This is a genomic window from Isoptericola sp. MSGPD8_1_ISO-PGPR-S23-394, assembly GCF_058072785.1.
This window is the reverse complement of record NZ_CM176517.1, coordinates 1313145-1369333: the sequence shown is the minus strand read 5'-3', so window position 1 is coordinate 1369333 and position 56189 is coordinate 1313145. Positions and strand designations below refer to the sequence as shown.

The following is a 56189-nucleotide window of genomic DNA, read 5'->3' as shown; positions in this document are numbered from 1 at the left end:
TGGACGCGCCGCGATCCACGACCGGGAGAACACGTTCTTCACCGACGACCTCGCCGACCTGCGCGCCGCCGGGTACCTCGCCGCCCTGGTCCCGACGTCGCTGGGCGGGGCAGGACTGACGCTGCGCGAGCTGTGCCACGAGCAGGCCCGCCTGGCGGGCGCCGCTCCCGCCACCGCGCTGGCCGTCAACATGCATCACGTCTGGACCGGCGTCGGCCGCTACCTGCACGAGCGCGGCGACGACACCCTCGACTGGCTGCTCGCCGAGGCGGCCGCCGGCGAGGTCTTCGGCTTCGGCTACTCCGAGGCGGGCAACGACCTGGTGCTGCTGGGCTCGCGCACCGAGGCCCGGCCCGACGGCGAGGGCGGCTACACGTTCCACGGCCGCAAGATCTTCACCTCCAACTCCCCCGGCTGGACCCGGCTGGGCGTCATGGGCCTGGACAGCACCACCGACCCCGACGACCCGCGGATCGTGCACGCGTTCATCACCCGCGACGGTGGCGGGTTCCAGATCCTCGACGACTGGGACACGCTCGGCATGCGGGCGTCGCAGTCGTGCACCACCGTGCTCGACGGCGCCCACGCCCCGGCCGACCGCGTCATGCGCCGGATCGCGCCGGGGCCGAGCGTCGACCCCTACGTCCTCGGCATCTTCACCAGTTTCGAGATCCTGCTCGCCTCGGTCTACGCCGGGATCGCGGACCGGGCCCTCGATCTCGCCGTCGAGACGGTGGGCCGACGCACGTCGATGAAGACCGGCAAGACGTACTCCCAGGACCCGGACATCCGACGGCGGATCGCCGCCGCGGCCCTCGCCCAGGACGGCATCTGGCCACAGATCGACCAGATCGCCGGGACGCTCGACGCGGAGGTCGGCGAGCGGGAGGACCACGGCGCCGGGTGGTTCCGCGCGACGTCCGGGCTCAAGGTCCGCGCCACGGAGACGGCCCGCTCCGTGGTGGACGAGGCGATCCGTTGCTCCGGCGGGTCGACCTACTTCAACCGCTCCGAGCTCGGCCGGCTGTACCGCGACGTCCTGGCGGGGATCTTCCATCCGAGCGACGACGAGTCGGCCCACGCACAGGTGGCCCAGTCCCTCCTCGGGCCCGTCCAGGACTGACGATCGCGCAACGCCCGCAGCTGTCAGAACCTGGTGGGGACAGACCGCCACCACGCTCTGACAACTCTGGGAGCCCGGGAGCTGTCAGGACCAGGACGGCCTCGACGCGGACCAGGTTCTGACAACTCTCAGAGGGTGGCGCTGGCCGGTACGAGCAGTCGCCGCAGACCGTCGCGGCGAGGACGTCCGGGTTCCGTCGTCTCCGTGCCGGACCTCACGACCGCGGCCGCAGAGGAAACGACCTCCGGGCCCTGACCGGCACCGACAGGCGGTGACGGAGATCACGCGCGGGTCTCGTAGGATCCCCGCATGACTCTCAGCCGGGGCACCGTCGCCCGCTACGCCGTCGGGTCGGTCGGGACCGGCGGGTTCGCGACCCTGCCGGGGCTGGTGCTCGTCTACTACCTGACCGACACCCTCGGGGTGGCGGCCCTCGTGGCGGGGCTCATCGTGACGCTCGCCAAGGTGTGGGACGTGTTGATCGACCCGGTGATCGGCGCGGTCAGCGATCGTGACCGGGCGCGCCACGGCTCGCGGCGCCGGCTCATGGCGGCGGGCGGGCTGCTCCTGCCCGTCTTCTTCGTGCTGACCTTCGCCGTGCCGGCCTCGTGGGGACCGGGGGCGGGCGCCGCGTGGGTGCTGCTGGCGTTCCTGTGCGCCGCGACCGCGTTCTCGCTGTTCCAGGTCCCCTACATCGCCCTGCCGGCCGAGCTCACCGACGACTACGACGAACGCACCCGGCTGCTCACCGCGCGGGTGGTGGTCCTGACCGTCGCGATTCTGGCGTTCGGCGGCGGCGCCCCCGCGCTGCGCTCTCTGGTCCCCGACGAGCACGCGGGCTACCTGCTCATGGCGGCCGTGGCGGGTCTCGTGCTCGGCGTCTCGCTGCTGGTCGCCGCCGGCGTGCAGCACGGTGCCCGACGGCGACGCGCCCCGGCGCGTCCTTCGCGCGACGCGTCCGCGAGCGCCGCACCCCCGCCCGCCCCGCCGGGCACGTGGCAGCGTGTGGGCGCCGCCTACCGCGACGGCGCGACCCTGCTGCGGACCAGCGCGCCGTTCAGGATGCTGCTGACCACCTTCGTCCTGCAGGCGCTCGCGACGGGCACGATGCTCGCCGGCGCGCAGTACGTCGCGCGCTGGGTGCTCGGCGACGAGGCCGCCGTGACGTACCTGTTCGCTGCTCTCGTGGGCCCGGCGGTGGTGTTCGCCCCGGTCTGGGGAGCGGTCGCCCACCGGGTCGGCAAGGAGCGTGCGTTCCGGCTGGCGTCGGCCGTCTTCACGGTCGCCGCGCTCGGGCTGCTGGGCCTGGCCTGGTCCCCCGGGGCGTGGGTGTATGCCGTGGTCGGTCTGGCAGGAGCGGCGTACGCGGGGCTGCAGTCCCTGCCGCTGGCCATGCTTCCCGACGTCGTCTCGCACGACGCCCGCACCCGCGGGCCGGGTCGTGCCGGCACCTTCTCGGGCGTGTGGACCGCCGGCGAGACGACGGGCTTCGCGCTCGGCGCGACCGTGCTCTCGGTGACCCTCGCGGCGACCGGCTACGTGGAGTCGCGGGCGGGTGCCGCCGTGGTGCAGCCGGACGGGGCGGTGCTCGGGATCGTGCTGGCGTTCTCGGTCCTTCCGGCCGCGCTGGTCGCGCTGAGCCTGGTCACCCTGCGCCGCTACCCCCTGCGCAAGAACGATGTCGACGCCGCGCGACCCGCGGCCACCCACGAGGAGCTCGCATGAAGTTCGCCGTATCCCCCGACGACGTCCTGGACCGCCTCGCGGCTCTGCGCGAGCGGGACGCCCCGACGCACGGTGGGCACGTGCTCAGCTACGTCTACGACTCCGGCGAGCCGGAGCTGGACGAGGTGGCGGCCGCAGCGATCCGTGCCATGCAACCGGTCAACGGCCTCGACCCGACGACGTTCGGCTCGGTCGCCGCACTGGAGCGCGACCTCGTGGCGTTCACCCGTGACCTGCTCGGCGGGACCGAGGAGGTCGACGGCGAGCCGGTCGTGGGCAGTGTCACCTCCGGCGGCACCGAGAGCTGCCTGCTCGCGGTCAAGACGGCGCGGGACGTCTGGCTGGCGGCGCACGGGGCGCGGCCGGGCGCGGCCCGGCCCCGCCTGGTGGCGCCGGTGACCGTGCACGCCGCGTTCCACAAGGCCGCGCACTACTTCGGCCTGGAGCTGGACCTCGTGCCCGTGCTCCCGGGCGGAGCGGTCGCCGCGGCCGACGTCGCGGCCCGCCTGGAGGAGCCCGGGGACGTCGCGCTGGTGGTCGTCTCGGCCCCCTCCTACCCGCACGCCGCGCTCGACCCCGTCGCCGACGTCGCGCAGATCACCGCGGCCCACGGCGTGCCGTTGCACGTGGACGCCTGCATCGGCGGCATGGCGCTGCCGTTCTGGCCCGGGCTGCCCGCCTGGGACCTGCGCGTGCCGGGCGTGACGAGCCTGAGCGTGGACCTGCACAAGTACGGCTACGCCCCCAAGGGGGTCTCGGTGCTGCTGCACCGTGGCCGTGACCGGCAGCGCCACCAGTACTTCGCCACCACCCGCTGGCCCGGCTACCCGGTGGTCAACCCGAGCCTGCTCGGCTCACGGTCGGGCGGTCCGCTCGCCGCCGCGTGGGCGATCACCCAGGTGCTGGGGCGTGAAGGCTTCGCGACGCTCGCCGAGCGCGCCCACCGGGCGACCGTGGCCCTGCGCGACGCCGTCGCCACGATCGAGGGTCTGCGGGTCGTCGGCGACCCCGTCGGCCCGCTGCTGGCGGTCGCGGGTGACGACGCGGTGGACGCCGACCGGCACGTGGACCCGCACCGGTGGGCCGACGCGGCCACGGCCCGCGGATGGGTGCTGCAGGCGCAGCCCGCGCACGTCCAGCCGGACGGCACCCGGCTGCCGCACACGACGCACCTGACCGTCACGCCCGTGACGGAGTCGGTGCTGGGCGAGCTGGTTCCCGCCCTCGTCGCCGCGGCCGACGAGGTGCGCGGGGCGTCTCGCCCGGACGCCGCTGACCTCCTGACGGGGATGCCGGACGCGGACCTGGACTCCGGCGCCGCGGCCGCCCTGCTGGGCACGCTCGGGCTCGACGGCTCACGCATCGGTGACGACGGACCGGGCGTCGGCGCCATGGCCCCGTTGCTCGCCGCCCTCGAGGTGCTGCCCGCACCCGTCGCCGAACGCCTGCTCACCGAGCTGCTCGCGCGGCTCGTGGAGCCTCGCTGACAGAGGGGTCCGGCGGGCTGCCGGGTCAGTCCCGCCGCACCAGCGCGCGCAGGCTGAGCAGGACACCCAGCACGCACCACGCGGCGAGCACGACGACGTCGCGGACCTCGGCGCCGTACACCTCGGAGGCGAGCCCGGCGCGCAGCAGGTCGCCCGCGGGCTGGACGGGCAGCCACTCGTGCACCGCCTGGAACCAGCCCGGCAGCTGCGTGGCCGGGAACGTCAGCGGCGAGAACAGCATGACGAAGAACACCAGCACCTGGCTGACCAGCTGGGCGAGCATCGGCGCCATCGTCACGGCGACGGCGTAGCCGACCGACGTCGCCGTGACGGTGACGAGGACGGCCCCCACCAGCAGCACGGGCCAGTCCAGGGACAGTGCGAGGTCGAACCGCAGCTCGCCGACGAGCACGGCGACCACGACGCTGGGCAGCGCGACGACGAGCCACACCGTCAGGTCGGCGAGCAGGAGCACCAGGCGGGGAACGGGCAGGGTGCGCAGGAACACGAACGTCCCGTCCGTGCGGGCTCGTGCGACGCCCTGGGGGACGATCACGAGCCCCACGACCATCAGCAGCACGGTCGGCGCACCGGTGGACAGGTAGAGCGCGGTCGCCGGGTCGATGTCCGGGATGACGAGCCCGAACCCGATGATGATCCCGGCGGCGAGCACGGCCTGCACGACGACCACCAGTGGCAGGACGCTGCCGACCTGGGCGACGTCCCACCGCACCATCGAGCGGTAGGCGGACCACGGGCCGACCGCCACCCGGGCGGGTTCCCGCTCAGGCACGGAGTCGGTCACGGCCTCGGGCCGGTGGGCGGAGATCCGGTCAGCCACGGCTCATCACCTCGGTCTGCGGGGTGGCGGCGGACGTCGTCAGGGCGAGGTAGGCGTCCTCGAGCGTCGCGGGGCCGAGCGTGTAGCCGTCCACGCGCCCGGTGGCACGCAGGGAGCCGGCCCACCCGACCGCCGTCGACGCCTCCTCCGCGGGGACGACCAGCAGCACCCGACGGCCCGCGCGGACCCGCTGGCGCACCGGAACCGGGACGTCGCCCGCCGTGGGGTCCGCGCCGTCCGCCGGCAGGGACAGCTCGAGCCGCAGCCCGTCGTCGACGACGGTGGTGAGGTGCGCCGTCGAACCGGCCGCCAGGACGCTGCCGCGGTCCAGGACGACCAGCTCGTCGACCACCTTCTCCGCCTCCAGGACGTTGTGCGTCACGAGCAGGACGCCGACACCCCGCTCGGCGAGCCGGCGCACCGCGTCCCACAGCAGGCGACGCCGCGCGGCGTCCACGTCGTTGGTGGGCTCGTCGAGCACGACCAGCGGTGCGGGGGACGCCACGGTCATGGCGAACCCCGTGAGACGACGGACGCCGCCGGACAGGCCGCGCCCCTCCGGCAGTGCGCGCTGATCGATCCACTCGGTGATATCGAGCTCGGCGGCCAGCCGCTCGGCGGCCCGCCGGGCCTGGCGACGGGGCAGGCCGCGCAGGCGTCCGGCGAGCTCGATCGCCACCCGTGGCGTCAGTCCGTCGAGCGGCACCTGTCCCTGGGCCTGCAGCGCCACGAGCCGGCGGGCCGCTGCGGGGTGGGCGACGGCGTCGACCCCGGCGACGTGGATCTGCCCGGCGTCGGGCCGGAGCAGGCCGACGATCTGCGAGACGAGCGTCGTCTTGCCCGCGCCGTTGTGCCCCAGGAGGCCGACCACCTCCCCCGCCCGGACCCGGACACTGATCGCCGCGTTCGCCGTGACCGCGCCGAAACGCTTGGTCACGCCGTCGACGACGAGGACGTCGTCGGCCATGGGAGCCTCCTCAGATACTTTTGGTATGCAGATACTCAGAGTATCCACATACCGCCGGTCTTGGCGAGAGCTAGGCTGAGATCCATGGCCGACCAGCTGATGAGGAGGGCGGAGCGTCAGCGACAGACGCGGGACGCCCTCGTGCAGACCGCGCGCGCCGTCTTCGCCCGCGACGGCTACCACGCCGCCCGGCTCGACGTCATCGCCCGCGAGGCCGGCTACTCCAAGGGCGCGGTCTACTCGAACTTCGACAGCAAGGCCGACCTCTTCCTCGCCGTCATCGACGTCAACCTCGAGATCGCCACCCCCGGCGGGTGGGACCCCTTCGAGCCGGCCGGCGGGGCCTCGCACGCCGACGACGACGCCTGCGAGGAACGGCCCACCGGCCGGTCCGGCGACCCCGACCTCGACGAGCTCGTCCGCGGGTTCGCTCTCGCCACGCTCGAGTTCATCGCGAGCGCCGCCCGCGACGACGAGCTCAGAGCCCGGATGGCGACGCAGATGGAGGCGATGATCCGTCTCAACGACCCCGTCGCGGAACACGCCGACCCCGACGACGAGCTCACCACCGCCGACCGCGCCGCCCTGCTCACCGCGTTCGAGCAGGGTGCTGCGCTGCTCAGCCTCGGCGGGGTCGGGCGGATCGACCAACGGCTCCTGAGGATCGGGTTCCGCCGACTGGTCGACCCGCGCCGCGCCGTGCGCGAGCGCGTCGACGACGCCCCCGGCGCGTCCGGCCTGCACCGCCAGGAGTACCGTGCCGACGTGCTCCGCAGCATCCAGGACGACGACCCCTCCCCCGGGTGACCGCACGTAGTCTGCTGCCATGACGCACGACCCCTCCCCCCTGGCCCCGGCCACCGTCGCCGTGACCGCCGGCCGCCCCCCGCGCGTGCAGGGCGGCCCCGTCAACCCGCCGGTCGTCCTCAGCTCGACCTACGTCTCCCAGGGCGTCCCCGGCGACGAGCTGCTCTACACCCGCGGCGGCACCGAGACGTGGGAACCGTTCGAGACGGCGCTCGCGGCGCTCGAAGGCGGTGCACACGGTGTCGTTCTCGGTTCCGGGATGGCCGCGATCGCCGCGGCGCTCGGTGACGTGCCGCCGTCGGGCGTCGTCGTCGTGCCCCGCCACGCCTACCAGGTCACGCTCGGGTACCTCGACGACCTGTCCCGGCGGCACGGCGTCGAGGTGCGCCGCGTCGACATCGCCGACACCGACCAGGTGCTCGCCGCCCTCGACGGCGCCGACGTGCTCATGGCGGAGTCGCCCACCAACCCGATGCTCGAGGTCGCCGACCTGCCCGCGCTCCTCGCCGGCGCCCGGCAGCGCGGAGTGTTCTCCGTGGTCGACAACACCTTCGCCACGCCACTCGGGCAGCGGCCCCTGGACCTCGGCGCCGACGTCGTCGTCCACTCGGTGACGAAGTACCTGGCGGGACACTCCGACGTCGTGCTCGGCGCCGTCGTCACGAACGACGACGCCGTGGCCGCGCGCCTGCGCGCCTACCGCACGCTGCACGGGGCCATCGCCGGACCGATGGAGGTGTTCCTCGCGCTGCGCGGCCTGCGCACCCTGCCGCTGCGCGTCGAGCGCGCCAACTTCAACGCCGCCGAGCTCGCCCGCCGCCTGGCGGAGCACCCCGGCGTGGCCGAGGTGCGGCACCCCTCCCTGCCCACGGACCCGGGCCACGCACGCGCAGCGCGGCAGATGAGCTCCTTCGGGGCGATCATCGGGCTGCGGCCCGCCGGCGGGCTCGCGGCGGCCGACGCCGTCGTGGACGCGGTCCGGCTGTGGGTTCCGGCGACGTCGCTGGGCGGTGTCGAGTCGACGCTGGAGCGGCGCCGTCGTTTCACCACCGAGTCCCCGACGGTCCCCGAGGACCTCGTCCGACTCTCCGCCGGTGTCGAGGACGTCGAGGACCTGTGGGCCGACCTGTCCCGGGCGCTCGACCACGGGACGCGCTGAGAGAGCGGGACCAGGGGCAGCGCACGGCCGGTGCGCCGACGCCCGCCGCGCCCTCGACCCGCTCCGGGCCTAGGCTCGGTGGCAGGACGCCACGTCGAGCAGGGAGGCACCGTGCGCACGTCACCGCACCGTCGTCGGAGGTCGGGCGGCCTGTCCGCCGCCGCGCTCGTCGTGCTGCTCGCCGCCTGCGGGGGCGGCGCCGACCTGCCGGGCTACGGCAGCGGCGCGCCCGCGGCGACAGCGACGACGGACGACGACACGGCGGCCAGCCCGACGCCGGACGCCACCGCGACGGAGGACACGGCACCGGAGGACACCCCGGCCGCGGAGAGCCCCACCGAGACCGAACCTCCCTTCGAGGGCGGGACGGCCGTGGACACCGGGGACCCGAGCGGCGACGCGATGCTGACCGTCACCGACGTCCGCGTCGGTGTGCACGACGAGTACGACCGGGTCGTGTTCGACCTCGACGGGACCGGTACGCCCGGATGGCGCGTCGAGTACGTCGAGGAGGCGCTCGAACCGGGCCGCGGCGACGAGGTGGACGTCGACGGCGACGCCGTGCTGGAGGTCGGCATCACCGGGACCGCCATGCCGATGGACTCCGGTGTCGAGGAGTACGGCGGCGACCCCGTGGGCGGGCCTGGTGAGTCCGTCGAGGAGGTCGTCTACCGCTTCGTGTTCGAGGGCACCACGACGGCGTTCGTCGGCGTCGACGGCGAACCACGTCCCTTCCGGGTGCTCACGCTGAGCGACCCGACGCGGCTGGTCGTGGACGTCGGGCACTGACCTGCCGGGGCGCCGGGGGCTAGTCGGCGACGCTCTCGGCCTTCTGCGGGCGCGAGAGCAGGGCGCGGGCCATCTCGTCCACGGACAGCCCTTCGTGGAGCACCGCGACGACCCCGGCCGTGATCGGCATGTCCACCCCGTGCTTCTGCGCCAGCTCCAGCACGGAGCGCGACGACTTCACGCCCTCGGCGGTGGTGCCGGTGGCGACCAGGGCGTCCTCGAGGGACATCCCCTGCCCCACGTGCTTGCCCAGGGTGTGGTTGCGCGACAGCGGCGAGGCGCAGGTGGCCACGAGGTCACCCATGCCGGCGAGGCCCGCGAAGGTCTCCGGCTGAGCGCCCAGGGCACGGCCCAGCCGGGTGATCTCGACCAGCCCGCGCGTGATGACGGTCGCGGTGGTGTTCCAGCCGAAACCGCGGCCCTGCGCCATGCCGATCGCGAGCGCGATGACGTTCTTCACCGCACCGCACAGCTCGACCCCGACGACGTCTGAGTTGGTGTAGGGCCGGAAGTACGCGTTGGAGCACGCCTCGGCGACCCGGCGGGCGTTGCCCTCGTCCGGGCAGGCGACGACCGTCGCCGTGGGCTGGCGCGTCGCGATCTCCTTGGCGAGGTTGGGCCCCGAGACGACGACCACACGGTCGAGCGAGATGTCCAGCGCCTCGGCGATCACCTGGCTCATGCGCTTGTCCGTGCTGAGCTCGATGCCCTTCATGAGCGAGACGACGACGGCGTCCGGCTCCAGGTGCTCACGCAGCCCCTCGAGGGTCGTGCGCGCGACCTGCGAGGGGATGGCGACGACGACGACGTCCGCGCCAGCGAGCGCGGCCGCGGCGTCCGTCGTCGCACGCATGGCGGGCAGCTCGACGTCCGGGAGGTACTTGGCGTTGCGGTGCTCGTGCTCGACCTCGCGGGCGACGGCCTCGTCGCGACCCCAGAGCGTGACATCGCACCCGGCGTCGGCCATCACCATCGCGAAGGTCGTGCCCCAGGACCCGGAGCCGAGGACGGCAGCCTGCACGCCGCTCACGGGCGCTCCACCGGCGGGTAGCTCATCTTCTTCACCTCGTAGTCAGGATGCTTGCGCAGGTCGAACCGGTGCTCCGGCGCCTGCTCGTCACGCAGCTCGGCGAGCAGCGCCGTGATGGCGTCCATCACGCGGTTCATCGCCTCGCGCAGGGTGGCGGCGTCCTGCGGCCGGTCGTACAGGTCGGACAGGTCGACGGCCGGGCCGGCGGTGACCTGCACGCGCTTGCGCGGGAACGGTCGGGGCAGCTTGCCGTAGCGCGGCAGGATGTCGGCCGCGCCCCACTGGGCGATCGGCACCACGGGCAGGCGGGTCGTCAGCGCGATCCGTGCCAGGCCGGTCTTGGGTTCCATCGGCCAGCAGTCCGGGTCACGGGTGAGCGTGCCCTCGGGGAAGATCGCCACACAGGCGCCGCCGCCGAGCTCTTCGCCCGCCCGCTGGAGCGACCGCGCCGCGGCCGCGCTGCCCCGGTCCACCGGGATCATGTTGGTGCCGCGCAGCACGGTGCCCACGACCGGTGCGGTGAACAGGCTGCTCTTGGCCAGGACGCGGGGCTCGACCCCCTGGTCGAACAGGTAGTGCACGAACGTCAGGGCGTCGAGCTCGGTGACGTGGTTCGCCGCGGCGATGAAGCCGCCGTCGGTGGGCAGGTTCTCGCTGCCGCTCCACTCGTAGCGGCACATCGAGAACATGGTCGGTCGGACGATCTTCGCGATGAGGCGATAGAGGCGCGACTCAGGTCTGGCGATGGGCACGGCCACAGAGCCTACCTGCCCGACGGCCGCGCGGGTCGACGCCGAACAGGAGCCTGAGCCCGCTATGCCCCGTCGATGCGGGCACAGGCTCCTGCTCGGCGAGGCTGCTCAGTCGCGGGCGACGTCGGCGCCCAGCGCGACGAGCTTGTCCTGGAAGGACTCATACCCCCGGTCGATCAACGAGATCCCCCGCACCGTGGACGTCCCCTTGGCCGCCAACGCCGCGATCAGGTGCGAGAACCCACCCCGCAGATCCGGCACCTCGATATCCGCCGCCGCCAACGGCGTCGGACCCGAGACCACCGCCGAGTGATGGAAGTTGCGCTGCCCGAACCGGCAGTCACCCCCACCCAAGCACTCCTTGTACACCTGGATCGTCGCACCCATCTGCCGCAACGCCTCGGTGAACCCGAAACGGTTCTCATACACCGTCTCGTGCACGATCGACAACCCCGTGGCCTGCGTCAACGCGACCACCAACGGCTGCTGCCAGTCCGTCATGAACCCCGGATGCACATCCGTCTCCAGCACGATCGGACGCAGATCCCCACCCGGATGCCAGAACCGGATCCCGTCGTCCTGCACATCGAACTGCCCACCGACCTTGCGGAACGTGTTCAAGAACGTCATCATCTCCGGCTGCGAGGCACCCTTGATCGTCACGTCCCCACCCGTGGCCAACGCCGCCGACGCCCACGACGCCGCCTCGATCCGATCACCCAACGCCGTGTGGTTGTACCCCTCGAGACGATCCACACCCTCGATCCGGATCACCCGATCGGTATCCACCGAGATGATCGCACCCATCTTCTGCAGCACCGCGATCAGATCCATGATCTCCGGCTCCGTCGCCGCCCCCGACAGCTCCGTGATCCCCTCCGCACGCACCGCCGTCAACAACAGCTGCTCCGTCGCACCCACCGACGGATACGGCAACGCGATCTTCGTACCCTGCAACCGCCGCGGAGCCCGCAGATGAATCCCGTTCGGCCGCTTGTCCACCACCGCACCGAACTGCCGCAAGATATCCAAGTGATAGTCGATCGGACGATCCCCGATCCGACACCCACCCAGATCCGGGATGAACGCCTCACCCAACCGGTGCAACAACGGACCACAGAACAAGATCGGGATCCGCGACGACCCCGCATGCGCATCGATGTCCGCCACGTGCGCCGACTCCACATTCGACGGATCCAGATCCAGGATCCCCGCCTCCGGGTCGTACTTCACGTTCACCCCGTGCAGATCCAACAACCCCGAGACCACACCCACATCCCGGATCTGCGGCACGTTACGCAACACGCTCGCCGACTCACCCAACAACGACGCCACCATCGCCTTGGACACAAAATTCTTCGCACCCCGCACCGAGATGGTGCCCTGCAACGGCGTCCCACCGTTCACGTACAGCAGATCAGTCATAGCTCGTCGTCGTCCTGTCCTCGGGGAATCCGCAGCACGGTGGTGCTGCTCGTCGGTGCGGGCCCGCCCCGGCTCGCGTGGCGCGTGGTGCGCAGCTCGACCGATCCTGCCCTCGCAGGCCCGGTGGTGCCAACATCCGGCGCACCCGGCGTATTCACGTTCACCACACCTTCACGCGGTACGCGCGGACTCGCGCGAGGGCGCGCTGGTCTTCACGGGATCGTGACGTGTCGCCAGGGGCGAACCATCGCCCGACGTCGCTTCCGCCCCGTCCACGGGACCGTCGCCGTCACCCGTCACGGTATCGGGCGACCAGCTCGGCACCGAGACGCGCCAGCTCCGCACGGACCTCCGGTGGACCCTCGACCTGCACCCCGTCGCCCCAACCGGCGAGGTGGCGGGCGACGTCGAGCGGCGTCGGCGCGCCGACGCGGACCCGGGCCACGCCGTCCACCGGGACCGCCTCGGCGCCGGTCCCGTCCTCCACCCGCACGTGCCGCCCGAACTGGGCTCGCAGGACCCCGACGTGCCGATCCCGGACCCGGACGGTGGCCCACGTCGTCGAACGCAGCGCCTCGACCTCCTCGACGACCTGGGCCCACACCGCACCGAGGTCCAGGTCCGCGGGCACCTCGGCGGGTTCGTCGGTGACTTCGGCGTCGGCGATGCGGTCGACCCGGTAGGTGCGCGGCCCGTGGTCCGTCCCGGCGAGGAGGTACCAGGTGCCGTCCTTGTCCACGACGCCCCAGGGGTGGACGACGCGGTCCGACGTCCGCCCGGCGGCGCCGGTGTAGCGCAGCCGGACGCGCCGCTGCCGGACGACGGCCCCCTGCAGGGCCTCGAGATGCGGCGCCCGCTCGCGGGTGGCGGCGCCCCACCGTTCGTGGTCGACGACGGTGGCGACGGCAGCGGCCTCCGCCTCGGCCCGGAACGGGGTGGGCAGCGCGCGGACGAGCTTACGCAGCGCGGCGCTCGCGTCGCCGTCCGCGGCCGCCACCGGGCCCGCCAGGAGGAAGAGGGCGCGGACCTCCGGTGCGGTGAGGCCGCTGAGGTCGGTCCGGGCACCGCCGAGCAAGGACCACCCGCCGCCCCGGCCGCGCTGCGGGTACACGGGTACCCCGGCGGCGGACAGTGCCTCCAGGTCGCGGCGCGCCGTGGCCACGGACACCTCGAGGGCGCGGGCGAGCTCGCCGGCCGTCACCCGCGGCCGGGACTGCAGGTGCAGGAGCACCTGGATGAGGCGATCGGCTCGCACCCGTCGAGAGTCCCACAGAAAGTCGTCAGAAGGTGAGCACTTTGGCCACCAGCATGAGGATCGACGGCGTCACCGAGGCGCCGCACGACCCGGGAGGACTCCCATGCTGCGCGGACTCACCACCATCACGTACTTCGCCGACGACGTCGCCGCAGCCCGCGACTGGTACGCCGAGGTGCTCGGCGCCGAGGCGTACTTCGCCCGCGACGCCGAGGGCACCCTCGCCTACGCCGAGTTCCGGGTCGGCGACTACCAGCACGAGCTCGGGATCGTCGACCGCCGGTTCGCGCCCGTGCCCCGCACCGACGAGCCGGCCGGTGCGGTCGCGTACTGGGCGGTCGCCGACGTCGAGGCGGCGTACGAGCGGCTGCTCGCCCTGGGCGCCGTCGGGCACGAGGAGCCGTTCGAGCGCGGACCGGGGTTCGTCACCGCCGTCGTCGTCGACCCGTTCGGCAACCTGCTCGGCGTGATGGAGAACGCGCACTACCTGGAGGTCCTCGCCTCGCGGCGCGGCTGACGGACGAGCCTCAGTTGAGCATCAGCACGACGCCGTCGCCGGCCGCGGCCGCGGCGGTGCAGAAGCGCCGCAGCTCGTCGTACCGCACGCCGAGCACCTGGGGGCGCTCCTCGTCGAGGTGCTCGGCCGGGTCCGGACAGCTCTCCCCATCGCAGAGCTGCGTCATGTCGTACCCGTCGGCGAGCGTCCGGAAGGGCGTGGAGCTCAGGAACCGGGCGGCACGGCGCACCTCGTCGGGCGAGAGCGTGCGCACCGGGCCCAGCCCTCCGGCGATCCCCAGGGGTGTGCCGCCGTGGACGAGGTCGACCGTCGGCTGCCGCTCCTGGAGCAGGGCGTGCAGCGGTCCCCACGCCCGGCCGACGCTGAAGTAGCGGGCCTCCTCCGGTTCCAGGTCGAGCTCGACCCACTCGTCGGCGAGAGCATCGAGTCGTTCGGCCGCCCAGGCGGCGTCCGACCGGGCCCTGTCCAGGTCCGCGGCGGCGAGCCGCGCATACTCGCAGTGAATCCCCATGCGCGCGACCGTAGCGGTCCGGCCCGCGGCGCGGGAGGGGCAAAACGGCTGGACCGGGGCCGACCGCGCAAACCGGCCACCCATTCTGTGAGATGCGACAAGTTTGTCGCGACGACACGTGCCCCGGTCACGCCTGGCGGGGCGGGGCGTCCCTGCGCTATCGCACCTCAGGCGGCGCAGGCCCCGGGCGTGACCGCCCCGTCGAGGTCGGGCGCCTGCGCGACGACAGGCATCAGCTCGGTGGTCGTCACGCCGTATGCCAGGTCCTCGCCGCTCTCGGAGCGGGCGAAGATGACGCCGACGACGTCACCGTCTGTGGACAGCACCGGCCCACCGGAGCTGCCAGGATGCACCGACGCGGCCAGCGCGTAGATGTCGCGCTCCCCGCCACCCATGCCACCCGACAGAGGGATGCGAGCCGTGCCGGCGTCGAGCACCTCGGCGCCGACGGACGTGAAGGGACCTCCGTGCGGGTAGCCCTGGACGGCGGCCCGGTCGCCGACGGCGAGCGTCGGCGCAAGGGCCAGCGGCTCGGCGTCCAGCTCCTCGACGGCGACGACGGCGAGGTCGGCCTGCGGGTCGAAGTAGACGACGCGCCCCTCCTGCGCCGCCCGGCCGGGCAGCTCGACGAGCGGCCGCTCGACCCCCGCGACGACGTGCGCGTTCGTCACCACGCGGTCCACCGCGACGACGAAACCGGACCCGGTGACGCCCGTGCCGCAGGCGTAGGCCGTGCCCCACACCTTCGCGACCGACTGCGCCGACGCCTCGAGCGCCGGGTCGTCCAGGTCGACCGCGGGGGCCGCCGTCGTGCGGCGCGGGTCCAGCAGCCCGTCGAGCCGCGGCAGGCCGTCGTCGAGCACCGCGGCGCGGGCCGTGGCGAGCGACCGGCTCACGGGTGCCGGCGTGAGCTCCTCGATGGTGCGCAGCACGGTGGACGACGACACGGCGGACGCGATGCCCGGAGCGCCCGTCGCCTTGACCGCGGAGCCGACGAACGACAGCGCCAGGGCTGCCACCAGCAGGCTCGCGGCCCCGCCGAGAAGCCGGTCGAGGGGCCGCAGCGGCGTCCGGTCGACCTGCCGCCGGAGGCTGTGCCCGACCCCGGAACCGATCGAGGCTCCGAGCAGCGGGAGCACGACGGCGAGGATCACCGTCGCCGGGCCGCGCCACTGCGGCTCGGGCAGCACGTCGACGACCAGCGGGACGACGAGGAACGCCGCCACTCCCCCGACGACGAGCCCGACGAGGCCGCCGAGCGTCGCGAAGAAGCCGCGCCGGACCCCGGCCGCCACGGCGAGGAGGAGGACGACGACGAGCACGATGTCGAGCAGGGTCACGGGCGGCCTCCGCGGGCGGGCTGATGGACGAGGATCGCTGAGGATACGGGCTCTGCCTGGGGATCTGCTGGGTGCCGAGCGCCCGACCCACCGGCCGGACCGGGCCACGAGCGGCCCGGCGTACACTCCGGACAGGAGCTGACCTTGGTTCCCCGACCATGGGAGACCGGATGTCCGGCACCGCTCAATCATCCCCTGCTGTCCCCGACTCGCTGCTGACCCTGGGGCTGCTCGCCGGCTCGTCGATGGAGAACGAGCGACGGCTGCCGATCCATCCCCACCACCTGGACCGGATCGACCCGGACGTGCGGGCACGCATGGTCGTCGAGCGTGGCTACGCGGCCGACTTCCAGCTGTCGCCCCGGTACGTCGAGTCGCGGGTGGGTCGCGTCGCGGAACGCTCCGAGGTGATCGCGGCCGCCGACGTGCTGCTCCTGCCCAAGCCGCAGGCGGCGGACGTCGCCGCGATGCCCGCCGGCCGCGTGCTGTGGGGATGGCCGCACTCCGTCCAGGATGCCGGGATGACCCAGTCGGCGATCGACCGCCGGCTCACCCTGATCGCATTCGAGGCGATGAACCACTGGACCTCCCGGGGCGACTTCAGCCTGCACGTCTTCCACCAGAACAACGAGCTCGCCGGGTACTGCTCCGTCCTGCACGCCCTGAGCCTGACCGGCTCGACCGGCGACTACGGGCCGCGGCTGAGCGCCGTCGTGATCGGGTTCGGCGCCACGGCACGAGGTGCCGTCACCGCGCTCAAGGCGCACGGCATCCACGACATCCAGGTGCTCACGCAGCGTGGCGTCACGGCGGTCGGCTCACCGATCCACAGCGCACACATCACCCAGCTCCACACGGACGACGGCGCCGCCTACCTCTCCACGGTGCCGACCGCCGACGGCGACGTCACGCTGCCGGAGTTCCTCGCGTCGCACGACATCGTGGTCAACTGCACGCTCCAGGACGTCTCCGCACCGTTGACGTACCTGCGGACCACAGACCTGGCGGGCTTCGCCGCGGGGAGCCTGATCGTCGACGTCTCGTGCGACGCCGGGATGGGTTTCGAGTGGGCCGTGCCGACCACGTTCGACGAGCCGATGTTCACCATCGGCGACGGTGTGCGCTACTACGCCGTGGACCACACCCCGTCGTACCTGTGGAACTCCGCCACGTGGGAGATCAGCGAGGCGATCCTGCCGTTCCTGCGCACGGTGCTGGAGGGACCGGCGTCGTGGGCGACGAACCTCACCATCTCGCGCGCGATCGAGATCCACGACGGGACGATCGAGAACCCGAGCATCCTCAGCTTCCAGGGGCGCGAGCCGGGCTATCCGCACGCCGTGACCGGCTGACCACGGTCTCGTCCCGGATGGCCGGCGCCCGGTGAGCGTTCTCGGGCCGATGAGCGTCGAGACCGTCAGAAGCGCGACGAGCTGCCGGCGCCGCTGAAGCTTCCGCCGCTGCTGAAGCCGGAGGTGGACCCCCCGGACGAGGACGAGCGGGACTGCTCGACCTCGCTCGTCCCGGCGGCGAAACCGTGCTGGAAGGTGCTCACGGTGAACCAGGTCCAGGCGGGGTCGACCGTCCCGAGGATCGTCGACCGGCCCGCCGGTCGGTAGCCGTCGGAGCGGAAGGCCCGCTCCATCATCTGCTGCTCGGACCGTTCCTCGCTGTACCCCCGCGACACGGCCCCGGCCAGCGCGTCGAGCTGGCCGCTGAGCTCGTCGCGCATCTCGCGCAGGCGGTCGAGCGCGCTGTCCGGTGACAGGGACCGGTTCTCGAGCTCCTCGCGCATCCGGTCGAGCGCCACCGAGGAACGTGTGGCGAGCTCGCGCAGCTCGCGGGCCTCCCGAAGGCCCCGCATCTCCTCCGGCACGGTCGACCCCAGCAGCTCCTCGACCTGCGCCAGGTCCTCGCGCAACGGTGCGGACTGCCGGGCCCAGACCTCCGGCCAGGAGCCGTCCTGGTTGAGGAATGCCGCCGTGTCGGCGATGACGTCGTCCAGCTGGTCGAGCTCGACCGCCTTGTCCCGGTACTGGGTCAGGGTCCCGAGGGCCCCACGCGAGTCGTACCTGCTCTCCGGGACGGCTCGCGCGGTGTCCCCCAGCTCGACCAGCTCCCGGAACCCCCGGCGATAGTCCGCGAAGCGCTCCAGCATCGCCCCGCCGTATCGCGACTCCGTGGGGATGACGTGCGTGTGCAGCTCGGTCTCGTCGAAGTCGCGCACCACGTTGGCCATCGAGCGGTCGCCCGCAGCGCGCGCCTGGCGGCTCCGGCCTGCTCGGCGCATCCCCACCATGATGTAGACGCCCGAACCCAGGACCGTGGCGAGGGACGCCCCGGCCACGGCGGCTGTGCCGGCCGGCGTGCGGATCGCGGGACTGTTCATCCGGTCGGCCGCCGCCTCGACGCCGGCGATCGACCCGGCGGTCCACTGCCCGCGCCGGAAGTCGTCCTTCGCCGCCTCCTGGATCTCCAGCTGTTCGCCCTCCCCCACCGCACGGTTCTCACCGAAGTAGGTGCCCACCAGCCGACCCTCCGGGTCGACGGCGAAGAGGAACAGGTCGTCGGCCCACTTCTGCTCGTTCTCGCTGAGCCACTCCGGGTTGGCTTCCCGTGCGCGCTCCAGGACCGCGTCGTTGAGCGCGTAGTCGTCGATGCGCGCCTCCGGGCCGCCCTCGTGCGTGAAGAACGCCACGACCGTCGGCTCGTAGAACCGCGTCTCGGCGACGGCGTCGACCAGCTCGGGCTCGTAGAGGACGCCGGCCGTGTCCACGACTTCCACCGCGCTCGCGTCCTGAGCGGGCGCCTGCGCCATGTACAGGCCGGCGCTGACACCGACGACGACGACGCTCGCCGCGGTTCCCGTGATGATCCGCCGACGCACCGACATGTCACGTCCTCCTCGTCCGCTGGGCGACTGCCGATGGCCATCCTGGCAGATCAGGACGGCGCGGTCGTCACCCTCTCGCGACGGCACGGGCGAGGTGCCGGCGGACGACGTCGTCCCTGGCGGGCCGCGCGGTGTCGGCCGGGCGCAGGCACTCGGCGAAGCGGCCGATCAGCACGTGCCCGGGCGGATCGCCCGCAGGCGGGCAGTCGGGCTAGCTCCTGCGAGGGATCGTCGGACTGCGCCACCACCGCTCGATGTAACGTTAAACTCGCGTGTCGCTCGTGCACTTCGGAGCACGTCCGCCCGCCCTGCCGACCGAGGGAGCTCCATGTCTCTCAGCACGCCCTCGTCCGGGATCCTCGTCGACGGCCGGCCCACGACGGACGTCCCGCTGCGGCACGTCTGGAACGAGTGCGTCGGCGCGGGCCGTGCGAACGAGGCCCTGCGTGCCGACTGGCAGACGCACTTCCGTGAGGCCGTCGACGTCCTGGGGGTGCGCCAGGTGCGCTTCCACGGCCTGTTCCACGACGACATGTTCGTCTACCGCACCGGCAACGGTGGCGGCTTCGGCCCGCCGGAGCGGCTGCCGGAGCCGGTGTTCACCTACGCCTACGTCGACAAGGTGTTCGACGCGATCCTCGACGCGGGTGCCCGCCCGTTCGTGGAGCTCGGGTTCATGCCGCGCGAGCTGGCCACGGAGACCGAGACGATCTTCTGGTGGGGGCCCACTGTAGCCCGCCGAACGACATGGACCGGTGGGTGGAGCTGGTCCGCACGACCGTCCGGCACTGGATCGACCGCTACGGCCTCGAGGAGGTACGGCAGTGGCGGTTCGAGGTGTGGAACGAACCCAACCTGGTCCCCCACTTCTGGACCGGCACGCGCACCCAGTACTGAATCGCCCTGGGTCTGATGGAGGTGGTGTGCCCCGGACGCTACCTTCGTTGCCCCTGATCTGACGACCTTCGCGTGCCTGGACGAGCTCGGCCTCGTCGTGGCCGGGCAACATCTGGAGCCTGACCGAGCGGTGCTGGAGTGTCGTGTCCTCGCCCGCGATGACGACGCGTTCTGCCGCGGGTGCGGTGCCGAGGGCGTCATGCGTGACACCGTCTCGCGGCTGCTGGCGCACGAGCCCTTCGGATGGCGGCCCACGACCCTGCTGATCAGGGTCCGCCGCTACCGCTGCGCGACGTGCCGGCAGGTGTGGCGCCAGGACACCAGTGGGGCGGCCGAGCCGCGGGCGAAGCTATCGAGGGCGGCAGTGCGCTGGGCCTTGGTCGCGCTGGTCTGCCAACATCTGACGGTCGCCAGGATCGCCGAAGTTCTAGACATGTCCTGGGATACCGCGAACGACGCCGTCCTCGCCGAAGGTCGCCGGACGCTGATCGACGACGACGCCCGGTTCGACGGCGTGGCTGTGATCGGCGTCGATGAGCACGTCTGGCGGCACACTCGCCGCGGGGACAAGTACGTCACCGTGGTCATCGACCTGACCCCTATCCGCAACGGCACCGGACCGGCCCGCCTGCTCGACATGGTCGAAGGGCGCTCCAAGAGCGCGTTCAAGACCTGGCTCGCCGCCCGCCCGAAGACCTGGCGCGACGGCGTCGAGGTGGTCGCGATGGACGGCTTCACCGGCTTCAAGACCGCTGCGGCCGAGGAGCTGCCCGACGCAGTCGCGGTGATGGACCCCTTCCACGTGGTGAGGTTGGCCGGTGACGCGCTGGACCGCTGCCGCCGCCGAGTCCAGCTCGATCTGCACGGCCACCGCGGCCGTGCCAAGGACCCGCTCTACCGCGCCCGGCGGACCCTGCACACCGGCGCCGACCTGCTCACCGACAAGCAGACGACCAGGATCGAGGCGCTGTTCGCGATCGAGGAGCACGTCGAGGTCGAGGCGACCTGGGGCATCTACCAGCGCATGATCACCGCCTACCGCCACCCCGACCGCGCACACGGCCGCGCCCTGATGACCGCCGTGATCGACTCCCTGACTCGCGGCGTCCCGGCCGTACTCACCGAGCTCGTCACCCTCGGCCGGACCCTCAAGAAGCGCGCCGCCGACGTCCTCGCATTCTTCGACCTGCCCGGCTCGAGCAACGGCCCCACCGAGGCGATCAACGGCCGACTCGAACACCTACGCGGCTCCGCCCTCGGCTTCCGCAACCTCACCCACTACATCGCCCGCTCGCTCCTGGAAGCCGGCGGCTTCAGACCGCGACTACACCCTCAACTGCGTTGAGCCGCTATAGACACCTTGCTGCGGAACTGACGAGCCTGCGCGATCGCGTGGAGATCCGCGTCAGGACGGATGGCACCGTTGCGCTCAACGGTTGGGCCCCGGTCGACCAGCTCGAAGACTTGCTCGCCGGTGTCACCCCTGGAGTCAAGCGCGGAAGCATCCGCTAGGTAGACCCGCCGCGCTCCCACCAACCTCGGGTGCCAGACGTGTGGACGTCCAGAGCGGGACAAGCCACGAGGACCCCGTGCGGGGTCGGCGGGGATCGCCAAGGGGGCGCAGGGAGGGAACACCTCGAGGTCGAAGGTTGCCCGGCGGACGTCGCGGGTTCGGGTGCAAAAGGGTTGGCCTGCGGAGTGGGGTCCTGGAGGCGAGGCGCTGACGGCGGGCGTGGACAGCCCCTCGTCCTGGCAGGAAACCCGAAGGTGCGGCGTCGGCCCGTGTCCGGACGCGCCGACATCAGTCAGCAATACCGCCCTCGCCCCCACCGCGTGATGAACACCGTGCGACCAGGAAACTGTCCGCCGCCTCGGTCCACCCGTGAGCGGGCCCGGCGGACCGAACAGACAGTTCGCCGTTCACTCGAGGGCTGCCGGTCGACCAGTCAGTTACGCGAAGCCGGGCCCGTTCCACGTGTGGTCGGCAGGTTGCAACCAGTCCGCTGTCTCGAACACCGAAACAGCGCATTACAACGTACGACACAACGGAAGGCTGCCGCCCTGAACGATGCCGGCGTACGGGTCGAGCACGCGCACTTCACGGACAGCCCACACGGCATCTTCTCGTTCCCCGGGTGGTGCGCCGCGTCGGGACCTACCCTCGATCGAGCTCCCGTCCGTCCTCGCGTACAGCGCAGACCAACGCCTTGATCAACCGCTTGACCAAAGCCTCGAAGCCCCGTTAACGTATGCGCAACCGCTTAACCACGACGATGGGTAGCCATGGACCAGCGAGGGTTCTTCCAGCCGAACGGCGCATGGGTCGGGGATGTCATCCCCTGGCAGGAGGACGGTGTCTTCCACCTCTTCTACCTGCACGAGACGCGCCGCACGCCGAAGGACGGCATGCCCTGGCGCCGGGTCGTCACCAACGACCTGGTGGACTTCGGCAACGCCGGCGAGGCGCTCGGCTCGGGTGGCCCGGCCGCCGCGGACCTCAACGTCTACACCGGCAGCATCGTCCTGGACGCCGATGGCGTCCACCACGCGTTCTACACCGGCCAGAACCCCGAGGTGCTGGGCGCCGACGGCCGTCCTCTGCAGGTGGTCATGCATGCGACGAGCCGTGACGGCATGGCGTCGTGGCAGCGTCACCCCGGCGAGACGTTCGGCGCGACGCCCGGCTACGAGACAGGCGACTGGCGCGACCCGTTCGTGTTCTGGGACGCCGAGGCGGGGCTGTGGCGGATGCTGGTCACCGCCCGCCACGACCATGGGCCGGATCGCCGGCGGGGCGTGATCGCGCAGTGCACCTCCTACGACCTCACCACCTGGGAGCCGTCGGACCCGTTCTGGGACCCGCGGCGCTACGTCGCGCACGAGTGCCCCGAGGTGTTCCAGTGGGGCGACTGGTGGTACCTCGTGTACTCCGAGTTCAGCGACGCCTTCACCACCCGCTACCGGATGGCTCGCAGCCTCCACGGCCCGTGGCTCGTGCCCGAGCACGACACCCTCGACGGGCGCGCCTTCTACGCCGCCAAGTCCGCGGAGCGCGACGGCCGCCGTTTCTTCTTCGGCTGGATCGCGTCCCGCGAGGGCGCCATCGACGACGGCGCCTGGCAGTGGGCGGGCACGATGTCGGTGCTCGAGGCCGAGCAGCGACCCGACGGCACACTCGCCTTCCACCCCGCGCCGGAGCTGCGTGCCACCTTCGGCACGCCAGACGACGTCGTCCCGGCAGGGACCGCGCTCGCCGCCCCCGACGGCCACGCGACCGTCGTCTCGCCCGACGACTCGCCCGCCTCGTTCCGCCTCGTCGCCCGGTTCGACGTCGCCGACGGCACACGCGAGTGCGGCGTACTGCTGCGCGCGAGCGCCGACGCCGAAGAGGGGTACGTCCTGCGGCTCGAGCCGCAGCGTCGGCGCCTCGTGCTCGACCGCTGGCCGCGGCGCACGACCGGCACCGAGCAGTGGCAGATCTCCGGCGACGTGCCCTTCGCCGTCGAGCTGGAGCGCCCCTGCCACCTCGGGCCCGGCGAGCACGAGCTCGAGGCGATCGTCGACGGCGACCTGTGCGTCGCGACCGTCGACGACGCGACGGTGCTCAGCACCCGCCTCTACGACCGCCCCGCCGGTCGTGTCGGCGCCTTCGTCGGCGAGGGGAGCGTCACCCTCACACGCTTCACCCTCGCCGCTCGGGCGGACGTCGATCTCGTCCGCCCGGACGACGACCTCCTGACCGCGACGGCGTAGTCGCAGCCCCTCCCCTTCCCGCCTACCGATCAACGGAGATTCCGACCATGGCCCTCAGGAAGCGCAACGCAGCCCTCCTCTCCACCGTCGTCGCCGGCACCCTCGTCCTCGCCGCGTGCGGCGGCGGCGCGTCCGGCGGCGTGGAGCCGACCGACGTCGACCCCGCGGGCGCGGTCGAGCCGCGCGAGATCTCGTGGCTCCTGTCGCGGCCCGCGGACGGCGGCGTCATCACAGCGATGCAGCAGATCGCCGACGAGTACGCGAAGGACCACCCCGGCTTCGCGCTCAACCTCATCACCACGCCCGACCGGCCGTCCTACGTGCAGAAGTACGAGACGCTCGCCGCCGCGCACAAGCTGCCCGAGCTCTTCGACACGGACGCCACGCCGTTCGCGCAGAAGCTTGCCGACCAGGGCCAGATGATGGACGTCGACGCCCTGCTCGACGACCTCGGCATGGCCGACGACTACCGCGAGGCCGCCCTCGGGTACCAGCGGTTCGACGACGGCTCCCTGTACATGGTGCCGTTCGAGTTCCAGCTCGAGCTCTTCTGGTACAACATGGCGATCTTCAAGGACGCGGGCGTCACTGTCCCGAAGACGCTCGACGACTTCCCGCAGATGTGCAAGGAGCTGCGCGCCCAGGGCGTCACGCCGATCGCGCTCGACGGTCGGGACCAGTGGCCGCTGGAGCGGTACATGGCCTACCACCCGTTCCGCACCGCGGGCCCCGAGTATGTTCAGGAGCTCAAGGCAGGGAAGGCGGAGTTCTCCGACCCCACCGGTCGGGCGGCGGCCGAGTGGCTGCACGACCTCGGCGAGGCCGGCTGCTTCGCCGCGGGCTTCTCCTCGACAGGCTACGCCGACGCGCAGGCGTTGTTCACCACTGGGAAGGCAGCGGTGTACAACATCGGCACCTGGGAGCTGGGCAACCTCGCTACCGAGGCCCTCGACCCTGGTGTGCGGGATGACGTCGACTACTTCACCCTGCCGACCGTGGAGGGCGCCGTGACCACGGACACCGAGTACGTGACGCCGTCGGGCATCGGGATGGCGGTCAACGCCCAGACGTACGACCCGCTGGTGCGAGACTTCCTGAAGTTCGCCCTCGAGCGGTACCCCGAGATCTACGCCGCCACCGGCGCGCTGTCCCCGACGACGACGGCGGCCACGACGATCCCCGAGGACGCGACGCCGCTGTACTCCCGCGCGGTAGAGCAGGCGGACACGGTAGGCCCGAAGATCGCGATGCCGTGGGACACGCAGCTCGACCCGGCCACGAACACGCGCCTCCAGCAGGAGCTCACGCTGCTGGTCCAGGGCGACATCACCCCCGACGAGTTCGTGACCACCATGGACGCGACGCTGAAGGAGAACGTCGATGACTGACGTCGCCACGACGGTACGCCGTCGCGCTCCGCTGCGGGCGTCGATGCTGCCGCGTCGCTCGCGGCTCGCAGTCCTGGTCTTCCTCGTCCCGCCGCTGGTCCTGTACGGCGCCGCGGTGCTGCTGCCCATCGTTCAGTCGCTGTTCCTCAGCCTGTTCCGGTGGGACGGCATCAGCGACATGGACTTCGTGGGCCTGGACAACTACACGAAGATGTTCACGCGCGACGACGTCTTCTGGACCGCCTTCGGCAACGCCCTCGGGTACCTGGCGATCTGTCTGGTGCTGCAGCTCGGCGGCGCGCTGGCCGTCGCCGGTCTCCTGACGGCGCTACCCCGGGCGCGTGAGCTCGTCAAGACCCTCTACCTGCTGCCGGCCGTCATCTCGACCGTCGCCATCGCGTTCCTGTTCCAGCGCATCTACTCGCTCGAGCCGGTCGGCCTGCTCAACCAGGTGCTCGGCTGGGTCGGTCTCGAGAGCCTGCAGACGGCCTGGCTTTCGAACGTGGACACCGTGCTCGCCGCGGTGTCGGTGCCGGAGGGGTGGCGCTTCACCGGCCTGTACATGCTCATCGTCTACGCGGCGCTCATCGCCGTCCCGCGCGAGCTCGAGGAGGCCGCGCGCCTCGACGGCGCGTCGTGGTGGCAGGTGTTCTGGCGGATCCGCTTCCCGTACATCCGCCCCGTGTGGATCACCACCACGATCATGGCGACGACGTTCGCGCTGCGCGGCTTCGACATCCCCTACCTGCTCACCGGCGGCGGGCCCGGCCAGTCGTCCGAGCTGCTGACCACGTACATGTACAAGACCGCGTTCGTACACACGGACTACGGCTACGCCAGCGCGATCTCGGTGTTCATCGTGGTCGAGTGCCTGGTCGCCGTCGGCCTCATCTTCCTGCTGCTCCGTCGAAGGGACGCCTCGTGACCGCGCCAGTCCTCGCCCGGCCCACGGACGACACCGTGCCCGATGCCCTCCCGCCGCACCGCCCGCGCTCCCGCCCGTCGCGACTGCACGTCCAGCGCACGCTGCTCACCGTGACGATCGTGGCGATCGTCGTCGTCCAGGTGTATCCGCTCCTCTGGCTGTTCCTCACGAGCTTCCGCACCGCGGCGGACTTCGCGGGCGGCAACCCGTTCGCGATCCCTGGCGAGCTCACGCTCGACAACTACGCGCGGGCGTTCGCCACCGGCAACCTCTGGTTGAACATCCTCAACAGCGTTGTCGTGACGCTCGGTGCGAGCGCGCTGATCGTCGTCGCGGGGATGATGGGCGCGTACGCCCTGCAGGTGCTCGGATTCCGGCTCAGCGGGCTCGTGCGCGCCCTGTTCCTGCTCGGCATCATCGTGCCGGTGCAGATCGCGCTGGTGCCGCTCTTCGTCGACTACGCGCAGGTCGGGCTGCTCGACACCTACGCCTCGATGATCGTGCCGCTGGCGGCGTTCTCCCTGCCGATGGCGATCTACCTGTTCTCGTCGTTCTACGAGTACATCCCCCGGGAGATGTACGAGGCGGCGTCGCTCGACGGCGCGGGGCCCTACCGGATCTTCGCGCGCATCACGACGCCACTGTCGGTCAACACGATCATCACGGTGGTGCTCGTGAACAGCATCTTCATCTGGAACGACTTCATCTTCGCCAACACGTTCGTGCTCTCCGAGGGGCTCAAGACGATTCCGCTCGGACTGCAGAACTACATCGGCGCGATGGGAAACACGGACTGGACCGCGACCTTCGCCGCGGTGTGCGTCACGGTGACGCCGCTGCTGCTGGTCTTCCTCGTCCTCAACAAGGCGATGATCAACGGACTCGAGAGCGGGGCGACCAAGGGATGAGCACAGCAGGCCAGGGCAAGAAGGCCGGCAAGCACGGCGCCACAGTCACGATGCGCGACGTCGCGAAGCTCGCGGGCGTCTCCGTCGCGACGGTCTCGCACGTCGTCAACGACAAGCCGGGGGCACGCATCGGCGAGGACGCGCGGCGGCGGGTCCACGAGGCGGTCGAGGAGCTCGGCTACCGACCCAACGTGCTCGCGAAGACGCTGTCGCGAGGCACGTCGCCCTTCATCGGCTTGGTCGCCGACGAGATCGCGACCACCCCCTTCGCGGGCCAGATCATCCACGGGGCACAGGACGAGGCGTGGAAGCACGGATATGTGCTCCTGGTCGCCAACACCGACGGCAACGTGGCCGCGGAGAACGACGCGATCACGATGATGCTCTCCCACCAGGTGCGCGGGATCCTCTACTCGACCTGGTACCACCGGCAGATCGCGGTGCCTGAGTCCCTGCACCAGACGGAGACCGTGCTCGTCGACTGCTTCGCCGACGACGGCGGCCTGCCCGCCGTCGTGCCGGACGAGGAGCAGGGTGGCCGCACCGCGACCGAGGAGCTCCTCGCCGCGGGTCATCGGCGGATCGCGTTCCTCAACACCACCACCCCGTCCCCCGCGCAGACCGGGCGCCTCGCCGGCTACCGCGCCGCCCTCGAGGCGGCGGGCGTCGGTTTCGACGAGACCCTCGTCTTCCCCGCCGCGCCCGAGCAGGAAGGCGGGTACGCCGCGACGCCGCAGGTGGTCGAGTCCGGCGCCACCGCCATCTTCTGCCACAACGACCGCGTGGCGATGGGCGTGTACGACGGGCTGCGGGAGCGCGGGCTGCGCATCCCCGAGGACGTCGCCGTCATGGGTTTCGACAACCAGGACGTCATCGCCGCCCATCTGCGCCCGCCGCTCTCGACCGTCGCACTGCCGCACTACGAGCTGGGCGCGGCCGGGGTGCGGTTGCTCCTCGGGGTGGACTCCGCACCCGACGACGGGCCGCTGGCCGTCGCCTGCCCGCCCGTGCGCCGGCTCTCGGTCTGAGGGCGGCCGTGCCACCGACGACGACCGACGTGCCGCGCCCCCGCTTCCATTTCACCCCCCGCGCGAACTGGATGAACGACCCGAACGGCCTCGTGCACCACGGTGGCCTGTGGCACCTGTACTTCCAGCACAACCCCGAGGGCAACGACTGGGGCAACATGAGCTGGGGCCACGCCACCAGCCCTGACCTGGAGACCTGGACCGAGCACGACGTGGCCCTGCGGTACCGCGACGGCGAGCAGATCTACTCGGGCTCCGTCGTCGCGCCCCGCACCGAAGGCGGCGAGCTCACCGCTTTCTACACGAGCGCCTACGACGACGGACACCAGGCACAGTCGCGCGCCACCAGCGTCGACGACGGCTTCACCTGGAAGACCGACCCTGCCAACCCGGTCCTCGACCGGGGCACCACCGCCTTCCGCGACCCCAAGGTGCTGCGCTTCGCCGGCCTCGACGGCTGCGCCCGCTGGATCCTGCTCGCCGTCGAGGCGGACGACCGGCAGGTGCTCGTCCACACCTCGGCCGACCTGCGGTCGTGGGAGCACGTGAGCACGATCGGCCCGCTCGGGGCCGACGGCGTCGTATGGGAGTGCCCGGACCTCGTCCCGCTCCCCCTCGACGGCGACACGGACGACGTCCGCTGGATGCTGCTGCTGAGCACCAACCCCGTGGGCGAGGACGCCGACCCGACGGGCTCGTCGATGCACCACGTCGTCGGGCGCTTCGACGGCACCACCTTCACCCCGGACGTGCCGGAGCTCGAACGTCTCGACCACGGGCGCGACTACTACGCCGCCATCACCTTCGACAACGCGCCAGGTGGCGCGGCCGTCACCCTCGGCTGGATGAGCAACTGGCGCTACGCCGGCGCGTTCCCGTCGGCGCCGTGGCGGGGCGCGATGTCACTGCCGCGCGTGCTGTCGTTGCGCACGGTGGACGGCCGTGCCCGGCTCGTCCAGTCGCCACCGGCATTCGTCCGCGAGCGCCTCGAGCGCGTGTCGTCGGTGCGCATGCGGCACGGCGGCACGCTCGACCTCAGCGGACACTCGCTGGTCGAGCTCCGCTGGGACCCGGCGACGACCGGGACGCTCCGCATGGAGCTGCGCGGCGCCGCAGATGCCGTCGTGAAGGTGACGCACGACCCCGCAACCGAGACGGTGCTGGTCGCCCGTGGCGGCCCCGCCGCGGACGCGGTGCACCCCGATTTCTCGTCCACGAGCACCCTGCCCCTGCCGGGCGACCGCCCGGCCCGGCTGCTGGTGAGCCTCGACGGCCCGCTGCTGGAGGTGTTCGCCGGCGACGGCGAGGCCACGGCCTCGAATCTCGTCGTCCTCGGCCCCGGCACCGTCACCGCGGGCCTCGAGACCGCGCGTCCCGGAGACGTCGACGTCGTCGCCGTCGACGTCTGAACCCGCCTGACCTGAAACCACCCGAGAGGAACAAGCAATGACGCCGTCCATCTCACGCCGCACCGTGCTCCAGGGAGCAGGGGCCGGAGCCCTCGCCATGGTCCTCGGTGGCGCGCTCACGCCGACCGCACGGGCGGCGCAAGCCTCTTTGCGCGCCGTCTATCACATGACGCCGCCCGCCGGCTGGCTGTGCGACCCACAGCGCCCCGTCGCGACGAACGGCGCCTACCAGCTGTACTACCTGCACTCCGACCAGAACAACGGTCCCGGCGGGTGGGACCACGCCACCACGACCGACGGCGTCACCTTCACCCACCACGGCACCGTGATGCCGCTGCGACCCGACTTCCCCGTGTGGTCCGGGTCCGCCGTCGTGGACACCGCGAACACCGCGGGCTTCGGTGCCGGCGCCGTCGTCGCCCTGGCCACACAGCCGACCGACGGCGTTCGCAAGTACCAGGAGCAGTACCTCTACTGGTCGACGGACGGCGGTTTCACGTTCACCTCTCTGCCCGATCCCGTCATCATCAACACCGACGGCCGCACGGCCACCACGCCCGCCGAGATCGAGAACGCCGAGTGGTTCCGGGACCCCAAGATCCACTGGGACGCCGCCCGCGGCGAGTGGGTGTGCGTGATCGGTCGACTGCGCTACGCCGCGTTCTACACCTCACCGAACCTGCGCGACTGGACGCTGCGGCGCAACTTCGACTACCCCGACCACTCCCTCGGCGGCATCGAGTGCCCCGACCTGTTCGAGATGACCGCCGACGATGGCACCCGGCACTGGGTGCTGGGCGCGAGCATGGACGCATACGGCGTCGGGCTGCCGATGACGTACGCGTACTGGACCGGCAGCTGGACCGGCACGGAGTTCGTCGCAGACGACCTCACACCCCAGTGGCTCGACTGGGGCTGGGACTGGTACGCCGCCGTGACCTGGCCGTCCCTGGACGAACCCGAGACGAAGCGGCTCGCGATCGCGTGGATGAACAACTGGAAGTACGCGAACCGCGACGTCCCCACGGACGCGACCGACGGCTACAACGGGCAGAACTCGATCGTCCGCGAGCTGCGCCTCGCCCGTCAGTCCGGCGGCTGGTACAGCCTCCTGAGCAGCCCGATCGCCGCTCTGGCCGGCCATGCCACGACGACCACCACGCTGCCCGATCGGCGGGTCGACGGTAGCGTCGTGCTGCCCTGGAGCGGACGCGCCTACGAGATCGAGCTCGATGTCTCCTGGGACACGGCCACCAACGTCGGTCTCTCCGTCGGGCGGTCGGCCGACGGAGCACGCCATACGAACATCGGCAAGTACGGGGCGGAGCTCTACGTCGACCGCGGCCCGTCGGACCTCGCGGGATACTCCCTCGCCCCTTACACCCGCGCGGCCGCACCGATCGACGCCGCAGCCCGATCGGTGCACCTGCGCGTGCTCGTCGACACGCAGAGCGTCGAGGTGTTCGTGAACGCCGGGCACACCGCGCTCTCCCAGCAGGTGCACTTCGCGGAGGGCGACACCGGAATCTCGCTGTACACCGACGGCGGACCCGCCGATTTCGCCAACATCACCGTCCGCGAGTTCGGTGCGATCTAGACCTCGCGTCGGCCCGAGCCGGGAGAGGAACGGACCACGCTGTCATCAGTGACGACCACTGCGTCGCCCAACGCCCTGGTGGTCGGCGAAGCGCTCGTCGACATCGTGCACCACACGGACGGGCGCCCGGCTCGAGGCCTCGGGCGTCGTGGTGGAGCCGTGTTTCGCGACGCTGCGCCGTCGCCCTCTCCTCAGCCATCGCGACCTCCCTGGTGTCGTCCCCCCTACGTGCCCCTCCGAGTGGCACGCGGGTGCACGCCACAGGTGTGCACGGACCTCCAGACAGAAAGAGGCCCGGGCCCGCTCTCGACGAGCGGGCCCGGGCCTCTCCGCGTGACGGCGCTGCCGCCGTCGGGCGGGCGATCAGAAGTTGATCATGTGCCCCGCGAGACCGTGGATGGCCTCCTGGACGGACTCCGACAGCGTCGGGTGGGTGTGCACGTTGCGCGCCACCTCGTCGGCAGTGAGGTCCCACTTCTGCGCGAGGGTGAGCTCGGGCAGCAGCTCGGAGACGTCCGGGCCGATGAGGTGCCCGCCGAGCAGCTCGTTGTACTTGGCGTCGGCGACGAGCTTGACGAACCCGACCGGGTCGCCGAGGCCGTGCGCCTTGCCGTTCGCCATGAACGGGAAGGTGGACACCTTGACGTCGTAGCCCTCGTCCTTGGCCTGCGCCTCGGTGAGGCCGAAGGAGGCCACCTGCGGCTGGCAGAACGTGGCGCGCGGCATCATGCGGTAGTCACCCAGCGTCATGGTCTCGGCGTCGCCGATGGTCTCGGCGGCGACGACGCCCTGCGCCTCGGCGACGTGGGCGAGCATGAGCTTGGCGGTGACGTCGCCGATGGCGAAGAGGTGCGGCACGTTGGTGCGCATGTGGTCGTCGATCGCGATGGCGCCACGCTCGGTGAGCTGCACGCCGGTGTTCTCCAGGCCGAAGTTCTCGACGTTCGGCGCGAAGCCGACCGCCATGAGGACCTTGTCGACCTCGAGCGAGCCGGGCTTGTCGTCCTTGACGCCCTTGTAGGAGACGGTGACGGACGAGCCCTTGTCCTCGACGGTCTGCACGGCCGTGGAGGTGAGGATCTTGACGCCCAGCTTCTTGTACTGCTTGGCGATCTCCTTGGAGACGTCCGCGTCCTCGTTGGGCAGGGCGCGGTCGAGGAACTCGATGATCGTGACGTCCACGCCGTAGTTCTTCATGACGTAGGCGAACTCCATGCCGATGGCGCCGGCGCCGACGATGGCGATCGACTTCGGCAGCTCGCGGGTCATGATCTGCTTCTCGTACGTCACGACGTTGTCGGACAGCTCGACGCCGGGCAGCAGGCGCACCTTCGAGCCGGTCGCGATGATCGCGTTGTCGAACGTCACCGTCTCGGTGCCGCCCTTGTTCAGCGTCACCTCGATCGTGTGGGCGTCGCGGAACGCGCCGCGGCCGTCGTACTCGGTGATCTTGTTCTTCTTCATGAGGAAGTGGACGCCCTTGGTCCGGCCGTCCGCCACCTCGCGGGACCGGTCGAACGCCTTGCCGTAGTCGAACGTCACGTCACCCGACATGCCGAAGAAGTCGGCCTGGTGGGTGAACAGGTGCGCGAGCTCCGCGTTGCGCAGCAGGGCCTTGGAGGGGATGCAGCCCACGTTGAGGCAGACACCACCCCAGTACTTCTCCTCGATGATGGCGACGGACTTGCCGAGCTGTGCCGCACGGATCGCGGCGACATAGCCGCCGGGGCCAGCTCCGAGGAGGACGACGTCGTAGTGGGAAGCCATGAGGCCACCCTATGAGGTGTCGCGGCCTGCCGCGGCGTGACGTGCGTCGCACCGGTACGGCGACGCCGCGCCGGCAGCGGGACGGACCCCGGACCGCCGCCGTTCAGCGCACCGAGTCGACACCGAGGTTGGCGAGGGCGTCGGCGCGCTCGTTGCCGGGGTCGCCGGCGTGCCCCTTGACCCACACCCACTGGACGGTGTGCCGGTCGACCTCGGCGTCGAGGGCCTGCCAGAGGTCGACGTTCTTCACGGGCTTCTTCGCCGACGTCGTCCACCCGTTGCGCTTCCAGCCGGCGATCCACGTCTTCATGCCGTTCATCACGTAGGAGGAGTCGGTGTGGACCGTGACGGCGCTGGACTGCTTGAGCGCCCGCAGCGCCTCGACTACGGCGGTGAGCTCCATCCGGTTGTTGGTGGTGACCTGCTCCCCGCCGTAGAGCTCCTTGGTGTGCTCGCCGGAGCGCAGCAGGGCTCCCCATCCTCCGAGCCCGGGGTTGCCCTTGCAGGCCCCGTCGGTCCACATCTCCACGATCGGCTTGTCGTCCACGCGGTCACCCTATGTCCCGCAGGCCGGCGGTCTGTCGGAGGCGGTGCGTAGCGTTTGTCACGGAAGACGGCGACGACGTCGACGTCGAGGCGCAGCGGGAGGTCACACCATGAGGTTCGGGTTCATCGGCAGCTACGGCAGCCCCGCCCAGCAGGTCCGGCTCGCCCAGGAGTGCGAGGCGCACGGCTGGGACGGGTTCTTCACGTGGGACGGGGTGAGCCTGGACGCCGAGGGCTTCGACGCCCAGCCCACCTGGGACCCGTTCGGTCTCCTGGCGGCCGTCGCCGCCGTCACCGAACGGATCACGCTGGGCGCGATGGTGTTCGCGGTCCCCCGACGGCGCCCCTGGGAGCTCGCCCAGCAGGTCCTCACGGTGGACCACCTGTCGGGGGGCCGACTGGTGCTGCCGGTGGGCACCGGAGTGCCGATCGACCGCGCGTTCACGTCGGTGCCGGGCCAGCCGACGGCGCTGCGTGACCGTGCGCACGCCCTCGACGAGGTGCTGGCCTGGCTCGAGCGGTCCTGGTCCGGCGAGTCGTTCGAGCACGACGGCGAGTGGGCTGGCACGGGCACGTTCCAGCTCCCCGTACCACCGGTCCACGGCCGCGTCCCGGTCTGGCCGGTCGCCGTCTGGGACGCCGCGGCCCCACCGCGCCGCAGCCTCGACCGGGCGCTGCGCTGGGACGGCATGGTGCCGCAGGTCCGCGGCGAGTCGCCCGAGGACGCCGAGGCAGGCCCGGCGCAGATCCGCGAGCTCACCGCCTGGATCGCCGAGCACCGCGACAGCGACGCCGACCCCTTCGAGATCGTCATGCAGGGGCGGCTCGACCCCGACCCGGAGAAGGCCCGGGAGCAGGCCCGCGCCGCCGCGGACGCGGGCGCCACCTGGTGGGTGGAGTCCTGGTGGGACCCCACCACGACGACCCCCGAGTCCCTCCTCGACCGCGCCCGCCAGGGCCCGCCGACCCTCTGAATCCGGGCGCGCAGCGCCCGTGAGCGCGACCGCGCGGAGACCTCAGCGCCCTCGTGGACGCCAGGACGATCAGGAGACCGGCCGCGCCGGCTCGATGTCGACCTTCGGCAGGTGCTTGGCCGGCAGCGTCTTCGGACGCCACGCGGCGCGCTTCTCCTCGAAGGCGGTGATGTCGGCCTCGTTCTGCAGGGTCAGACCGATGTCGTCGAGGCCCTCCATGAGGCGCCAGCGGGTGTACTCGTCGATCTGGAACGGCACGGTGACGTCGTCGGCGTGCACGGTGCGCGACTCCAGGTCGACGGTCACCTCGGTGCCGGGCTTGGCCTCCAGGATCTTCCAGAGCAGCTCGATGTCCTCCTGGGCGACCATGCCGGCGACCAGGCCCTGCTTGCCGGAGTTCCCACGGAAGATGTCCGCGAACCGGGAGGCGAGCACGACGCGGAACCCGTAGTCCTTGAGCGCCCAGACGGCGTGCTCACGGGACGAGCCGGTGCCGAAGTCGGGGCCGGCCACGAGCACGGAGCCCGTGCGATAGGCGTCCTGGTTGAGCACGAACGACGGGTCGCTGCGCCACGCCGCGAAGAGCGCGTCCTCGAAGCCGGTCCGGGTGACCCGCTTGAGGTAGACGGCCGGGATGATCTGGTCGGTGTCGACGTTGCTGCGGCGCAGCGGCACCCCGACGCCGGTGTGGGTGGTGATCTTCTCCATGGGGTTCTCCTCGAAAACGCGGGGGGTGCTCAGACGAACGACGGGGCGGTCAGCGGGGCCAGCGGGGTGCCGTCGAACGTGGTCAGGTCGACGTCGCCGTCCAGGTCCAGGTCCGACAGCGAGGACAGCGTGCCGCGGATCGCGGTCGCCGCCGCGACGAGCGGCGAGACCAGGTGCGTGCGACCGCCCTTGCCCTGACGTCCCTCGAAGTTGCGGTTCGACGTGGATGCTGCGCGCTCGCCCGGCGCGAGCTGGTCGGGGTTCATGCCGAGGCACATCGAGCAGCCGGCGTTGCGCCACTCGGCGCCGAACTCCTTGAAGATGACGTCCAGGCCCTCGGCCTCGGCCTGCAGGCGCACACGGGCCGACGCCGGCACGACGAGCACGCGCACGTCCTCGGCCTTCCGGCGGCCCCGGAGCACCTTGGCGACCGACCGGAGGTCCTCGATGCGGCCGTTGGTGCACGACCCGATGAAGACCGTGTCGACGGTGACGTCGCGCAGCGGCATGCCGGGCTCGAGGCCCATGTACTCCAGTGCGCGCTCGGCGCTGACGCGCTCACCCTCGTCGGCGATCTCGGCCGGGACCGGGACGTTCGCCGAGAGGGGCAGGCCCTGGCCCGGGTTGGTCCCCCAGGTGACGAACGGCTCGAGGTCGGACGCGCGCAGCACGACCTCCTCGTCAAACGTGGCGTCGTCGTCGGTGCGCAGCGTCTTCCAGTACTCGACGGCGGCGTCCCAGTCCTCGCCCTCGGGCGCGTGCGGGCGGCCCTTGAGGTACTCGAAGGTCGTCTCGTCCGGGGCGATCATGCCGGCGCGGGCGCCCGCCTCGATGGACATGTTGCAGATGGTCATCCGCGCCTCCATGGAGAGCCGGCGGATGGCCTCGCCGCGGTACTCGAGCACGTAGCCCTGCCCGCCGCCGGTGCCGATCTTGGCGATGATCGCCAGGATGATGTCCTTCGACGTGGCGCCCGGGGGCAGCTCGCCGTCGACGGTGATCGCCATGGTCTTGAAGGGCGCCAGCGGCAGCGTCTGCGTGGCGAGCACGTGCTCGACCTCGGAGGTTCCGATGCCGAAGGCCAGCGCGCCGAACGCGCCGTGCGTGGAGGTGTGCGAGTCTCCGCAGACGACGGTCAGGCCCGGCATGGTCAGCCCGAGCTGCGGGCCCACCTGGTGCACGATGCCCTGGTCGGCGTCGCCGAGCGAGTGGATCCGCACGCCGAACTCGGCCGCGTTGTTGCGCAGGGTGTCGATCTGCGTGCGGCTCGTGAGGTCCGCGATCGGCAGGTCGATGTCGAGCGTGGGAGTGTTGTGGTCCTCGGTCGCGATCGTCAGATCGGGGCGCCGTACGGGGCGTCCGGCGAGGCGGAGGCCCTCGAACGCCTGCGGGCTCGTCACCTCGTGCACGAGGTGCAGGTCGATGTAGAGCAGGTCCGGTGCCCCGTCGGCGCCCTGACGCACCAGGTGCGCCTCCCAGACCTTCTCTGCCAGCGTGCCGGCCATCTCGAGCTCCTCGTTCCGCCACCGGTCGGTGGCTGTCGTCACTTGTGATTCCGCGACCTGACGCGAGGCTCTACCAACCGAGAAGTTGTGTAGAACTTGCAATCTCATCAAGCGAGACGTCAGTATCGACCTATGGACGATACTAGCGGAGTCGGCGTACTGGACAAGGCCGCGTCCGTTCTGGGAGCACTCGAGGCCGGACCGGCCACCCTCGCGCAGCTGGTCTCCTCGACGGGACTGGCCCGGCCGACGGCGCACCGGCTCGCCGTCGCGCTCGAGCATCACCGGTTCGTGGCCCGCGACATGCAGGGCCGGTTCGTGCTCGGCCCGCGGCTCAACGAGCTCGCGACGGCCGCCGGCGAGGACCGCCTGCTCGCCGCCGCGAACCCGGTGCTCACGGCGCTGCGCGACCACACCGGCGAGAGCGCTCAGCTCTACCGGCGCCAGGGCGACCACCGCGTGTGCGTGGCCGCCGCCGAGCGCCCGGTCGGCCTGCGCGACTCGATCCCTGTCGGCGCCACCCTGACGATGCACGCCGGGTCCGCCGCCCAGATCCTGCTCGCCTGGGAGGAGCCCGACCGGCTGCACCGCGGCCTGCGCGAGGCGGTCTTCACCGCGACGATCCTCTCCGGCGTCCGACGGCGCGGCTGGGCCCAGTCGGTCTCCGAGCGTGAGCTCGGGGTCGCCTCCGTCTCCGCTCCGGTGCGGGGCCCCTCCGGGCGCATCGTGGCGGCGGTCTCGGTCTCCGGACCGGTCGAACGCCTCACCCGCCAGCCGGGTCGCCTGCACTCGGCGTCCGTCGTCGCGGCCGCGAACCGGCTGACCGAGGTGCTGCAGCGCGCAGGCGAGTGACGGCGCGCCGCGACAGGTACTCGCGGCGCGACCCCGCAGGTCAGTAGGCTCCCGAGCAGCGGAGCGACCCTGCCCCGCAGACCGAGAGGCGTGAGGACCCGATGCCGGCCAAGGCCAAGACCCTCCTGATCTGGCTCGTCGTGATCTTTCTGATCTACGCGATCGTGACGAGCCCGGACCGCGCTGCGGACATCGTCAAAGCGATCTGGGACGTGATCGCCAACGCGTTCGCCAGCTTCGGGGAGTTCCTCGCCAACCTGACCTCGTAACCGTGGTGTCGCCCGACGAGGCGGTCCGCAGCCACCGCCACCTGCGCCGATACGTCCTGCACCACGAGCGTGCCGTCTTCGCCTCGCGGCTGCACTGGGCGACGCTGCTCGAGCCGGTCCTGACGACCGTCGCCGCGACCGTCGTCGTCGCGCTGCTGCACTCGGCGACCCAGGCGCCGGGCGTGTGGGTCCTGTGGCTGGTCCCGGCCGGCCTGCTGCTGCTGAAGTGGGCCGACTGGAACTACCAGTGGTTCGTCGCGACCGACAAGCGCCTGGTCCTGACGTACGGGTTCATCGTCCACAAGGTCGCGATGATGCCGCTGACCAAGGTGACGGACATGAGCTACACCCGCACCCCGATGGGCCAGGTGCTGGGGTACGGCCGGTTCGTCATGGAGTCGGCCGGCCAGGACCAGGCGCTGAGCCGGATCGACTACGTGCCGGACCCGGACGTCACCTATCGCCGGCTCACCGACACCATCTTCTTCCCGGCCAAGCCAGGAGCGAAGCCCGAGCCGCCGAGGCCTCCGGCGATCGTGCCGACGGGTCCCCGCGAGACGCGGCCGACGACGGCGGAGCTCCCCGCGGTCGCGCCGCCGGCCGGGGGTCGGCCTGCCACGACGGGCTCGCCCGCCGACCACACCGCCACCGGCGACGGCCCGAGCGCCGGCGCCAGCACCGGGCACCCCGAGGTCGAGCCGTTCCCGCAGCCGGAGGAACCGCAGCCGACCCGGGAGCGTGCCCACCGTCGCACGTGGCTGCCGACGCGGCGCAGGGACTCCCTCTACGAGCCGCCGACCAGCAGCGGCGCGGGCCCGACGGTCCCCGACCCGTTCCTCTGACAGACCCGCCGAGACAGCAGAAAGGCCCGGTCCACGTGGACCGGGCCTTCGCTCGCTGTACCCCCAACGGGATTTGAACCCGTGTTACCGCCGTGAGAGGGCGGCGTCCTAGGCCGCTAGACGATGGGGGCCGGACGTGGCTCCGTCACCGGAGCCGGTACATCGGTCCGCCGGACGGACCGCTGCGTACCCCCAACGGGATTTGAACCCGTGTTACCGCCGTGAGAGGGCGGCGTCCTAGGCCGCTAGACGATGGGGGCCTGAGGTTCCTCGGAGCCGTCAGGCACCGATTCGCCGGTGAGAACTCTAGCGCACGCCGATCACCGATGAACGTTGACCGGACGTGATGCCGAGCATCACGCTGGGGTACCAGGACTCGAACCTAGACTAAGTGGACCAGAACCACTCGTGCTGCCAATTACACCATACCCCATGGTATGTGGACCTGGCGGGACATATCCGGCTTTCACCGGTGGAACCCGTACGGCCCAACGACCCGAAACATTACCGGACCGACCGCCCGGATCCAAACCGGTTCCTCGGTGCCCTTCGTCACGTCCCACCAGCCAGGCCTCGCCCTCTCCCGGCACCGCGGCGGGGTACCCGGCTGACGCGCACGGCCGTCCCGTGGGACCCTGCTGCCATGCCGTCGACGCCCGACCCGCACTCGCACTCCGACCGCGCCGCCTCCTTCTCCACCGGGGCCGACGTCTACGCCCGCGTGCGCCCCTCGTACCCGGCCGACGCCGTCGACTGGATGGTCCCCCGGCAGCGGGCCCGGGTCCTCGACCTGGCCGCCGGCACCGGGCTGCTCACGCAGCGGCTGGCCGACCACGGCCACCACGTCGTCGCCGTCGACGCCTCCCTGCCGATGCTGGACGAGCTGACCGCCGCGCTGCCCGAGGTCGAGGCACACGTCGGCACCGCGGAGGAGGTCCCGCTGCCGGACGCGTCGGTCGACGCCGTGACCGTCGCCCAGGCGTGGCACTGGTTCGACCTGCCGCGTGCGGTCCCCGAGATCGCACGGGTCCTGCGCCCGGGCGGCACCCTCGCCGTCGTGTCGAACGACCGGGACGAACGCATCGACTGGGTCGGCCGCTTCGGCGAGATCCTGCACACCGGCGACCCGCTCGCCCCGGACAGCGACCAGAGCGCCCGCCCACCCGCACTGGACGAGAGCTTCGACGAGGCCGAGGCCGCGGAGTTCCGCTGGCTGCAGCACCTGGCCACCGCGGACTTGCGGGCGCTGGCGGGGACGCGCAGCTACCTGCTGACCCTCTCGCCCGACCAGCGCGAGCAGCTCCTGCAGCGGGTCGACGACCTCGTGGTGACGCACCCCGACCTCGCCGGGACCCGCGCGATCGCCATGCCGTACATCACGACGTCGTACCGAGCGCGACGGCGCTGAGCCGCCGGGCCGTGGCCGACGGCGTGGACCCGTCGCGCCAGACGACCCGCAACCGCCGGGTCAGGTCCACGCCGTCGACGGGCACGGCGACGAGGCGACCGGCCGCGACGTCGTCGGCCACGGTCAGCCCCGACAGCACCGCCACCTGGCCGCCGTGCTGCACCGCCGCCTTGAGGGCAGAGGTGGACCCCAGCGTCGGCAGGTGGGCGGGGATCTCCTCCCCCACGGACGCCAGGGCGCGTTCGAGGATCTCCCGCGTCCCGGAGCCGGCCTCCCGCAGGACGAGGCGCCCGCCGAGCAGCTCGCCGGGGCCCACCGCACGCCGTCGGGCCCACGGGTGGCCCGGGGCGACGACGGCGACGAGCTCGTCGTGCGCGACGGTCCGACTGCGGAGCCCTCGTCGCACCCCGAGGCTCTCGACGAACCCGAGCCCGGCGTCCCCCGCCAGCACCATCTCCATGACGTCGCTGGAGTTACGCACCACCAGCTCGACGTCCGCCGGGCCCTCCTGGGCGGCGAGGAGGGCCAGCCAGCGCGGCACGAGGTACTCGGCGACCGTCAGGCTGGCGGCCACCCGCAACGCCGTCGTCGGCCCGGCGCGCAGCCCCACGACCGCCGCCTCGAAGCGGTCGGACGCCGCGACGACGTCCCGCGCCCACCCGGCGACCGCCTGACCCGTCGGCGTGAGCGCCGTCCCGCGAGCGCCGCGAGCGACGAGGTCGAGGCCGAGGCGCCGCTCGAGCCGTCGCAGTCCCGCCGACGCCGTGGGCTGGGCGACCGCGAGGGCGCGGGCGGCCGCGCTGATCGAGCCGTGGGTGTCCACCGCGACGAGGAGCTCGAGCGTGGTCAGAGACGTGGCGGCCATAGCAGGAGTCTATGGATGGCTCCCCACCTCGGCCTACCGGACCATCACGTCGCGGCCCAGGGTGGACACCATGACACGCCTCCTGCCAGGCATGGCTCTCGCCGGGTCGGCGACCGCCGTCCTGCTCATCGCCGCACCCGTCCTGCTCGTCGCCGCACCCGCCCTGTCCCCGCTCGTGCTCGCACTGCTCATCGGCTCGCTCCTCGGCTCCTTCCTGGGTGCCCGGGCCCGTCGACGGCCGGACGGCGCGACCCGTCCGGCACGACTGCTCGAGTCCACCGCCCCCGGGATCGCCTGGACCGCGCGGCACGTGCTGCGGGCCGGGGTCGCGCTGCTCGGCCTCCAGCTCTCGGTCGGCGACGTCCTGGGCCTGGGCTGGCGCGGCCTGACCGTCGTGGCCACCACCGTGGCGGTGACCTTCGCCGCCACGCTGCTGCTCGGACGACGACTGGGGGTCACCCGCGACACGACGCTCCTTGTCGCCACCGGGTTCTCGATCTGCGGAGCGGCCGCCGTCTCGGCCATGACCGGCGTGCTCGACCGCGCCCCGGCACGCTCGACACCCGCGCTCCAGGCCCGACGCGCCGCGTCGGTCGCGACCGCACTGGCACTCGTCGCCCTGTACGGCACGGCGGCCGTCGTCATCCTGCCGTGGCTGGCCGGACTACTGGGTCTGAGCGCCGCCCAGGCGGGTCTGTGGATGGGAGCGAGCGTCCAGGAGGTCGCCCAGGTGGTCGCGGCAGCCGGGACCCTGGCCGGGACGGCCGCGCTGGCCACGGCGACAGTGTCCAAGCTCGCCCGGGTGGTGCTCCTGGCTCCCCTGGTGGCCGTGGTCGGTGCTGTCCGGGCCCGCCGGGTCGCCCCGACAGCACCGCTGCCGGGAGACGGCGGGGCCGCCCGCCGCCCGGCACCGGTACCCGGCTTCGTGGTGGGGTTCCTCGTCGCCGTCGGTCTGCGCAGCCTCGGGGTCGTCCCGCCGGACATCCTCGACGGCGCGGCGAACGTGTCGACGGCGTTGTTCGTCGCCGCGATGTTCGCCCTCGGACTCGGCGTTGACCTGCCCACCCTGCTGCGCACCGGTCGGCGGCCCCTGCTGCTCGGGGCGTGCTCCGCCGTCGTGGTCACCGGGACCAGCCTGACCGCCGTCCTGGCGCTGACCTGACCCGGTCAGCCGACCAGCGCGCCGCCGACCTCGTCCAGACCGGCGGCGACGACCATCCCCGCGTCCCGCAGCGCGTCGGCGTCGACGTGGCGCTCGTCCGCACGACGGGCACCGGGCCGGTCGAGCCACACGCCGAGCAGCCCGGCCTCGTGGGCGGCGCGGGCGTCCGTCGTCGGCTCGTCGCCCACGTACGCCGTCCGCTGCGGGAGCGTCCCGAGCCGGCGGGCGCCCTCGACGAAGACGTCCCGGTGCGGCTTGCCATAGCCGAGGGTGTCGACGCCGACCAGCACCGGCACGTCCAGCCCGGCGGCGGCCAGCTTGCGCTCCTGCAGCTCGACGGCCGCGTTCGTCACCACGCCCACGGCGATCCCGGCCGCCCGCAGCTGCTTCACGAACGCCGCGGCGTCGTCGAACGCCCGCCACGACCGCTCGAACGTTCCCCAGAAGAGGTCGTCCCAGGCGTCGAAGGCGTCCTCGCCGACCGGCGCACCGCCGAAGGTGCGGTGCAGCAGGTCCGCACGGAGCCGGCGCTGCGTGCGGACGTCGGTCTCCCCCCGCGTGAAGCGCGCGTAGTGCCCGGCCGGGTCGGAGCGCCAGTGGTCGAGCACGGCGGCGTGGTCGACGTCGCCGGGCAGGTGCGCCCGCGCGACCGCCGCGAGCGCCGTGGAGAACGCCGACCGGGTGTCGACCAGGGTGTCGTCCACGTCGAGCAGGACGCCGTCCACCCGTGCGCCGACGGCGCCGAAAGCCGTCATGAGGCGGATGCCGGCGGGTTCTCGGCGAGGCGTGCCAGGGCGGCGTCGATCCGGCCGAGGGTGCGCTCGCGGCCGAGCACCTCGAGCGACTCGAAGAGCGGCAGTCCGATCGTGCGGCCGGTCACGGCCACCCGCACCGGCGCCTGCGCCTTGCCGAGCTTGAGACCGTGCTGCTCGCCCGTGGCGGCCACGGCGTCCTTGAGCGGCTCCGCCTCCCACGGCTCGAGCGCGGCGAGGACGGCCCGCACGTCGGTGAGCAGCTCGACGGCGCTGGGCTTCATCGCCTTGTTCCAGGACCTCTCGTCCTCGGCCGGGGCGTCCAGGAACAGGAAGTCGACGTTGTCGGTGATGTCGCTCAGCAGCGCGACCCGCGACTGCGCGAGCGGCGCGACGGCGGCGAACGCCGCGGCGTCGAACTGCTCCTCGGCCCACGGGGCGTGCGGCGGGCGCAGCCACGGCCCCACCGCGGCGACGAACTCGTCCACGCCGAGCGCCCGGATGTACTCGCCGTTGAACGCGGCGAGCTTCTTCAGGTCGAAGAACGCCGAGGCGGAGTTGACGTCCTCGATGCGGAACCGGGAGATCATCTCGTCGAACGGCAGGATCTCCTCGTCGTTGCCCGGCGCCCAGCCCAGCAGCATGAGGTAGTTGACCATCGCGGCCGGCAGGTAACCCTCGGCGAGGTAGTCCTCGAGCGCCACCTTGTCGCGGCGCTTGGAGAGCTTCTGGCGCTTCTCGTTGACGATGACGGGCAGGTGCGCCCACACGGGCGGCTCGGCGCCCAGCGCGGCCCACAGGAGCTGCTGCTTGGGGGTGTTCGACAGGTGCTCCTCGCCCCTGATGACGTGGGTGATGCCCTCGTCCAGGTCGTCGACGACGTTGGCGAGCAGGAACACGGGCGACCCGTCGCCGCGCGCGACGACGAAGTCCTCCATCGCGTCGTTCGGGAACACGGGGTTGCCGCGGATGAGGTCCACGACACGGGTCTCGCCGTCGTCCGGCGTGCGGAAGCGCAGCGCACGCCCCGGGGCCTGCTCGAGGCCGCGGTCGCGGCAGTGGCCGTCGTAGCCGGAGTGCGGGTTCCCGGTCCGGGCGGCGACGTCGTCACGCGTGCAGTCGCAGTAGTAGGCGCGGCCGGCCTCGAGCAGCCGGGCGGCGGCGTCGTGGTGCTTCTGGGCGTTGGCCGACTGGTAGTACGGCCCCTCGAACGTCGGGTCGTCGGTGTGCATGCCGAGCGCGGCGTGCGCGGCGAGGATCCCGTCCACCCACTCGGGCTTGTTGCGCGAGGCGTCGGTGTCCTCGATGCGCAGCACGAACGTCCCGCCGGTCTGCTTGGCCACGGCCCAGTTGAACAGCGCGGAGCGCGCGCCGCCCACGTGGAACATGCCCGTGGGGGACGGGGCGAAGCGGACACGGACCGGGGGGGAGGTGGTGGTACCTGCTGCGACATTCACGGGTCCAGGGTAGTGGCCCGAGGGCGGTCGGCAGCGTCGAGCCGGACGAGGACCAGGTGCTCGTCGAACCGCATCCGGTCGGAGCGTTGCACACCGAGACCGGAGTCCCGCGCCGATCCCAGGATCACCTCTCGCGGGTGCACGACGAACCGCCAGTCGCTCCCACGCAGGCGCGGGTAGACGTTCACCAGCGGCGCCCAGGCCCGGACCGCCCGGCTGTCACGCGGGAAGGACACGACCAGGTGCCGGCGTGCCCGGCTCGCGGCGGCGGCCAGCAGCCGCCGGGCATCGGGATAGCAGCACACGACGCTGTGCAGGGCGACGACGTCGGCCGTCTCGACGAGCCCGGGGTGCGCTGCGCACCGGTGAGCTCCCCGGAGCGGTAGAGGTCGACGGTGTGCTGCGGCAGGACGGTCAGGCCGGCACGCCGGTACCGGCGTGCCGCGACGCGGGCCGCTCGGGCGCCGAAGACCCGGTCGTAGCCCTGCGGCTCGCAGCACCCCGGCACGGTGGCCGCCTCAGTCGCGGCGCACCACGGGGTTGGCGAGCACGCCGATGCCCTCGACCTCGCACTCGACCCGGTCACCATGGTCGACGATGCCCACCCCGGCCGGGGTGCCGGTGAGCAGCACGTCGCCGGGCAGGAGCGTCATCGCCTTCGACGCGTACGAGACCAGGTGGTCGACGTCGAAGATCATCTCGCTGGTCCGCCCGTCCTGCTTGAGCTCGCCGTTGACGCGCGAGCGCACCCCGACGTCCTCGGCGTCCAGGTCGGTCTCGATCCAGGGCCCCAGCGGGCAGGAGGTGTCGAAGCCCTTGGCCCGCGCCCACTGGTCGTCGGTGCGCTGGGCGTCCCGAGCCGTGACGTCGTTCGCCACGGTGTAGCCCAGGACGTAGGCCCGGGCGTTCTCCGGCTCGACGTCCTTGCACACCCGCGACACGACGACGGCGAGCTCGGCCTCGTACGAGACCTCGCGGGTCCAGTCGGGCAGCACGACGGGGTCGTCGGGGCCGACGACGGAGGTGTTCGGCTTGAGGAAGAGCAGCGGCGACGTCGGCGGCTCCCCACCCATCTCGCGGACGTGGTCGAGGTAGTTGCGCCCCACGGCCACGACCTTGGAGCGCGGGATCACCGGCGCGAGCAGCCGGACGCCGTCGCCGAGCTCGATCCGCTCCCCCGTCGGCATGGCCGGCATGGAGAGCGGGTCGCCGCTCAGCACGGCCAGGTAGGTGGTGTCCCCCTCGGTCTGCACGAAGGCGAAGCGGGGGTCGTCGCCGGTGGTGAATCTCGCGATGCGCACGGGTCCAGGCTAACCGGACCACGGGCCGGCACCGGGATACCGACATTTCACCCGCGGCGGTCCGCCGGTCGCCGGCGCCGGGTCGGTACTCTGCAGCGTTCCCGACCTCCTCCCTGACGAAGGACCCTGCATGAGCACGCCCTCGCACGACGCACCGACCCCGCCGGACCGGCTCGCCGCACCCGCCCCGTACACCGAGGGCGCCCCGTACACCGACGGTGCCCCGGCAGCGCCGTACGCAGGGTCGGCCTACCCCGGCTCCCCCACGCCGCCTCCCGGGCAGCCGCCGGTGCCCGGCCCGTACGGTCCGCAGCCGCCGCGACCGGCGTCCGAGCGGAAGGGTCTGGCGATCACGGCGCTCGTGCTCGGCATCGTCGCCCTGCTCGGCTGCTGGATCCCGTTCCTCAACGTCGGGTCGATCCTGATCGGTCTGGTCGGCGTCGTGCTCGGCATCGTCGGGGCCGTCAAGGCCGCCAAGGGCACCGCCGGCGGCAAGGTGATGGCGATCGTCGGCACGGTGCTGTCCGCGCTGGCGATCGTGCTCTCGATCGTCGTCTCCGTGGCCACCGCCTCCTTCGTGTCCACGGCCGTCGACGAGCAGACCGCGGTGCTCGAGCAGAGCCTCGAGGAGGCCGGGGTCGACCCGGAGGAGCTGGAGGCCCTGACGTCGGACGAGGTCGTCGACGCGATCACCGAGGAGGACCCCGCCGAGGAGGAGGCCCTGCCGGACGAGAGCGCCGGTCAGCAGAACGCCCGCGAGAGCGCACGGTCCTACCTGGACTACACGGCCTTCTCGAAGTCCGGTCTGGTCGAGCAGCTCGAGTACGAAGGGTTCTCGACCGCGGACGCCGAGTACGCCGTCGGCGCCGTCGAGGTGGACTGGAAGGAGCAGGCCGCGCTGAGCGCCGCCTCCTACCTCGAGCACACGTCGTTCTCCCGCTCCGGGCTCATCGGGCAGCTGGAGTTCGAAGGGTTCACCACCGAGCAGGCCGAGCACGGGGCCGACGCGGCAGGCCTGTGAGCCATCCCAGGGGCTGAGCGCTACGCGCCGCCGGCGAGCACGGTGCCGGACAGCCCCGTGCCGGCCAGCACGGCGTCGCACACGTCGAGCAGCCGGGCGCGCAGCCCCTGGGCGCGCTCGGCGAAGCCTCGCTGGCGGCGCACGTACTCCGCCTTGCCCTCCGGCGACTCGATCGTCACCGCCTCGACGCCGTACGACGAAACGTCGTAGGGGGACGCCGCCATGTCGGTGTACCGGATGTCGCGCGCCAGCTCGAACGCGTCCAGCAGGAGCTCGCCGGGCACCGCCGGGCCCAGCTTCAGCGCCCACTTGTACAGGTCCATGTTCGCGTGCAGGCATCCCGGCTGCTCCATCGCGACCTGGCGCTCACGGGTCGGACGCAGCTGGTTGACCTCGCGGGCCTCCGGGGTGAAGAACCGGTAGGCGTCGACGTGCGAGCACCCGACCCGGTGCGACTCCACGACGGCGTCCGTCCCGTCGTGCCCGAGGCGCAGGGGCAGCGGATGGCGTCGGTCGCGCCCGGCCGCCGCGTCGCGGTAGACCATCGCCCACTCGTGCAGGCCGAAGCACCCGAACGTCCCCGGACGGGCCGCCGTCGCGCCGACCAGCGCACGCACGTACCGCACCGCGTCGCCACGGTCGGCGAGGAACGCCGCGACGTCGAGCGTGGCACCGGTGGCGCCGTCGGGCAGCGCCACGGTGCGGTACCACCGCCAGGACGCGTGCTCGTGCGCGTCCGCCAGCACCCGACCAGGGCCTGGGTGCCAGCGGCGCAGGTGGCTGATCCGGGTGGGGTAGTAGGTGAACAGGAAGTCCTCGATCGCGTGCTTCTCGCCCCGGTCGCGAGCCGCCCGCCAGACGGCCGTCAGGGCGTCCGCGCGCGCGGCGTGCGTCGCGGCCCGGCCGGACCACCCGGGCACGACGCCGCCACCGGGCGCGCGCTCGGCGGCTCGCTCGGGGGCGGTGGGGGCGGGACCTGTCACCCGGCCAGGGTAGGCAGCGAGACGTATGATCGAAGGGACGGGAGGTGGTGACCATGGCCACCATCGGGACGCAGTCGGACCTCGAGCCGGAGCAGGACGGCGTCAAGCCCACGCCGCACGTGCCCCAGGACACCTGGATCCAGCAGCACGGCCCTGCTGTCGGGCTGCTCGTGGGCCTGTCGGCCCTGATGTGGACGCTGCTGCGGTACGCCGGCTGAGAACGCGCCACGTCCACGCAGGCGGACGTCACGGCGTCGGCCCGGGCGCGGTGTCTCAGGCGGCCGGGCGGTCGGTCCTCGGCGGCGGGGCGGTGCGCCGCGCGACGGCGGCGAGCACGCGTTCGAGCGGTCCGCGCCCGAGCACGGCTCGCCAGGCGGTCGCCGCGACGAGCGTCACCAGGGCCAGGAGGAGCAGCGGCCCGTTGGTGGTCGAGCCCACGAGGTCCCACCACCAGATCGCGACGACCTGCAGCGAGTACACCGTCAGGGCCATCGAGCCGACCGCCGCCAGCGGCGCGAGGGCCCAGACCCCCACGCGCCGGGCGTAGAGGCACGCGCCGAGCACGGCGACGGCGAACCCGCCGGAGCCGAGCACCTCGAAGAACGTGTCGTGGTGGGGCCCCGCCCGGGAGAGGTCCCCGGCGGGCGACCCCGGTGCGAACCGCTCCAGGAGCCAGGCCGAGGCGAGGTAGCCGACGGCCGTGGCGGCCAGCCCGCCGCGCACGAGCCACCCCCGCAGCCGGGCCGAGCCCAGGTCGCAGCGCCCGATCGCCATCCCAGCGAGGACGTAGGCCATCCACACCACGGCCGGGTAGTGACCGGTCAGCAGGAAGTCCGTCACGGCACCCGACCCGTCGCGGGGCGCCCGGAGCCCGGCGGCCGCCAGCAGCTGCGGGCCCCAGTACGCGAGCGGCGGTCCCGCGACGGCCACCACGGCGGCGGCCAGCGCCAGCCGGCGGGGACCCCAGCGCAGGAACGGCAGCGCCAGCACGAAGTAGCCGGCGTAGAAACCGAGGATGAGGAGCACGCGGGTACCGAGCAGGTCGAGGAGAGCGACGAGCGCCAGCAGGAGCACCGCCCGGACGAGCAGCCGTGCCCGGGCGTGCACCAGCGCGTCACCCGCCAGCGGGCGCGGACCGCCGGTGACGATGCCGAGCGAGACGCCCGCGACGAGGGCGAACAGGACGGACGAGCGGCCGTCGGCGATCGCGAGCCATGCCGTCGACCCCTCCGCGACACCCACGTGGGCCGCGAACATGCCCAGGACGGCGAGACCGCGCGCGACGTCGACGCCCACAACCCGCCGGTCCCCGCCCCGCAGGCGTTGCCCGGCACGTCGCAGACGAGGTGCGCGACGCCGGACCGTGGCGGGTGCGCCGTCGGCCGGGGCGCCGTCGTCGGAGGTCATGCGCCGATGATCCCGCAGCGTCCGGCTCGTGAGAACAGGGTGTCTCGGCGCGGCGCGATGACTAGGTTGTGCTCATGAGCGATCAGTCGATGGAGTCCGAACCCGAGTTCCCGGACGCACCCAGCTTCGGCAGCCCGTCGGACGGACCGAACGGCAGCGCCTCCGACGAGCCGCACGGCGCGGCGCTCTCCGACGCGATCGAGGCCCCGAGCACCCACCAGACGGTGCCGAGCCAGGAGTCCGAGTCCTACACGCACGGGCACCACGAGTCCGTGCTGCGTGCCCACCGGGCGCGGACCGCGCAGAACTCGGCGGGCTTCCTGCTCCCCCACCTGCGCGACGACATGCACGTCCTGGACGTCGGCTGCGGGCCGGGCACCGTCACCACCGACCTCGCCCGCATCGTCGCGGGCGGGCACGTGGTGGGGGTCGACGCGTCCGAGACGGTGCTCGACGCGGCCCGCTCGCACGCCGAGGCTCTCGGCGCCGGCAACGTCCGCTTCCAGCAGGCCAACGCCTACGAGCTCCCGTTCGACGACGACACCTTCGACGTCGTCTACGCCCACCAGCTCCTGCAGCACCTGTCCGACCCCGTCGCCGCGCTGCGCGAGATGAAGCGCGTCGCCAAGCCAGGCGGTCTCGTGGCGGTACGGGACGCGGACTACGCGGCCATGGCCTGGTACCCCGAGTCGGCGGGACTGACCGAGTGGAACACGCTCTACCACGAGGTGACGCACGCCTACGGGTTCGAGCCGGACGCCGGGCGCCGGCTCTTCTCCTGGGTGCTCGACGCCGGGTTCGACGTCGCCGGGACCGTGCCGAGCGCGTCGTCGTGGTGCTACGCGACGCCCACGGACCGCGAGTGGTGGGGTCAGCTCTGGGCGGAGCGCTGCGTCGAGTCGAACTTCGCCGGCCAGGCGGTCGAGTCGAACCTGGCCGACGACGTCGCCCTCGAACAGCTCGCGCAGGACTGGCTCACCTGGGCGCACTCGCCGGACGGCTGGTTCGCGATCCTGCACGGAGAGGTGCTCACCCGCGCCTGAGCGCCCTGCGGCCCGGACGTGGTCGGCCCCGTGCTCGGCGTGTATCACCGCGCCGTCCGACGCCTCCCTCCTGGGTAGGAGCCCGCCGCGCGGCGAGCCTGGGGAGATGACCTGCCATGGGTTTCGGGAGCGCGTTCAAGAAGGTCGCCAGGAAGGCCACCGGTGCGGCCAGGAAGGCCGGGGGCGGTGCCCGGCGTGCGGCCCGCAGCGTCCGCAAGGGAGCGGGCTCGGTCGCGTCCGGCGGCGTCAACGTCGTCAAGGAGACGGCGAACCGCGCTGTGGGGCTGCCGGAGGCGGCACTCGGCGCGATGGGCGTGCGGCCGATGAAGAAGCTCCGGCTGCGGGTGGTCGTCCTCGCGGGCACCGACGGCACCCCCGTGACCGGGGCGTCGCCCGCTCTCGCGCGCGAGCGGGTCCGCGAGGCCGTCGAGGTCGCCGACGAGCTCTTCCGGCGCGAGGCCCGCTTCCGGCTCGTCCCGGCCGGGCGCCGCTTCGTCACCGTGGACTCCGAGCCTGCACCGGCACCCGCCCGTCGGGTCCGGTGCGACGCCGGAGCGATGCGTGACGACCTCACGGAGGCCGGGAAGTACTTCCGCGGACGCGCCGCGAGCAATCTCGTCGGCACCGTGACCGGTGCGGGGGCTCCGTTGACGGCGTTCGTCGTCGAGGACGTGGTGGGCAAGGCCGGGTGCTCGCTGGGCCCGCTCACCGACTACGTCACCCTCGACGACGGCGGGCTGGGCACGCGCCGCACCCTCGCCCACGAGATCGGCCACGCCCTGGGACTGCCGCACACCGGTGGTGCGGGCGGCGTCCTCTCCGGGGACAGCGCCACGAACCTCATGACGTCCTCCGGGCACGGCGACGACCTCAACGACCGCCAGGTGCTGACGATGCGGAACTCACGCCACGTCACCCTGCTGTGAGCGGCGCTTCATCGCGACGCCCGTCGCGCCCGGTGCGCGGCCTGGGCGTTGCGGTTGGTGCAGGTGGTCGAGCAGTACCGGCGGGACCGGTTGCGGGAGAGGTCGAGGACGATGCCGTCGCAGCCCGGGTCGGCGCACACGGCGAGCCGGGAGGTCTGGCCGGAGCGCACCACGTCGACCATCGCCATCGCGGTCTCGGCGAGGACCCGGTGGGCCAGCGGGGCGTCGTCGTCCACGGCGTGCAGGTGCCAGTCCTCGTGCTCGTGGCGGACCAGGCGGGGCACGGCGCCCACCTCGGCCAGCATCGAGTTGACGATCGCGGCGACGTCGTCGCGATCGGCCAGGAGCAGCTCGCGCAGGCGCGGCGCGAGGGCGAGGACGTCGGCGAGCTCCGTCGCGGTGCGGTCGTGGCGACCGGTGTACCCGTGCCGGTCGAAGAACTCGTCGAGGTCGGCCACGGAGGTGACGGTGCGGGGCGGCTCGACGGCGTTGACGAGCTCGGTCGCCGACTGCAGCGCACCCGCGGTGTCATGAGTGAAAAGCATGTTGACACGTTATCAACCGGCTCGTACTGTCATGAGCCATGGACCGCATGACGACTGACGTCGCCGCCGGACGTCCGGCCACCAGCACCGGGCTGATCCTCGCCGTGGTCTCGGCCGTCAGCTTCAGCCTCTCCGGGCCGCTCGCCGGAGCCCTGTTCGACACCGGATGGACCCCCGGCGCGGTCGTGCTCGTCCGGGTCGCGACCGGCGCCCTGGTCGTCCTGCCTCTCGGCCTCCGCGCGCTACGGGGCGACCGCGGCGCCGTGCGCCGCAACGCCCGCCTGATCGTCGTCTACGGCGCGCTCGGCGTCGCGGCCACGCAGTTCTGCTACTTCGCCGCCGTGCAGCACATGCAGGTCGGGCCCGCGTTGCTCATCGAGTACTCGGCGCCCGTCGCCGTCGTCGTCTGGCTCTGGCTGCGCCACGGCCAACGGCCCGCACGGATCACGCTCGGCGGCATCGCCCTCGCGGTCGGCGGGCTCGTGCTGGTCCTCGACCTCGCGGGCGCACGCCTCTCCGTCGTCGGGACCGCCTGGGCCCTGGGAGCCATGGTGGGCGCGTCGGTCTACTTCCTCCTCAACGCCCGCGCGGACGCCGGGTTGCCCCCGCTGAGCCTCGCGGCAGGTGGCCTGACCGTGGGTGCCGCCGTGCTCGGGCTGCTCGCGGCCGTCGGCCTGCTGCCGGTGGCCGCGTCCACGCAGCCGGTCGCGCTCGGCGGCGCCTCGCTGCCCTGGTGGAGCGTGCTCGCCGTGCTCGGTCTGGTGACCGCCGGGGTCGCGTACGTCACCGGCATCGCCGCGGGCCGTCGGCTCGGCGCCCGGCTCGCCGCCTTCATGGGGCTGCTCGAGGTGCTCAGCGCCGTGCTGCTCGCCTGGTTCCTGCTCGACGAGCTCCCCAGCCCGGTGCAGCTCACCGGTGGTGTGCTGGTGCTCGCCGGCGTCGTCGTCGTCCAGCAGGGCGAGGCCGCGGCGGCGCGCCGGACGGCCTCGCTCGCCGCAGCCGCCTGACGTCGGCGAGGATGCACCGCATGGACCGCCCCCTCGCCGCCGCCCCGACCGACCCGGTGACCGTGCCGCGCGTCGTCCGGGCGCTCGCCGGAGACGACGACGTCACCCCGGTCTGGCGCAACCAGCTCGGCGGGCTCACCTTCCGGCTCACGGGCGCCGCCGGCACCCGCTACGTCAAGCACGTGGCGGCCGGGACTCCCGAGCTCGACCTGCACGCCGAGGCCGAGCGCCTCTCCTGGGCCTCGCGCTACACCGCCGTACCCCGCGTGCTCGGCCGCGGCCACGACGAGGACGGCTCGTGGCTCGCGACCGCCGCGCTGCCCGGGCGTTCCGCCGTCGACCCCGTCTGGCTGGCCCGCCCCGAGGCCGCCGCTCGCGCGATCGGAGCCGGCCTGCGGGCCCTGCACGACTCCCTCCCGGTGGACGCGTGCCCGTTCTCCTGGAGCGCCGGGGAACGGATCGCCCGGCTGGACGGCGCCGCGCGCGACCAGGTGGGCCAGGTCCCCGCCGTGGACCGTCTCGTGGTCTGCCACGGCGACGCCTGCGCCCCCAACACGCTCGTGGCCGACGACGGCGCACCGGCCGGGCACGTCGACCTCGGCACGCTCGGGGTGGGCGACCGCTGGGCGGACCTCGCCGTCGCGAGCATGAGCCTGGGGTGGAACTACGCCGGCGACGTGGAGGCGGCCTTCTTCGCGGCGTACGACGTGGCCCCCGACCCCGGACGGATCGCGTTCTACCGGGCCCTCTGGAACCTGGGCTGACGAGCCGGGCGTCGGTACGCGGGATCCCGTAGGCGGCGTGGGGCCCACGGCGGTTTCCCCTGATGTGCAGGTCGTATGCCTCGGTCTACCGTCGAATTTGTCCAGATACCTGACGAACAGGAGATGCACGATGCGATGGCGCACAGCACTCGTCACCACCGTCACCGGGCTGGTGGCGCTCCTCGCCCCCCTGGCAGTGGCCCCCACGGCCGCCGCCCACGGCTGGGTCACCAACCCGCCCAGCCGCCAGGACCACTGCAGCACCGGCAACCTGTCGTTCGACTGCGGCGGCCTGCAGTACGAGCCGCAGAGCGTCGAGGCCCCGAAGGGCTCGATGCAGTGCTCCGGCGGCAGCGGTTTCGACATCCTCGACGACGAGAGCAAGCCCTGGCCCCGCACCACCATCGACTCCTCGGTGACGATGCGGTGGCAGCTCACCGCGATGCACGCCACCAGCACCTGGGAGTACTTCGTGGACGGTGTGCTGCACCGCACGTTCGACGACGGCGGCGCGCGACCCGGAGCCGTCGTCGAGCACACGCTCGACAGCCTGCCGGCCGGTGATCACACGATCCTCGCCCGGTGGAACGTCGCCGACACGGCCATGGCGTTCTACGCCTGCGTCGACGTGACGGTCGGCGGCGACGGGGGCGGCACGGACCCCGACCCGGACCCGACGCCGGACCCGGACCCCGGTGACTGCGAGACCGCGGCCTGGGACCCGGCAGCGGTCTACCTCAACGGTGACCAGGTCTCCCACGACGGCCGCACCTACCAGGCGAAGTGGTGGACCCGCGGCGAGGACCCGTCGTCCGCCGGCCAGTGGGGCGTCTGGAGCGACCTCGGCGCCTGCTGACCGCGGCCCCTCCGAGTTCGGCACGTCGTGCGCTGTTCGGCAGCTGGAGCTGCCGAACAGCGCACGACGTGCCGAACCACGGACCGTGAAGGCCTGGGACAATGGGCCGCGATGACTGCCACCGACGCCCCTGCCCCCTCCACCGTCCCGCGTCCCGCCGGCACCCTGCTGCCGTTCCTGCCGGCCCCCACGGGCAAGGCGCCGGACCCGGACGTACTGTTCGAAGGCTTCGGCGAGTGGGCGGCGTCGACGGGCCGGACCCTCTACCCCCACCAGGAGGAGGCGCTGCTCGAGCTCATGACGGGCTCGCACGTCGTCCTGGCCACGCCGACCGGCTCCGGCAAGTCGATGGTGGCGATGGGCGCGCAGTTCGCGGCGCTGGCCGCCCGGCGCTCCGGGCTCGGCGGGCGGACCTACTACACCGCACCGCTGAAGGCGCTGGTCAGCGAGAAGTTCTTCGACCTGGTCGCGGCGTTCGGCTCGCGCAACGTCGGCATGATGACCGGCGACAGCGCGGTCAACGCGGACGCGCCGATCATCTGCTGCACCGCGGAGATCCTCGCCAACCTCGCGCTGCGCCGGGGCGCCGGCACGCCGGGCGAGGAGGACTTCATCGCTCAGGTCGTCATGGACGAGTTCCACTACTACGGCGACCCCCAGCGCGGGTGGGCCTGGCAGGTGCCGCTGCTGGAGCTGCCGCACACGCAGCTCCTGCTGATGTCGGCCACGCTCGGCGACACCACCCGCCTGCGCGAGGACCTGGCGGAGCGCACCGGGCGCGAGGTGGCCGAGGTCGCCGACGCCGAGCGCCCCGTGCCGCTGACGTTCTCCTACGTCCAGGACCCGCTGCCCGAGGTCATCGAGGAACTCGTCACCACCCACCGCGCCCCGGTCTACGTGGTGCACTTCACGCAGAAGGACGCCGTGGACCGCGCGCAGGCGCTGCTGAGCACCAAGCTCTCCTCCAAGGAGGAGAAGGCTGCCATCGCCGCCGAGATCGGGGCGTTCCGGTTCGGCACCGGCTTCGGCAAGGTGCTCAGCAAGTACCTGCGTGCCGGGGTCGGGGTGCACCACGCCGGCATGCTGCCGAAGTACCGGCGCCTCGTCGAACGCCTCACGCAGCGTGGCCTGCTGAAGGTGGTCTGCGGGACCGACACCCTCGGCGTCGGTATCAACGTGCCCATCCGCACCGTGCTCCTGACCTCCCTCGTGAAGTTCGACGGCGAACGGATGCGGCACCTCACGGCGCGGGAGTTCCACCAGATCTCCGGACGGGCCGGACGGGCCGGCTACGACACCCTCGGCGAGGTCCTCGTCATGGCTCCCGAGCACGTCATCGAGAACCGCAAGGCCGTCGCCAAGGCCGGCGACGACCCGAAGAAGCTCAAGAAGCTCGTCCGCAAGAAGGCGCCGGCCGGCTCGGTGAACTGGACCGACTCCACCTTCGAACGCCTGCGCGACGCGCCGCCGGAACCGCTGGCCAGCCAGTTCACCGTCAACCACGCGATGGTGCTCAACGTGCTCGCCCGCACCCGCGACTCGCACGACTCCGCCGGGTCCGGCACCGTCGACCCCGTGGAGGCGATGCGCCACCTGCTCACCGCGAACCACGACACCGACGCCCAGCAGGCGGCTCACGTGCGCCAGGCGCTACGCATCTACCGGTCGCTGCGGGTCGCGGGCGTCGTCGAGAAGGTCCGCGTCCCGGACCCGACGCGACCGGCGGGCTACCGCCCCAGCGTCCGGCTCGAGGTCGACCTCCCCCGTGACTTCGCCCTCAACGCCCCGCTGTCCCCGTTCGCCCTGGCGGCGATGGACCTGCTCGACGTGGACTCCCCCACGCACGCTCTCGACGTCGTCTCCGTCATCGAGGCCACCCTCGACGACCCGCGCCAGATCCTCTACGGGCAGCAGCGCAAGGCCCGCGGCGAGGCCGTCGCCGAGATGAAGGCCGAGGGCATCGAGTACGACGAGCGCATGGAGCTGCTCGAGGAGGTCACCTGGCCACGGCCGCTCGCGGACCTGCTCGAACCGGCGTTCGCCCAGTACAAGCAGTCCAACCCGTGGGTCGCGGGCGCCGAGCTCGCCCCGAAGTCCGTGGTGCGGGACATGCTCGAGCAGGCGATGACGTTCGCCGAGCTCGTCAGCGTCTACGGGCTCGAGCGCACCGAGGGCGTGGTGCTGCGGTACCTCGCCGACGCGTTCCGGGCGACCCGGCAGGTGGTCCCGGAGGAGCACCGCACCGAAGACGTCCTCGAGGTCGTCGAGTGGCTCGGCGAGCTCGTGCGCGGGGTCGACTCGTCGCTGCTGGACGAGTGGGAGCGGCTGCAGAACCCCGTGGACGACGACGCCGACGCCGTCGCGGAGGGCGAGCTCGCCGAGGCCGGCGCCGAGGCGCCCGCCCGCCCGGTCACCGGCAACCCCCGGTCCTTCCGCCGCCTGGTGCGCAATGCCATGTTCCGCCGCGTCGAGCTGGCCGCCCGCGAGGACTACGACGCGCTCGAAGCCCTCGACAAGACGTCCGGCTGGGACGGTGACGCGTGGGCGGACGCGCTGGAGGACCTCTTCGAGACCCAGGGCGACGACGCCATCGGTTTCGGTGCGAACGCCCGCGCCAGCGCCCTGCTCACGCTGCGGGAACCGGGTGCCGAGCTGCCGGCCGGCGCGACGACGTCGGACGGCGAGCACCTCACGACCGTCCCC

The 56189-nt window shown here is 72.3% G+C and carries 52 protein-coding genes and 3 tRNA genes (2 of these 55 cut by a window edge); 31 read left to right on the top strand and 24 right to left on the bottom strand.

What is annotated here, in order from left to right; genetic code table 11:
- From AC3RJ8_RS06040 to AC3RJ8_RS06030, 3 genes are all read left to right on the top strand, one after another.
- Nucleotides 1-1123, top strand: the 3' portion of a protein-coding gene (locus AC3RJ8_RS06040; RefSeq protein ID WP_489715009.1) for an acyl-CoA dehydrogenase family protein. It extends 68 nt beyond the left edge of the window; only the last 1123 of its 1191 coding nucleotides appear in the window; its start codon lies off the left edge, out of view; its stop codon occupies nt 1121-1123.
- Between the two features lie 309 nt (nt 1124-1432).
- The gene (locus AC3RJ8_RS06035) at nt 1433-2848 is read left to right on the top strand and encodes an MFS transporter (RefSeq protein ID WP_489715008.1); all 1416 of its coding nucleotides are present in this window, start codon (nt 1433-1435) and stop codon (nt 2846-2848) included.
- Entirely contained in the window at nt 2845-4335 is a 1491-nt protein-coding gene (locus tag AC3RJ8_RS06030) for a pyridoxal phosphate-dependent decarboxylase family protein (protein WP_489715007.1), read from the top strand. The genes AC3RJ8_RS06035 and AC3RJ8_RS06030 overlap by 4 nt, the downstream gene beginning before the upstream one ends.
- Nucleotides 4336-4360: 25 nt before the next feature.
- Here AC3RJ8_RS06030 and AC3RJ8_RS06025 read toward each other — a convergent pair whose 3' ends face one another.
- Together AC3RJ8_RS06025 and AC3RJ8_RS06020 are read right to left on the bottom strand one after the other, a co-directional pair.
- The gene (locus AC3RJ8_RS06025; protein WP_489715006.1) at nt 4361-5176 is read right to left on the bottom strand and encodes an ABC transporter permease; all 816 of its coding nucleotides are present in this window, start codon (nt 5174-5176) and stop codon (nt 4361-4363) included.
- Nucleotides 5169-6143 carry an ABC transporter ATP-binding protein gene (locus tag AC3RJ8_RS06020; RefSeq protein WP_489715005.1) on the bottom strand — a complete coding sequence of 325 codons (975 nt, stop codon included), beginning with the start codon at nt 6141-6143 and terminating at the stop codon, nt 5169-5171. Before AC3RJ8_RS06020 ends, AC3RJ8_RS06025 begins: the two co-directional genes overlap by 8 nt.
- An 84-nt stretch (nt 6144-6227) precedes the next feature.
- Between AC3RJ8_RS06020 and AC3RJ8_RS06015 the strand changes: the two genes are divergently transcribed.
- The 3 genes from AC3RJ8_RS06015 (at nt 6228) to AC3RJ8_RS06005 (ending at nt 8898) form a co-directional block, all read left to right on the top strand.
- A complete protein-coding gene (locus tag AC3RJ8_RS06015; protein WP_489715004.1) occupies nt 6228-6950 on the top strand; it encodes a TetR/AcrR family transcriptional regulator in 723 nt (240 codons plus the stop codon).
- Nucleotides 6951-6969: 19 nt separating this feature from the next.
- On the top strand, nt 6970-8109 hold the full coding sequence (locus AC3RJ8_RS06010; protein ID WP_489715003.1) for a trans-sulfuration enzyme family protein: 1140 nt from the start codon (nt 6970-6972) through the stop codon (nt 8107-8109).
- Between the two features lie 111 nt (nt 8110-8220).
- A complete protein-coding gene (locus tag AC3RJ8_RS06005; RefSeq protein WP_489715002.1) occupies nt 8221-8898 on the top strand; it encodes an AMIN-like domain-containing (lipo)protein in 678 nt (225 codons plus the stop codon).
- Between the two features lie 19 nt (nt 8899-8917).
- Here the strand turns inward: AC3RJ8_RS06005 and AC3RJ8_RS06000 are convergent, their stop codons facing one another.
- From AC3RJ8_RS06000 to AC3RJ8_RS05985, 4 genes are all read right to left on the bottom strand, one after another.
- Nucleotides 8918-9919 carry an NAD(P)H-dependent glycerol-3-phosphate dehydrogenase gene (locus tag AC3RJ8_RS06000; protein ID WP_489715594.1) on the bottom strand — a complete coding sequence of 334 codons (1002 nt, stop codon included), beginning with the start codon at nt 9917-9919 and terminating at the stop codon, nt 8918-8920.
- A 5-nt stretch (nt 9920-9924) separates the two neighbouring features.
- On the bottom strand, nt 9925-10680 hold the full coding sequence (locus AC3RJ8_RS05995; RefSeq protein ID WP_489715001.1) for a lysophospholipid acyltransferase family protein: 756 nt from the start codon (nt 10678-10680) through the stop codon (nt 9925-9927).
- Nucleotides 10681-10788: 108 nt separating this feature from the next.
- Nucleotides 10789-12105 carry a UDP-N-acetylglucosamine 1-carboxyvinyltransferase gene (gene murA / locus AC3RJ8_RS05990; protein ID WP_489715000.1) on the bottom strand — a complete coding sequence of 439 codons (1317 nt, stop codon included), beginning with the start codon at nt 12103-12105 and terminating at the stop codon, nt 10789-10791.
- 289 nt (nt 12106-12394) lie between these two features.
- Nucleotides 12395-13360, bottom strand: coding sequence for a helix-turn-helix transcriptional regulator (locus tag AC3RJ8_RS05985; protein ID WP_489714999.1), 966 nt, complete (start codon nt 13358-13360; stop codon nt 12395-12397).
- Nucleotides 13361-13463: 103 nt separating this feature from the next.
- Between AC3RJ8_RS05985 and AC3RJ8_RS05980 the strand changes: the two genes are divergently transcribed.
- Entirely contained in the window at nt 13464-13877 is a 414-nt protein-coding gene (locus tag AC3RJ8_RS05980; RefSeq protein ID WP_489714998.1) for a VOC family protein, read from the top strand.
- A 10-nt stretch (nt 13878-13887) separates the two neighbouring features.
- Here AC3RJ8_RS05980 and AC3RJ8_RS05975 read toward each other — a convergent pair whose 3' ends face one another.
- Nucleotides 13888-14388 carry a DUF1877 family protein gene (locus tag AC3RJ8_RS05975; protein ID WP_489714997.1) on the bottom strand — a complete coding sequence of 167 codons (501 nt, stop codon included), beginning with the start codon at nt 14386-14388 and terminating at the stop codon, nt 13888-13890.
- Nucleotides 14389-14555: 167 nt separating this feature from the next.
- The gene (locus AC3RJ8_RS05970; protein ID WP_489714996.1) at nt 14556-15728 is read right to left on the bottom strand and encodes a MarP family serine protease; all 1173 of its coding nucleotides are present in this window, start codon (nt 15726-15728) and stop codon (nt 14556-14558) included.
- Nucleotides 15729-15898: 170 nt separating this feature from the next.
- Between AC3RJ8_RS05970 and AC3RJ8_RS05965 the strand changes: the two genes are divergently transcribed.
- Complete coding sequence (locus AC3RJ8_RS05965; RefSeq protein WP_489714995.1) at nt 15899-17080, top strand: N(5)-(carboxyethyl)ornithine synthase; 1182 nt, start codon at nt 15899-15901, stop codon at nt 17078-17080.
- Nucleotides 17081-17145: 65 nt separating this feature from the next.
- On the opposite strand, the gene AC3RJ8_RS05960 is transcribed toward AC3RJ8_RS05965, so the two are convergent.
- Complete coding sequence (locus tag AC3RJ8_RS05960) at nt 17146-18621, bottom strand: DUF5129 domain-containing protein (RefSeq protein ID WP_489714994.1); 1476 nt, start codon at nt 18619-18621, stop codon at nt 17146-17148.
- A 328-nt stretch (nt 18622-18949) separates the two neighbouring features.
- Between AC3RJ8_RS05960 and AC3RJ8_RS05955 the strand changes: the two genes are divergently transcribed.
- The 9 genes from AC3RJ8_RS05955 to AC3RJ8_RS05915 all read left to right on the top strand — a co-directional run bounded on the left by AC3RJ8_RS05955 (nt 18950) and on the right by AC3RJ8_RS05915 (nt 30526).
- The gene (locus tag AC3RJ8_RS05955) at nt 18950-19534 is read left to right on the top strand and encodes a GH39 family glycosyl hydrolase (RefSeq protein ID WP_489714993.1); all 585 of its coding nucleotides are present in this window, start codon (nt 18950-18952) and stop codon (nt 19532-19534) included.
- 42 nt (nt 19535-19576) lie between these two features.
- A complete protein-coding gene (locus tag AC3RJ8_RS05950) occupies nt 19577-20863 on the top strand; it encodes an ISL3 family transposase (RefSeq protein ID WP_489715593.1) in 1287 nt (428 codons plus the stop codon).
- A 938-nt stretch (nt 20864-21801) separates the two neighbouring features.
- Entirely contained in the window at nt 21802-23271 is a 1470-nt protein-coding gene (locus AC3RJ8_RS05945) for a glycoside hydrolase (protein WP_489714992.1), read from the top strand.
- A 47-nt stretch (nt 23272-23318) separates the two neighbouring features.
- The gene (locus AC3RJ8_RS05940) at nt 23319-24659 is read left to right on the top strand and encodes an ABC transporter substrate-binding protein (RefSeq protein WP_489714991.1); all 1341 of its coding nucleotides are present in this window, start codon (nt 23319-23321) and stop codon (nt 24657-24659) included.
- A 43-nt stretch (nt 24660-24702) separates the two neighbouring features.
- Nucleotides 24703-25584 carry a carbohydrate ABC transporter permease gene (locus tag AC3RJ8_RS05935; RefSeq protein ID WP_489715592.1) on the top strand — a complete coding sequence of 294 codons (882 nt, stop codon included), beginning with the start codon at nt 24703-24705 and terminating at the stop codon, nt 25582-25584.
- A complete protein-coding gene (locus AC3RJ8_RS05930; RefSeq protein ID WP_489714990.1) occupies nt 25581-26492 on the top strand; it encodes a carbohydrate ABC transporter permease in 912 nt (303 codons plus the stop codon). The genes AC3RJ8_RS05935 and AC3RJ8_RS05930 overlap by 4 nt, the downstream gene beginning before the upstream one ends.
- Nucleotides 26489-27520 carry a LacI family DNA-binding transcriptional regulator gene (locus tag AC3RJ8_RS05925; RefSeq protein ID WP_489714989.1) on the top strand — a complete coding sequence of 344 codons (1032 nt, stop codon included), beginning with the start codon at nt 26489-26491 and terminating at the stop codon, nt 27518-27520. Before AC3RJ8_RS05930 ends, AC3RJ8_RS05925 begins: the two co-directional genes overlap by 4 nt.
- A gap of 8 nt (nt 27521-27528) precedes the next feature.
- Nucleotides 27529-28929, top strand: coding sequence for a glycoside hydrolase family 32 protein (locus AC3RJ8_RS05920; protein WP_489714988.1), 1401 nt, complete (start codon nt 27529-27531; stop codon nt 28927-28929).
- A 37-nt stretch (nt 28930-28966) separates the two neighbouring features.
- Nucleotides 28967-30526: a GH32 C-terminal domain-containing protein gene (locus AC3RJ8_RS05915; protein WP_489714987.1), complete on the top strand. Its 1560-nt coding sequence runs from the start codon at nt 28967-28969 to the stop codon at nt 30524-30526.
- 363 nt (nt 30527-30889) lie between these two features.
- Here AC3RJ8_RS05915 and lpdA read toward each other — a convergent pair whose 3' ends face one another.
- Complete coding sequence (lpdA, locus tag AC3RJ8_RS05910; RefSeq protein WP_489714986.1) at nt 30890-32293, bottom strand: dihydrolipoyl dehydrogenase; 1404 nt, start codon at nt 32291-32293, stop codon at nt 30890-30892.
- A gap of 103 nt (nt 32294-32396) precedes the next feature.
- Nucleotides 32397-32840 carry a ribonuclease HI gene (gene rnhA / locus AC3RJ8_RS05905; protein WP_489714985.1) on the bottom strand — a complete coding sequence of 148 codons (444 nt, stop codon included), beginning with the start codon at nt 32838-32840 and terminating at the stop codon, nt 32397-32399.
- Between the two features lie 109 nt (nt 32841-32949).
- Here rnhA and AC3RJ8_RS05900 point away from each other — a divergent pair, with 109 nt between their 5' ends.
- Entirely contained in the window at nt 32950-33813 is an 864-nt protein-coding gene (locus AC3RJ8_RS05900) for an LLM class flavin-dependent oxidoreductase (protein WP_489714984.1), read from the top strand.
- Between the two features lie 69 nt (nt 33814-33882).
- Here AC3RJ8_RS05900 and leuD read toward each other — a convergent pair whose 3' ends face one another.
- Nucleotides 33883-34521, bottom strand: coding sequence for a 3-isopropylmalate dehydratase small subunit (gene leuD / locus AC3RJ8_RS05895; protein ID WP_489714983.1), 639 nt, complete (start codon nt 34519-34521; stop codon nt 33883-33885).
- Between the two features lie 29 nt (nt 34522-34550).
- Complete coding sequence (gene leuC, locus AC3RJ8_RS05890) at nt 34551-36026, bottom strand: 3-isopropylmalate dehydratase large subunit (RefSeq protein ID WP_489715591.1); 1476 nt, start codon at nt 36024-36026, stop codon at nt 34551-34553.
- Between the two features lie 132 nt (nt 36027-36158).
- Here leuC and AC3RJ8_RS05885 point away from each other — a divergent pair, with 132 nt between their 5' ends.
- The 3 genes from AC3RJ8_RS05885 (at nt 36159) to AC3RJ8_RS05875 (ending at nt 37989) form a co-directional block, all read left to right on the top strand.
- Complete coding sequence (locus AC3RJ8_RS05885; protein ID WP_106268618.1) at nt 36159-36878, top strand: IclR family transcriptional regulator; 720 nt, start codon at nt 36159-36161, stop codon at nt 36876-36878.
- Between the two features lie 101 nt (nt 36879-36979).
- Nucleotides 36980-37147: a hypothetical protein gene (locus AC3RJ8_RS05880; RefSeq protein WP_165800019.1), complete on the top strand. Its 168-nt coding sequence runs from the start codon at nt 36980-36982 to the stop codon at nt 37145-37147.
- Between the two features lie 2 nt (nt 37148-37149).
- Complete coding sequence (locus AC3RJ8_RS05875) at nt 37150-37989, top strand: PH domain-containing protein (RefSeq protein ID WP_489714982.1); 840 nt, start codon at nt 37150-37152, stop codon at nt 37987-37989.
- 58 nt (nt 37990-38047) lie between these two features.
- On the opposite strand, the gene AC3RJ8_RS05870 is transcribed toward AC3RJ8_RS05875, so the two are convergent.
- The 3 genes from AC3RJ8_RS05870 to AC3RJ8_RS05860 form a co-directional block, all read right to left on the bottom strand.
- Nucleotides 38048-38120 (bottom strand) — tRNA-Glu (locus tag AC3RJ8_RS05870).
- 56 nt (nt 38121-38176) lie between these two features.
- Nucleotides 38177-38249, bottom strand: a tRNA-Glu gene (locus AC3RJ8_RS05865).
- A 101-nt stretch (nt 38250-38350) separates the two neighbouring features.
- Nucleotides 38351-38422, bottom strand: a tRNA-Gln gene (locus tag AC3RJ8_RS05860).
- 210 nt (nt 38423-38632) lie between these two features.
- On the opposite strand from AC3RJ8_RS05860, the gene AC3RJ8_RS05855 reads away from it, so the two are divergent.
- Complete coding sequence (locus AC3RJ8_RS05855; RefSeq protein WP_489714981.1) at nt 38633-39397, top strand: class I SAM-dependent methyltransferase; 765 nt, start codon at nt 38633-38635, stop codon at nt 39395-39397.
- On the opposite strand, the gene AC3RJ8_RS05850 is transcribed toward AC3RJ8_RS05855, so the two are convergent.
- Complete coding sequence (locus AC3RJ8_RS05850) at nt 39366-40262, bottom strand: LysR substrate-binding domain-containing protein (RefSeq protein WP_489714980.1); 897 nt, start codon at nt 40260-40262, stop codon at nt 39366-39368. The genes AC3RJ8_RS05855 and AC3RJ8_RS05850 overlap by 32 nt on opposite strands.
- A 70-nt stretch (nt 40263-40332) precedes the next feature.
- Here AC3RJ8_RS05850 and AC3RJ8_RS05845 point away from each other — a divergent pair, with 70 nt between their 5' ends.
- Nucleotides 40333-41424, top strand: coding sequence for a YeiH family protein (locus AC3RJ8_RS05845; protein ID WP_489714979.1), 1092 nt, complete (start codon nt 40333-40335; stop codon nt 41422-41424).
- A 5-nt stretch (nt 41425-41429) separates the two neighbouring features.
- Here AC3RJ8_RS05845 and AC3RJ8_RS05840 read toward each other — a convergent pair whose 3' ends face one another.
- The 4 genes from AC3RJ8_RS05840 to AC3RJ8_RS05825 all read right to left on the bottom strand — a co-directional run bounded on the left by AC3RJ8_RS05840 (nt 41430) and on the right by AC3RJ8_RS05825 (nt 44934).
- On the bottom strand, nt 41430-42179 hold the full coding sequence (locus AC3RJ8_RS05840; protein ID WP_489714978.1) for an HAD family hydrolase: 750 nt from the start codon (nt 42177-42179) through the stop codon (nt 41430-41432).
- Complete coding sequence (gene gltX / locus AC3RJ8_RS05835) at nt 42176-43633, bottom strand: glutamate--tRNA ligase (protein ID WP_489714977.1); 1458 nt, start codon at nt 43631-43633, stop codon at nt 42176-42178. The genes AC3RJ8_RS05840 and gltX overlap by 4 nt, the downstream gene beginning before the upstream one ends.
- Nucleotides 43630-43938, bottom strand: a complete 309-nt coding sequence (locus AC3RJ8_RS05830; RefSeq protein WP_489714976.1) for a hypothetical protein — start codon at nt 43936-43938, stop codon at nt 43630-43632. Before AC3RJ8_RS05830 ends, gltX begins: the two co-directional genes overlap by 4 nt.
- A 213-nt stretch (nt 43939-44151) precedes the next feature.
- Nucleotides 44152-44934 carry a fumarylacetoacetate hydrolase family protein gene (locus tag AC3RJ8_RS05825; protein ID WP_489714975.1) on the bottom strand — a complete coding sequence of 261 codons (783 nt, stop codon included), beginning with the start codon at nt 44932-44934 and terminating at the stop codon, nt 44152-44154.
- 130 nt (nt 44935-45064) lie between these two features.
- On the opposite strand from AC3RJ8_RS05825, the gene AC3RJ8_RS05820 reads away from it, so the two are divergent.
- Nucleotides 45065-45955 (top strand): Ltp family lipoprotein, encoded by an 891-nt coding sequence (locus AC3RJ8_RS05820; RefSeq protein WP_489714974.1) that lies wholly within the window; start codon nt 45065-45067, stop codon nt 45953-45955.
- 20 nt (nt 45956-45975) lie between these two features.
- On the opposite strand, the gene AC3RJ8_RS05815 is transcribed toward AC3RJ8_RS05820, so the two are convergent.
- A complete protein-coding gene (locus AC3RJ8_RS05815) occupies nt 45976-46875 on the bottom strand; it encodes a 3-methyladenine DNA glycosylase (RefSeq protein ID WP_489715590.1) in 900 nt (299 codons plus the stop codon).
- Between the two features lie 116 nt (nt 46876-46991).
- Here AC3RJ8_RS05815 and AC3RJ8_RS05810 point away from each other — a divergent pair, with 116 nt between their 5' ends.
- Nucleotides 46992-47156 (top strand): hypothetical protein, encoded by a 165-nt coding sequence (locus AC3RJ8_RS05810; RefSeq protein WP_407317180.1) that lies wholly within the window; start codon nt 46992-46994, stop codon nt 47154-47156.
- Between the two features lie 55 nt (nt 47157-47211).
- Here AC3RJ8_RS05810 and AC3RJ8_RS05805 read toward each other — a convergent pair whose 3' ends face one another.
- Nucleotides 47212-48345: a heparan-alpha-glucosaminide N-acetyltransferase domain-containing protein gene (locus AC3RJ8_RS05805; protein ID WP_489714973.1), complete on the bottom strand. Its 1134-nt coding sequence runs from the start codon at nt 48343-48345 to the stop codon at nt 47212-47214.
- Nucleotides 48346-48419: 74 nt separating this feature from the next.
- Here AC3RJ8_RS05805 and AC3RJ8_RS05800 point away from each other — a divergent pair, with 74 nt between their 5' ends.
- Entirely contained in the window at nt 48420-49388 is a 969-nt protein-coding gene (locus AC3RJ8_RS05800) for a class I SAM-dependent methyltransferase (protein WP_489714972.1), read from the top strand.
- A gap of 116 nt (nt 49389-49504) precedes the next feature.
- Nucleotides 49505-50314, top strand: a complete 810-nt coding sequence (locus AC3RJ8_RS05795) for a hypothetical protein (RefSeq protein WP_489714971.1) — start codon at nt 49505-49507, stop codon at nt 50312-50314.
- An 8-nt stretch (nt 50315-50322) separates the two neighbouring features.
- Here the strand turns inward: AC3RJ8_RS05795 and AC3RJ8_RS05790 are convergent, their stop codons facing one another.
- Entirely contained in the window at nt 50323-50859 is a 537-nt protein-coding gene (locus AC3RJ8_RS05790; RefSeq protein ID WP_489714970.1) for a CGNR zinc finger domain-containing protein, read from the bottom strand.
- Between the two features lie 47 nt (nt 50860-50906).
- Here AC3RJ8_RS05790 and AC3RJ8_RS05785 point away from each other — a divergent pair, with 47 nt between their 5' ends.
- The 4 genes from AC3RJ8_RS05785 to AC3RJ8_RS05770 all read left to right on the top strand — a co-directional run.
- Nucleotides 50907-51866, top strand: a complete 960-nt coding sequence (locus AC3RJ8_RS05785; RefSeq protein WP_489714969.1) for an EamA family transporter — start codon at nt 50907-50909, stop codon at nt 51864-51866.
- Nucleotides 51867-51886: 20 nt separating this feature from the next.
- Nucleotides 51887-52630: a phosphotransferase gene (locus AC3RJ8_RS05780; RefSeq protein WP_489714968.1), complete on the top strand. Its 744-nt coding sequence runs from the start codon at nt 51887-51889 to the stop codon at nt 52628-52630.
- Between the two features lie 130 nt (nt 52631-52760).
- Entirely contained in the window at nt 52761-53486 is a 726-nt protein-coding gene (locus tag AC3RJ8_RS05775; RefSeq protein WP_489714967.1) for a lytic polysaccharide monooxygenase, read from the top strand.
- 111 nt (nt 53487-53597) lie between these two features.
- Nucleotides 53598-56189 carry the 5' portion of a DEAD/DEAH box helicase gene (locus AC3RJ8_RS05770; protein WP_489714966.1) on the top strand. The gene runs 144 nt beyond the window's last position, so 2592 of the gene's 2736 nt are visible here — the first part of the coding sequence; the start codon lies at nt 53598-53600; its stop codon lies beyond the right edge, outside the window.

Excerpts from the sequence above, each read along its gene's own strand:
- AC3RJ8_RS06035 (WP_489715008.1), top strand. The coding sequence starts at position 1,433 with ATGACTCTCAGCCGGGGCACCGTCGCCCGCTACGCCGTCGGGTCGGTC.
- AC3RJ8_RS06030 (WP_489715007.1), top strand. The coding sequence starts at position 2,845 with ATGAAGTTCGCCGTATCCCCCGACGACGTCCTGGACCGCCTCGCGGCT.
- AC3RJ8_RS06020 (WP_489715005.1), bottom strand. The coding sequence starts at position 6,143 with ATGGCCGACGACGTCCTCGTCGTCGACGGCGTGACCAAGCGTTTCGGC.
- AC3RJ8_RS06015 (WP_489715004.1), top strand. The coding sequence starts at position 6,228 with ATGGCCGACCAGCTGATGAGGAGGGCGGAGCGTCAGCGACAGACGCGG.
- AC3RJ8_RS06010 (WP_489715003.1), top strand. The coding sequence starts at position 6,970 with ATGACGCACGACCCCTCCCCCCTGGCCCCGGCCACCGTCGCCGTGACC.
- murA (WP_489715000.1), bottom strand. The coding sequence starts at position 12,105 with ATGACTGATCTGCTGTACGTGAACGGTGGGACGCCGTTGCAGGGCACC.
- AC3RJ8_RS05980 (WP_489714998.1), top strand. The coding sequence starts at position 13,464 with ATGCTGCGCGGACTCACCACCATCACGTACTTCGCCGACGACGTCGCC.
- AC3RJ8_RS05975 (WP_489714997.1), bottom strand. The coding sequence starts at position 14,388 with ATGGGGATTCACTGCGAGTATGCGCGGCTCGCCGCCGCGGACCTGGAC.
- AC3RJ8_RS05965 (WP_489714995.1), top strand. The coding sequence starts at position 15,899 with ATGTCCGGCACCGCTCAATCATCCCCTGCTGTCCCCGACTCGCTGCTG.
- AC3RJ8_RS05960 (WP_489714994.1), bottom strand. The coding sequence starts at position 18,621 with ATGTCGGTGCGTCGGCGGATCATCACGGGAACCGCGGCGAGCGTCGTC.
- AC3RJ8_RS05955 (WP_489714993.1), top strand. The coding sequence starts at position 18,950 with ATGTCTCTCAGCACGCCCTCGTCCGGGATCCTCGTCGACGGCCGGCCC.
- AC3RJ8_RS05945 (WP_489714992.1), top strand. The coding sequence starts at position 21,802 with ATGGACCAGCGAGGGTTCTTCCAGCCGAACGGCGCATGGGTCGGGGAT.
- AC3RJ8_RS05940 (WP_489714991.1), top strand. The coding sequence starts at position 23,319 with ATGGCCCTCAGGAAGCGCAACGCAGCCCTCCTCTCCACCGTCGTCGCC.
- AC3RJ8_RS05935 (WP_489715592.1), top strand. The coding sequence starts at position 24,703 with ATGCTGCCGCGTCGCTCGCGGCTCGCAGTCCTGGTCTTCCTCGTCCCG.
- AC3RJ8_RS05925 (WP_489714989.1), top strand. The coding sequence starts at position 26,489 with ATGAGCACAGCAGGCCAGGGCAAGAAGGCCGGCAAGCACGGCGCCACA.
- AC3RJ8_RS05915 (WP_489714987.1), top strand. The coding sequence starts at position 28,967 with ATGACGCCGTCCATCTCACGCCGCACCGTGCTCCAGGGAGCAGGGGCC.
- lpdA (WP_489714986.1), bottom strand. The coding sequence starts at position 32,293 with ATGGCTTCCCACTACGACGTCGTCCTCCTCGGAGCTGGCCCCGGCGGC.
- AC3RJ8_RS05900 (WP_489714984.1), top strand. The coding sequence starts at position 32,950 with ATGAGGTTCGGGTTCATCGGCAGCTACGGCAGCCCCGCCCAGCAGGTC.
- leuD (WP_489714983.1), bottom strand. The coding sequence starts at position 34,521 with ATGGAGAAGATCACCACCCACACCGGCGTCGGGGTGCCGCTGCGCCGC.
- leuC (WP_489715591.1), bottom strand. The coding sequence starts at position 36,026 with ATGGCCGGCACGCTGGCAGAGAAGGTCTGGGAGGCGCACCTGGTGCGT.
- AC3RJ8_RS05885 (WP_106268618.1), top strand. The coding sequence starts at position 36,159 with ATGGACGATACTAGCGGAGTCGGCGTACTGGACAAGGCCGCGTCCGTT.
- AC3RJ8_RS05880 (WP_165800019.1), top strand. The coding sequence starts at position 36,980 with ATGCCGGCCAAGGCCAAGACCCTCCTGATCTGGCTCGTCGTGATCTTT.
- AC3RJ8_RS05855 (WP_489714981.1), top strand. The coding sequence starts at position 38,633 with ATGCCGTCGACGCCCGACCCGCACTCGCACTCCGACCGCGCCGCCTCC.
- AC3RJ8_RS05850 (WP_489714980.1), bottom strand. The coding sequence starts at position 40,262 with ATGGCCGCCACGTCTCTGACCACGCTCGAGCTCCTCGTCGCGGTGGAC.
- AC3RJ8_RS05845 (WP_489714979.1), top strand. The coding sequence starts at position 40,333 with ATGACACGCCTCCTGCCAGGCATGGCTCTCGCCGGGTCGGCGACCGCC.
- AC3RJ8_RS05840 (WP_489714978.1), bottom strand. The coding sequence starts at position 42,179 with ATGACGGCTTTCGGCGCCGTCGGCGCACGGGTGGACGGCGTCCTGCTC.
- AC3RJ8_RS05820 (WP_489714974.1), top strand. The coding sequence starts at position 45,065 with ATGAGCACGCCCTCGCACGACGCACCGACCCCGCCGGACCGGCTCGCC.
- AC3RJ8_RS05810 (WP_407317180.1), top strand. The coding sequence starts at position 46,992 with ATGGCCACCATCGGGACGCAGTCGGACCTCGAGCCGGAGCAGGACGGC.
- AC3RJ8_RS05805 (WP_489714973.1), bottom strand. The coding sequence starts at position 48,345 with ATGACCTCCGACGACGGCGCCCCGGCCGACGGCGCACCCGCCACGGTC.
- AC3RJ8_RS05800 (WP_489714972.1), top strand. The coding sequence starts at position 48,420 with ATGAGCGATCAGTCGATGGAGTCCGAACCCGAGTTCCCGGACGCACCC.
- AC3RJ8_RS05795 (WP_489714971.1), top strand. The coding sequence starts at position 49,505 with ATGGGTTTCGGGAGCGCGTTCAAGAAGGTCGCCAGGAAGGCCACCGGT.
- AC3RJ8_RS05790 (WP_489714970.1), bottom strand. The coding sequence starts at position 50,859 with ATGCTTTTCACTCATGACACCGCGGGTGCGCTGCAGTCGGCGACCGAG.
- AC3RJ8_RS05785 (WP_489714969.1), top strand. The coding sequence starts at position 50,907 with ATGACGACTGACGTCGCCGCCGGACGTCCGGCCACCAGCACCGGGCTG.
- AC3RJ8_RS05780 (WP_489714968.1), top strand. The coding sequence starts at position 51,887 with ATGGACCGCCCCCTCGCCGCCGCCCCGACCGACCCGGTGACCGTGCCG.
- AC3RJ8_RS05775 (WP_489714967.1), top strand. The coding sequence starts at position 52,761 with ATGCGATGGCGCACAGCACTCGTCACCACCGTCACCGGGCTGGTGGCG.